Source organism: Mesorhizobium sp. M0040 (assembly GCF_040323505.1).
In the GTDB taxonomy this organism is placed as follows: Bacteria; Pseudomonadota; Alphaproteobacteria; order Rhizobiales; family Rhizobiaceae; genus Mesorhizobium.
This window is the reverse complement of the sequence record NZ_JAMYVA010000006.1, coordinates 1-57671: the sequence shown is the minus strand read 5'-3', so window position 1 is coordinate 57671 and position 57671 is coordinate 1. Positions and strand designations below refer to the sequence as shown.

Below are 57671 nucleotides of genomic sequence, written 5' to 3'. Positions count from 1 at the left end.
CTTCGTTCGCGTCGCCGAGCGCGGCAGCCTCTCGGCGGTGGCGCGCGAGCTCGGAGTTGGGCAGTCGACGGTCACACGGCATTTGCGAGAACTCGAGGAGGCCGTCGGAGTGCCCTTGCTCAGCAGGACCACCCGGCGCGTCACGATGACCGATGAAGGCAGCCGTTACTATGCCGACAGCGTCCAGATCCTGCGCCTCGTCGAGCAGGCCGGCGATGAGGCGCGGGGCACGCGCGGCGCGTCGGCCGGCACGATCCGGATATCCTGCACGGCGGCGCTCGGGGTCTTACATGTCAGCCGGCTGATCTTCGCCTTTCAGGACCGCTATCCCTACATCGGCATCGATCTCAGCCTTACCGACGAGCGCATCAACCTTGTGCGGGAGGGCGTCGACATCGCGCTTCGCCTCGGCCCGCTCACCGACAGCTCAATGAAACTGCGGGCGCTCGGGCAATCCCGGCGTCTGCTGGTGGCGGCGCCGGCCTATCTGGCGGCGCGGGGCAGACCGGCTGTCCCGCAGGATCTGCCTGGCCATGAAGGCATCCGGATGTCGAACATCGCGGGAAGCGACACGCTCACCTTGCAGGGGCCGGGCGGCGAGACCTTTGCGGTGCCCTTTGGCGGCAGATTTCTGGTCGACCATGGGCTTGCTGCGCGCGAAGCCCTTGTCGCCGGACGCGGCATCGCACCCGCCCACCACTGGCTTGTCGACGATCTTCTGGCGGCCGACCGGCTGGAAGTGGTCCTGCCGGGCTATTTTCCGCCTCCCGTCCCGCTGAGCATGCTGATCGTTCCGGAGCGTGCGGGCATTGCCCGGGTGCGGCTGCTGGTCGACTTTCTCGCCGAGCAGATCTCCGGCATTCCGGGGATCGAGAAGCGGTAGCCGGCCGGCAAACCTCGCCGGATCAGGCGGCCTTCTTCTTGGCCAACCGTGCCTTGATGCTGGCAACGTCGGCACGCGGCGTCGCCGCGAACAGCGTCCTGGTGTAGCTGTGCTTGGGGTCGGCGAAGACCTCGTCGCGCGAGCCGTATTCGACCGCTTCGCCGAAGTACATTACCATCACGTCGTCGGCGATGTAGCGCACCACCGACAGGTCGTGGCTGATGAAAACATAGGTTAGCTGAAACTCGTCCTGCAGGTCGGCGAGCAGGTTCAGCACCTGCGCCTGCACCGAAAGATCAAGTGCCGAGACCGGCTCGTCCAGCACCAGAAGGCTGGGGTTGAGCATCAGCGCGCGGGCGATGGCGATCCGCTGGCGCTGGCCGCCCGAAAACATATGCGGGTAGCGATTAAAGTGCTCGGGGCCGAGACCGACCTTCTTTAGCATCTTCATGGCAAGATCGCGCCGCTCGTCGGCCGTGCTGTCGGTATTGATGAGCAGCGGCTCGCCAAGCACGTCGCCGATCTTCTGGCGTGGATTGAGCGAACCATAAGGGTTCTGGAAGACGATCTGGACCTTGCGGCGCATTTCCTTCGACAGGCCGTTCCTGCCGATGTCTACCTTCTTGCCGTCGATGAAAAGCTCGCCGGAGGTCGCCGGGTCGATCAGGGTGATGATGCGGGCGAGTGTTGACTTGCCGCAGCCGCTCTCGCCGACGATGGCCAGCGTCTTGCCCTTGTCGACGCTGAACGAAACACCCTTGACCGCATGAACCGTACGGGAGGGGCGGAAAAGCCCGCCACCGACATGATAGTCGCGCACGATGTTCTTGCCTTCGACTACCGTCACGCTCATGAGGCGGTTCCTCCTGCGGACCGGGCTGCGACTACAGATGGGGCCGGCTCAAACAGCATGTCGGAAACAGTAGGCAACCGGTCGCCGACGGCGTTTTCGGGCAGTGCCGACAGGAGCGCGCGCGTGTAGTTGCTCTTGGGGGACTCGAACAGCGACAGCACGTCGGCCTCTTCCATCTTGCGGCCCTTGTACTGGACGATGACACGGTCGGCGGTCTCGGCAACCACCCCCATATTGTGGGTGATCATGATCAGGCCCATGCCATATTTGGCCTGCAGGCCGACCAGCAGATCGAGGATCTGCTTCTGGATGGTGACGTCGAGCGCCGTGGTTGGCTCGTCGGCGATCAAAAGCTTGGGATTGCAGGCGATGGCGATGGCGATCATGACGCGCTGACACTGACCACCCGACATCTGGTGCGGGAAGGAGCCCAGCCGTTCCTCGGGGTCGGCGATGCCGACCAACTTCATCAATTCGATGGCACGCGCCCGGCGCTGGGCGCGGTCCATGCCCATATGGAAGCGCAGCACCTCCTCGATCTGGAAGCCGACGGTGAAGCACGGGTTGAGGCTGGCGACCGGCTCCTGGAAGATCATCGAAATATCCTTGCCGACGATCTTGCGCCGCTCGGATGGGCCGAGCTTGAGCAGGTCGATGCCGTCGAAGGCCATGCGGTCGGCCCTCACCGTCGCGGTGTTGGGCAAAAGCCCCATCACCGCCAGCATCGCCACCGACTTGCCCGAACCGGATTCGCCGACGATCGCCAGCACCTCGCGCGGTTCGACCGACAGGTCGATGCCTTGTACCGCCATGAATGGTCCAGCGGCGGTGTCGAAGGAAACGGTCAGGTTCTTGATCTCGAGAAGAGGCATTGGATTATGACCTCTTCAGCTTGGGATCGAAAGCATCGCGCAAGCCATCGCCGATCAGATTGATGGCAAGCACAGTGATCAGAATAGCAAGGCCGGGGAAGGTCACCACCCAAGGCGCGCGCAGGATGAACTCGCGCGCCGAGGCGAGCATCGTGCCCCATTCCGGCGTCGGCGGCTGCGCACCGACACCGAGGAAGCCGAGCGCCGCAGCCTCGAGAATAGCGTTGGAGAAGGACAACGTCGCCTGCACGATCAGCGGTGCCAGGCAGTTCGGCAGGATCGTCCTCACCATCAAGCGAAGATGACCGGCACCAGCCACCTTGGCGGAGATGACATATTCGCGGTTCTTTTCGGCCATCACGGCGGCGCGGGTGAGGCGCGCAAAATGCGGCTGCAGCACCAGCGCGATCGCCAGCATGGCATTGAAAAGGCCGGGGCCAAGGATCGCCACCAGCACCAGCGCCAGAAGCAGCGACGGGAAGGCCAGGATGATATCCATGATGCGCATGATAAGCGTGTCGACCCAGCCGCGGAAATAGCCGGCGAGCACGCCAAGCACGATGCCGCTGGTGAGCGAGAAGACAACGACCACCAGACCGATGAACAGCGAGAAACGCGCGCCGAAGATCAACCGTGAAAGCATGTCGCGGCCGACCGCGTCGGTGCCGAGCAGGAACATCGATTTGCCGCCTTCCTGCCAGGCGGGGGGTGCCAGCAGCGCATCGCGAAACTGCTCGTCGGGCGAATGTGGGGCGACGAACGGCGCAAAGATCGCCACCAGCACCAGCGCCGAAAACACGACAAGGCCGATGACCGCGCCGGTGTTCATCGAGAAGTAGTGCCAGAACTCGGCGAAAGCCCGTTGCCTGCCGCCTGTCGGGATGGAGGCGGCGGTAGCTTCGGCGGCGGATTCGTCGGTCATCTCACTGCACCCGGATGCGCGGATTGATGACGGCGTAGAGCACGTCGACGATCAGGTTCACCGCCATGACGATCAGCGCGATGATCAGCAATCCGCTCTGGACGACGACATAGTCGCGCTTGCCGATGGCATCGATCATCCATTTGCCGATGCCCGGCCAGGAAAAAATGGTCTCGGTCAGAATGGCGCCCGCCATCAAGGTGCCGACCTGCAGTCCAATGGTGGTGACCACCGGGATCAGCGCGTTGCGAAAAGCGTGCAGACCGATGACGCGGCGCGGCGCCAGGCCCTTGGCGCGCGCGGTGCGGACATAGTCCTCGCCCAGCACCTCGAGCATCGCCGAGCGCGTCTGGCGCGCTATGACGGCAAGCGGGATCGTCGCCAGCACGATCGACGGCAGGATCAAATGGCTGACGGCAGATTTGAAAGCGCCGCTCCTGCCGGAGATCAGGCTGTCGATGAGCATGAACCCGGTCGTCGGCCTGAAGAAATACTGCAGGCCGATGCGGCCGGAAACCGGCGTCCAGCCGAGATAGCCGGAGAAGAAGATAATGAGCAGCAACCCCCACCAGAAGATCGGCATCGAATAGCCGGTCAGCGCGACACCCATCGTCGCCTGGTCGAACCACGAGCCGCGCTTGACCGCGGCGAAGATACCGGCAGGAATGCCGAGCAGGACGGCGATGATCAACGCCACTGTCGCCAGTTCCAGCGTGGCTGGAAACAGCGCCTGGAATTCGCCGAGCACTGGCCGCTTGGTGGCAATAGATATGCCGAAATCGCCGGTCAGGACCCTGCCGATATATTCCAGGTATTGGATGACATAGGGCCGGTTGTAGCCAAACTGCTCGATGAGCTGGGCGTAGCGCTCGGGGCTGACGCCGCGCTCGCCCGCCAGGGCCAGGATAGGATCGCCGGGCAGAAGCCGGACGAAAGCAAACGCCGCCAGCGATATGCCGAACACGGTCGGGATGATCAAAGCGAGCTTGTGGAGGAGATAACGGAGCATCTTGCTTCATAGAACGGCGGCGCGGGAAGTCCAGCGCCGCCGTTCAATTTCTCAGGACTTATTCGGTGACGTCGACGCCGTCAAACCGATGAATGCCGAGCGGGTCCATAACGAAGCCCGACACCTTCTTGTTCATCGGCATGAAGACCTTGGAGTGGGCGATGGTCAGCCACGGAGCCTCACGCTTGAACACCACCTGAGCTTCCTCGTAGATCTTGGTGCGCTCGGCGACGTCCGTCGTCGCCTTGCCTTTTTTCAGCAGGGCTTCGAATTCCTGGTTGCACCAGATCGCATAATTGGACTGGCCGATGGCATCGCAACCGAGCAGGAAAAAGAAGTTGTCCGGATCGCCATTGTCACCGGTCCAGCCCAGTTGGAAGGCGCCATCGCGATCCTTAGCCTTGCCGCGCTGGCGATACTCGGTCCATTCGTAACTGACGATCTCCGCCTTGACCCCGACGGCGGCATAGTCGGCCTGGATCAACTCGGCGACGCGCTGGGCGTTCGGGTTGTAGGGGCGGCTGACCGGCATAGCCCAGATCTTCATCGACAGATCCTTGACGCCTGCATCGGCCAACATCTTCTTGGCCGCCTCCGGATCATAGGGATCGTCCTTGATGTCCTTGTTATAGGACCACATGGTCGGCGGGATCGGGTTGATGGCCGGCGCACCGGCGCCCTGATAGACCGCGTCGATGATCGCCTTCTTGTTTACCGCCATGTTGAGGGCCTTGCGGACCTCGACCTTGTCGAAGGGCGGCTGCGTCGTGTTGTAAGCCATGTAGCCGATGTTCAGGCCTTCCTGCTCGTCGACCTTGAGGTTCGCGTCGGCCTGCAGTCCGGCAATGTCGGCCGGCGCCGGGTATGACATGATATCGCATTCGCCCGCCTTCAGCTTCTGCGCGCGCACGGCGGGGTCGGGCGTGATGGCGAAGATCAGATCATCGATCTTCTGGCGGCCGCCATAGTAGCCGTCCCATGCTGCATAGCGCACGACCGCATCGACCTGATAGTCGACGAACTGGAACGGACCAGTGCCGACCGGCTTCTGGGTGAACTGCTGCCTGGTGCCGGCCTTGTCGAGCTGGTCGGCATATTCCTTGGAAACGATCGAGGCGAAATCCATGCCGAGGTCCGGCAGGAACGCGACTTCAGGCTTGTTCAGCACGAATTTCACCGTCAGGTCGTCGACCTTGACGATTTCCTTCAGGAGATCGGGGAAGCCCATGCCGGTGAAATATTCCCAGCCGGTGCCTTCCAGATAGCTGTACCACGGGCTTTCTTTCTTCCACTGGCGTTCGAAGGAAAAGATCACGTCGTCGGCGTTGAGGTCGCGCGTCGGCGTGAAATAATCGGTCGTCTGGAATTTCACACCCGGGCGAAGCTTGAAGGTGTATTCGAGACCGTCGTCGGAAACCGTCCAGCTCTCGGCCAGGCCGGGCGAGATGGTGGTCTTGCCATGCTCGAACTCGACCAGGCGCGAATAGATGGTGCGCGACGAGGCATCGAAGTCGTTGCCGCCGCTCCATGGCGACGGGTCGAAGCCGGCCGGCGAAGCCTCCGAGCAATAGACCAGTTGTTTTGCATTGGCCACGCCGCCGAGGACGCTTGCAGCCAGCAACGCGGCTGCAAAAGTCAGTTTCTTTTTCATTGAGCACTCCCTGATGTTCTTCCAAGCCCCTCTGTCAGGCTCGCGAAGGCCGCATATAAGCACCGTTTTTCTAGCTTTGGAACTGCTTGTTTGCCTAACCCACGGGAAGCAGAAAAAATTTTCGGCACGCGGCAAATTGTGGAAAAAACGAGCCGAATCCGCAGATCACGACATTATTAGCGACTTCAATTTTTTGTTGATCGGTAATGCCGCCGATTGGGGGAATCGAGCCGTTCGGTTCAAGAGATGCGCGTCCGAAAACCGGTCGCGGCCAAGAGGTTTGACGGCAAGTCTTACCGCACTCCAGGTGGCGAGGCTTGCACGGCCGCCGCTTGTGGCAATACATAGATAGATGGGCAGCGTGCCGGATTTTCCCAGGTTCCGGATATTGCGGCAAGCGGTGGGATATCTTTGTTGATCAGGGCGGTGGTGGCGCGCAAGCATGCCGAAACAATAAGAACGATTGAGGGAGCGACAGGTGGCAAAACCGGCAAAGACAACCAACGCGGCGAAAGCAAAGGCCGAGGCAACATCGAAAGCGGTCAAGTCAAAAGCGGCCGCCGCCAAGCCGACGGCTACCGCGAAGGCAAGCGCGAAGCCGGCGGCGAAGACCACGGCTGGAACGGCTGCTAAAGCGGCAACCGGCAAGACTGCGCCTGCTGCAAAATCTGCCGCCAAGCGGGCGGCGAAGGCAGTGCCGACAGCGCCACGACCGCCGGCAGGTCCGGCCAAGAGATTACCGAGGGCGATCACCGCACTGGCCGCTGGCCTGCCTGAAAAACCGTGGCTCCAGAGTTACCCAAAGATCGTGCCGGCCGAGATTGGCGACCTGCCCTCCAGCTCGATCGGCGACTTTCTCGTCGCCGTGTGCAAGCAGTTTGCGAATCGGCCGGCCTTCGTCTGCATGGGCAAATCGATCACCTATGCCGACCTCGAGCGACAGTCGGCCGCCTTCGGCGCCTATCTGCAATCAACGGGGCTGCAGAAGGGCGCGCGCGTCGCCCTGATGATGCCGAATGTGCTGCAATATCCGGTGGCGATTATGGCAGTGCTTCGCGCCGGCTATGTCGTGGTCAACATCAATCCGCTCTACACGCCGCGCGAGCTGGAGCACCAGCTCAAGGATTCCGGCGCTCAAGCCATTGTCATCCTCGAAAATTTTGCCTGCACCCTGCAGGCGGTGATCGCCAGGACCGCGGTCAAGCATGTCGTGGTCGCCTCGATGGGCGACATGCTCGGCGGGCTCAAGGGAACGATCGTCAACTTCGTTGTACGCCGCGTCAAGAAGATGGTGCCGGCATGGTCGCTGCCCGGCCATGTCAAGTTCAACGCCGCGCTGAAGGCCGGCACCGGCATTGCCTTCAGGCCCGCAAAGGTCGCGGCCGACGACATCGCCTTCCTGCAATACACGGGCGGCACGACCGGCATCTCCAAGGGCGCGATGCTTTTGCACAGCAACATTTTGGCGAACGTCGCGCAGAACGCGCTGTGGGCCGAAGACGCTTTTACCGTCAAGCCGAAGCCGGCGCATCTGAACTTCCTCTGCGCGTTGCCGCTCTATCACATTTTTGCGCTGACGGCGAACGTGCTGGTAGGCATGCAGCAAGGCGCGCAGAATGTCCTCATCACCAATCCGCGCGACATTCCCGGCTTCGTCAAGGAGCTGCAGAAATACCCGATCCACATCTTTCCGGGCCTCAACACGCTGTTCAATGCGCTGCTTAATAATGAGGATTTTCGCAAGCTCGATTTCAAGCCGCTGATCCTGACGCTGGGTGGCGGCATGCCAGTGCAGAGGGCCATCGCCGAACGCTGGAAGGCGCTGACCGGCTGCCCGATCAGCGAGGCCTACGGGCTCACCGAGACCTCGCCGGGGACAACCATCAACAAATTCAGCGACGGCGTTTACACCGGCACGATCGGCCTGCCGCTGCCCTCGACCGAGATCGCCATCCGCGACGACGACGGCAACAATTTGCCGCTCGGCGAAGTCGGCGAAATCTGCATCCGCGGACCGCAGGTGATGGCCGGCTACTGGAACCGGCCGGACGAGACCGCCAAGGTGATGACCGAGGACGGCTTCTTCAAATCGGGCGACATGGGCTTCATGGACGAGCTTGGCTACACCAAGATCGTCGACCGCAAGAAGGACATGATCCTGGTTTCCGGCTTCAACGTCTATCCGAACGAACTCGAGGAAGTGGTGGCGCAGCATCCAGGCGTACTCGAAGTGGCGGCGATCGGCGTGCCGGACGAGCATTCGGGTGAAGTGCCGAAGCTGTTCGTCGTCAAGAAGGACCCGGCACTGACCGCCGACATGCTGACGGCTTATTGCCGCGAGAACCTGACCGGCTACAAGCGTCCCAGGTATATTGAGTTCCGCACCGAGCTGCCGAAGACACCGGTCGGCAAGATCCTGCGACGGGCGTTGCGGGGCTAGGCGCAGCTTGAGCGATTGCATCGCCGGCGCCAACGCCGTGAGTATAGGTTCGCGCCCGGACCCGGCAGAGTTCATCCGGGCGAACATGCGGATCGCCCCCGTGCCCGCGCTTCCCGAAATTCGGCTTTACACCGCCCATCCGGGAAGCGGGCTCAGGCGGCTTCTCGAATGGAACCAACATGCGACCGAAGAAGACGGACCTGAACCGGAGCCACCGTACTGGGCCTATGTCTGGGCCGGCGGCGCGGTGCTCGCCCGCTACATATTCGACCGGCCGGAGACCGTGGCCGGCCGTCGCGTGCTCGACCTCGGCGCCGGTTCGGGTCTCGTCGGCATTGCAGCGGCAAAAGCCGGGGCAAGCGCGGTCGTCGCGGCCGAGATCGATCGCAATGGTGTGGTTGCGCTCGGCCTCAACGCGACTGCGAACGGCGTCGCTATCATGATCATTGGCGAAGACATCACCAGCGGTCCGCCGCCGCCGGTGGATGTCGTGGTGGTCGGCGACCTGTTTTACGCCCATGATCTTGCCGGCCGGGCCCTTTCTTTCCTCGACCGCTGCCTTGCAGCCGGCATCGCCGTGCTGATCGGCGATCCGGGCCGCGCCTATCTGCCCCGCTCGCGGCTTCGCCTGCTGGCCGAATACGAGGTGCCGGATGTCGGCGAAGGCAGGAATGCGGCGATGAAACCGAGCGGCGTGTTCTCGTTCGGACCAGCTAGCTGCGAGTCTAGACTGTCTCGCTGACCCGCGCCGCAAGAAAATCGGGCAGATCGGCCACCGAATCCAGGATGACGTCGGCGATCTGGGACAGCGATTCACGTGTGCCGGTGCCGGACAGCACGCCAATCGCCAGGCCGCAGCCACCGGCGCGCGCCATCTCCAGATCGTGACGATTGTCGCCGACCATTGCGATCGTCGCCGGCCTGAGCCCTGTCAGATCCGAAAAGGCAAGGATCGTATCCGGCGCCGGTTTTGGATTGGCCACCGCGTCGTAACCATAGGCGGCTTCGAAAAGCTGCGCGACGCCCAGCGTGACCAAGGTTTTTTCCGCGCCGCTGGTCGAGTCGTTGGTGGCGACGCCAAGCCGGTAGGATTTTCTGTGAAGCAGCCCAAGCGTCTCGACCACACCCGGCAGCGCCACGGCCATCGCCGATCCTTGCGCCGAAGTGATGGCATTGAAACGGGCGACGGCAAGCATCTGGTCCTCGTCGGACAGCCGCGGAAACCACAGCTCGACGACGTCCATGTTGGTGCCGGAGGCAAAAATTGAATCCGGCTTGAAGCGCTTGTTGGCGAAGTCGAAGCCTGCCGCCGCAAGCAGCCTGTCTGCCCTCCAGCGATCGCCTTCGGCCGCATCCATCGCCATGAAGTCGGCGATGCCCAGCCATGTCGCGTTGAAATCCACGAGCGTGCCGTCCTTGTCGAACAATATTCCCTTGATGTCCGCCAAGCTTTTCACTCCAGGCCGCGCAAGCGGTGAATGTATTCCACCAGTCCGGCAGTCGAGGCATCCCGCTTTGCGGCGTTCTCCTTGCCTTCAACGACGGGCAGCAGCCCGGTCGCCAGTTCCTTGCCGAGTTCGACGCCCCACTGGTCGAAGGAGTTGATGTTGAACAGCGTGCCTTCGACGAAGACGCGGTGTTCGTAAAACGCAATCAGCCGTCCGAACGTGTGGGGGTCGAGTTTCCTGTAGAGGATCGTCACTGAGGGGCGGTCGCCGGAGAAGACACGGTGCGGAGCAATCCTGTCGACATCGGCCGGCTTCATGCCTTTCGCCAGCATCTGCGCTCGGGCTTCCTCAAGCGTGCGGCCCTTCATGAAGGCTTCCGACTGCGCCAGGCAATTGGCAAGCAGAAGGTCGTGGTGATGCTTCAGTTCCGGCTCGTGGCCGACGGCAGCGGCAAGGAATTCGACCGGAACGAAATCGGTGCCCTGATGCAGAAGTTGGAAGAAGGCATGCTGGCCATTGGTGCCGGGCTCGCCCCAGACCAGCGGGCCGGTCGGCGTCGTTACAGCGCCGCCATCCAGGGTGACGCTCTTGCCGTTCGATTCCATGTCGAGCTGCTGCAGATAGGCCGGCAGCCTGGACAGACGCTGATCGTAGGGGATGACGGCGCGAGCGGGGTATTTGCAGATCACGCGGTGCCACCAGCCAATCAGCCCCATCAGCGCCGGCAGGTTCTTCGCCAGCGGCGCGGTGCGGAAATGCTCGTCCATCTCATGGGCGCCGTCGAGAAAGGCGCGAAAATCCTTCGGGCCGATGGCGATCATCACCGGCAGACCGATCGCACCCCAGACGGAATAGCGGCCGCCGACCCAGTCCCAGAAGCCGAAGACGCGATCGGGCGCGATGCCGAATTTGGCGACCAGGTCGAGCGCCGTCGAGACGGCGGCGAAATGCTTGCCTACCGCTTCCTTGCCGAGCGCCTTCTCGACCCATCTGCGCGCGGTTTCGGCATTGGTCATCGTCTCGACCGTAGTGAAGGTCTTGGAGGCGATGATGAACAGGGTGGTTTCGGCGGAAAGACCCTTCAGCGTGTCGTGGATATGGGCACCGTCGATATTGGATACGTAATGCGCGCGCGGCCCGTCATGATAGGGCGCCAGCGCCAGCGTCGCCATGGCCGGGCCGAGATCGGAGCCGCCGATGCCGATGTTGACGATGTCGGTGATTTTCTTGCCGGTCGCGCCGGCCGCCTTGCCGGAACGCACCGCGTCGGCGAAGGCACCCATCGCGTCGAGTACGGCAAGGACTTCCGCCTTCACGTCCTGGCCGTCGAGCACGATGCCCTTGCCGGTCAGGTTGCGCAGCGCCGTGTGCAGCACGGCACGGCCTTCAGTGACGTTGATCTTCTTGCCGGCAAACATCGCGTCGCGCCGGCCTTCGAGGTCAGCGGCCTCAGCCAGCTTCTCCAGCAACTCCATCGTCCGCGCATCAACTGCGCATTTCGACCAGTCGAGCAGCAGGTCGCCGTCACTGGCGGAGAATTTCTCGAAGCGCTGCGGATCGGCAGCGAAAGCCTCGCGCATCGAGCCCGATTTGGCCGCACGATGATCGCGCAATGCGTCGAGCTGCTTTTGAAAGGACGATTGATCCACTGCTTCGCTCCGGTCTCTTGAGATGCATCTTATCAGGCCGGATGTTTCCGGCGCGTGTCGTCGCGGCAAACTATCGGGTCGAAATCCATCTGTTTCAATGCGCAGCGATGCCGCAGCGCAGCGTGGGCCGGCTCAAAGGATCACTGGCATAAATCCCAGCGATCAGAAAAATTGATTGGCGCAACACCTTGTGCCACCGGTACATTCGACTGGTCCAGCCAAGTGAAAAAAGCTGGCCATCGAGGAACATCTCCCATGCCACAGCGAAACGACACGGCCATATGGTCCGGCCTGTTCCGGATTTCGGCGGAATCCGGTCAGACCCTGCAGGCGCAGATCCGCCAGGCGATCGTCGCCGCCATCCTCGACCGGCAGATCGCGGCTTCCATGCCGCTTCCGTCCTGCCGGATTCTTGCCGAAAAACTCGGCGTGGCGCGCGGCACCGTGGTGCTGGCCTTCCAGCAGCTGGTCGACCAGGGCTTCCTGGTGGCGCGCGAGCGCCGCGGCCATTTCGTCAATCCCGAAGTGCTGGCGACGCCGGCCAAGCCGCATCAGAAGGCGCCCGACCAGGCCAACGAGATCGACTGGAAGGCGCGTCGGCAGATCGCGGCGAGCGACATGCCGCCGCCGGCCAAGCACGACAACTGGATCAAGTCGTCATACCCCTTCGTCTATGGCCAATTCGACCCGGCGCTGTTCCCGACCGCCGAATGGCGCGAGTGCAACCGCATGGCGTTGGCGGTGCTCGAAATCCGCAACTGGGCATCCGACATGGTCGACCGCGACGATCCGCTCCTGATCGAGCAGATCCAGGCACGGCTGCTGCCGCGACGCGGCATCTTCGCCAATCCGGACGAGATCATCGTGACGTTGGGCGCCCAGAACGCGCTTTACATGCTGGCGACGCTGTTGATGACCAAGGGCTCCAAGGTGGCGATGGAGGACCCGGGCTATCCCGATGCACGTTCGATCTTCCGGCTGGCCGGCGCCGAGATCCAGCCGGTTCCGGTCGACCACTCCGGCATCGTAACCTCGGCCATTCCCAATGAATCCGGTTTCGTCTTCGTCACGCCCAGCCACCATTGCCCGACCATGGTGCCGCTGTCGGCAGAGCGGCGGCAGGAGCTTTTGGCGCGCGCCAACCGGCACAACCAGATCATCATCGAGGACGGATATGACAGCCAGCTCCTGGACGAGGCGCCGCAGCAGGCGCTGAAGAGCCTCGATCGCTCCGGCCGCGTCGTCTATGTCGGCTCGATGTCGAAGACGCTGGCTCCCGGCCTCAGGCTCGGCTACATCGTCGCCTCGGCCGGGCTGATCTCCGAGCTTCGGGCGCTCCGCCGCTTCATGCTGCGCCATCCGCCGGCGAACAACCAGCGCGCCGTCGCATTGTTCCTGTCGCTCGGCCATCACGAGGCGCTGGTGCGGCGGCTGTCGAGCGCCTTCGACGAGAGGCGCAAGCGTCTGGTCCATGCGATTTCCGCCTTCCTGCCGGAGTGGCGCTCGACCGATTCGGCCGGCGGCACGTCGCTCTGGCTCGAGGGGCCGCGCGGCACCGATTCGCGCGGGCTGGCGGAGGCCGCGGCCTCGCGCAGCGTCATCATCGAGCCTGGCGACCGCTTCTTCGACCGCACCGAAAAGCCATCGCGTTTCATGCGCTTGGGCATTTCCTCGATCGCGTTGCAGCACATCGAACCCGGCATCCGCGAACTGGCGACGGCAGCCGGACGCAGGCCGGCAGCGGCCTGATCTCCCTTCCCCGACCGGAGCCTGGCGCATGTAGTGCGGCTCCGGTTCTTTAGCTCCTTGGCATATGCGACGGGACCGGCTGGCACATAGGCTGTGCCAATGCCGGCGGCATAGTCGCTGTATAGAGGGGACGAAGCAGGCCGATGGTGGACCAACCGCCGCGCCCGCTCCGCAGCTAAAGTTGGAGTGCCTTCATGCCAATGGCCCATGAGAAGCAGGACGTGTCCGCAGACCAGCGTTCGCGGCGGTCCGGCGGGCGCGAGGCGCGCCGCGCCATGCGGGCGGCACCGCTTGCCGACGACGTCAAGCCGGTGCGTGCCGGCCTCGAAGGCGGAAGCTACAGCCCGCTCAGCGGCAGCGATTGCGAACGTATCCACGAGGCCGTGCTTACCCTTCTGGAGACGGTCGGCTTCGCCAACGCCATCCCCTCCTGCATCGAGGCGCTGACCAAAGCCGGCGCGACCTTCAGTGAGGACGGCCGCCTGCGCTTTCCTCGCGGCCTTGTGCTCGACACCATCAAGAACGCGGCGCGGCATTTCACCCTCCACGGCCAGGATCCGAAGCACGACATGGTGATCCAGGGCAAGCGTGTGCACTACGGCACGGCCGGTGCTGCGGTGCATCTTGTCGATGTCGAAAAGCGTGAGTATCGCGAGTCGCTGCTGCAGGACATTTACGATGCCGCGCGCCTGGTCGAAGGGCTCGACAACATCCATTTCTTCCAGCGGCCGATGGTGCCGCGCGACATTCCCGACCCGCTCGATATGGATTTCAACACGCTCTACGCCTGCGTCATGGGCACGTCGAAGCATGTCGGCACCTCGTTTACCGTGCGTGAGAACGTCAAGCCGGCGCTCGACATGCTCTATGCGATCGCGGGCGGCGAAGAGAATTTTCGCGCGCGGCCTTTCGTCTCCAATTCGAACTGCTTCGTCGTGCCGCCGATGAAGTTTGCCGAGGACGCCTGTGGCGTTCTCGAAGCCTGCGTCGAGGGCGGCATTCCGATCCTGCTGCTGTCGGCAGGACAGGCGGGTGCGACGGCACCGGCGGCGATTGCCGGCGCCGTGGTGCAGGCGGTCGCCGAAGTGCTCGTCGGCCTCATCTACGTCAACGCCATCAAGCCAGGCCATCCGGCGATTTTCGGTACCTGGCCGTTTGTCTCGGATCTCCGGACCGGCGCCATGTCGGGCGGTTCGGCCGAGCAGGCGGTGCTGACCGCGGCCTGCGCGCAGATGGCGCAATTTTACGACCTGCCGGGCGGTTCGGCCGCCGGCATGACAGATTCGAAACTGCCTGATATTCAGTCCGGCTACGAAAAGGGCATAACCGACGTGATGGCCGGTCTTGCCGGCCTCAACCTGGTTTACGAATCGGCCGGCATGCACGCCTCGCTGCTCGGCTTTTGCCTTGAGAGCCTGATCATCGACAACGACATGCTCGGCCACTGCCTGCGCTGCGTGCGCGGCATCGAAGTGACGGACGAGTCGCTGTCGATCGACACGATTGCCGATGTCTGCCTGAAAGGCCCGGGCCATTATCTCGGCAACGAGCAGACGCTGCGGCTGATGCAGACCGAATATTTCTATCCGGCCGTCGGCGACCGCTTTTCGCCGAAGGAATGGAATGAGAAAGGCAGGCCCGATATCCTGCAGCGGGCGATCATCGAGAAGAAACGCGTGCTTGCCGAACGCTTCCCGCGCCATGTGCCAAAGCCGGTCGACGACAAATTGCGCGCCCGCTTCGGCGATATGATCAAGCTGCCGCGCGGCAGAATGGGCGGCTGAGCGTTACCCGCTCGCCGCCAGCAACAAGACACCGGCCAGCGCCGATCCGGCAAGCGTCGGCAGCATACCGATCTTCAGCTTCAGAATGGCGATCATCGAGGCACAGGAAAGCAGCGCCGCGCGCCAGTCTATCGATGAAAGCACCGGCACGTCCATTCCAAGCCCGACATTGCGCACTTCGCCGAAGATGACGTGCAAGCCGAACCATAGAGCGAGATTCATGATGACGCCGACGACGGCGGCGGTGATCGCACCGAGCGCCGCCGACAGCGCCTTGTTGCCGCGCAGCGCTTCGATGTAAGGCGCCCCAAGGAATATCCATAGGAAACATGGGGTAAACGTCGCCCACAGCGTGAACAGCCCGCCAAACAGTCCGGCAAGCAGCGGCGCCAGCAAGCCCGGCTGGCGGAACGCGGCAACGAAGCCGACGAACTGCAAGACCAGGATGAGCGGACCCGGCGTGGTTTCGGCAAGTCCGAGGCCGTCGACCATTTCACCGGGTGCCAGCCAGCCGAAGTACTCGACCGCTGCCTGCGCGACATAGGCAAGGGCTGCGTAGGCGCCGCCGAAGGTGACGACCGCCATGACACTGAAGAAGCCACCGATTTGAGTCCAAACGCTGGCAGGGCCGGTGAAAGCCCAGACCAGCAGAACAGGCCCCAGCCAGATCGGCAGCCAGATCGCCAAAGTGCGCGGCGCGTGCCATCGTGTCGGCCTGACGTGGGTCAGTTCACCGCGCTCGAACATCAGATCGACCACGCCCGTTATGTCGGGAACATCGCCCTTGCCATGCGAGGCGCCGGAAAAAACTGCCGGCGCACTACGGTTGCCGATCCAGCCTGCCAGCCCGGCAAGCAGCACGATCAGCGGAAACGGCACGTTCAACGCGTAGATGGCGATGAAGGCGGCGAGTGCGATCGACACCATGACCGGGTTTTTCAGCGCGCGTCTGCCAATCCGGATCACCGCCTCGATGACAATGGCGAGCACGGTCGCCTTGACCCCGAAAAACAGCGCCGCGACGAGCGGTACATCGCCATAGAGCGCATAGAGGCTGCTCAGGACGAGCATGACAAGCGCGCCCGGCACGACGAAGAGAATGCCGGCAACAAGGCCGCCGGCCGTTTTGTGCAGCAACCAGCCGATATAGATGGCGAGTTGCTGGGCCTCGGGGCCAGGCAGCAGCATGCAGTAGTTCAACGCATGCAGAAAGCGCTGTTCGCCGATCCAGCGCCGTTCCTCGACCAGTTCCTTGTGCATGAGCGCGATCTGCCCGGCCGGGCCGCCAAAGCTGAGCACGCCGATTTTTGCCCAGACCTTCACGGCCTGCCGGAAGCTCGGCACAGCGGGCTCCTGAATCTCCGCCGGCTTTTTCGAAAGGACGGCGCTCACGATGGTTTGCCTGTGCCGAGACTGACTGCGCCGGCGACCGGCCAGTTATGCGTCTCCTCGGTGGCATCGCGGCACCAGCGGAAGAACGCATCGTAAAGCAGCATGCCGGCCTCGAGCTGCTCCAGATCGTCGCGAAACATCCGTGACAGGCCAAGCGAGGCGGCCAGGAACCCGGCCGCCTGTGGAACAAGATCGAGGCTCGCAGTATCGGCAGCGCGTATGATCGTGGCCAGGCGATCGAGCGCTTCGGATTTGAGCCCGAACTCCTCGATCATGGTGTCGAAGGTGCAGCGTTCGCCGCGGTGGCTCCAGAACACGTTCTCGATGTCGAAGGGGATGGCCTGAAAGCGATCGGCGACGGCCGCCACTTCGGCCGGCTCGACGAAGAGAAAGACCGCGTGAGGATCGATGAAGCGCCGGATCAGCCAGGGGCAGGCGATGCGGTCGATCTTCGGGCGCGTACGCGTCACCCAAACGGTGCGGCCCTTGGCATCGGCGGGCGGTATCTTGTCGGCGTGAACGAGAAGGCCCTTGGCATCGCGCCACGCTTCAAACCCGCCATCGAGCGATTCGGCGGCAACGCCCTCCTGCCGTAGCCATGCGGCCACGCCTTGCGAGAGCTTTTTTCCCTGTTGGCAGACAACTGTCACTTGCCTGCCGGCGAAGTCGGCAGCCCAGTTCGAGACACTCCTGAAATCACGACGATCCGACCCCGGCAGCAGGCGCGGATCGGCGTTGTAGTCATCATCGATGCGGACGTCGATGATTGCGGGTGCACCCGGCAGCCCAATCAGACGGGACAGTTGCGATACAGTGATAGCGGTTGTTGACGGCATGGCGTCCACCTCCTTGAAAGAGAAGCTTGGACGCGAACGTTGGGCTGACGCCTCACGGGGTCGTCGCGATGCACCCCTTGCGATGATCGTGGATTTGTCACGCCCGCTTGTCAAGCATTGCCGTTCTCGCGGGAGCAATCGCTGTTGACAAATGACCGCGTCCAACCCTGTGCCGGGCATTTCTGCCCATTAACGGCAGGCTATCGCAGGTGGAAAGCCGAGGCTTTCGCTCTACGATGTACCCCCACCCCTACCCCTCCTGGCGCTGACCTCGGCAAATTGCCTGCACCGGCGGCTGGCTCGTGCGACGGACCCTGGTCAGTGATTGTCCCTCGGCACGCCGCTTGTATGAGCCACATCCTGGTATTTCACCGCCGGCTTCAGCACCATTCCTTCGGAAAACTGGTCGACCATGCCGCGCTGGATTTCCTGCCAGGGCGTCTGGTGCTTCGGATACTGATAGCCGCCATTGTTTTGCAGCTCGGCGCGGCGCCGCGTGATCTCGTCGTCGCTGACGAGGATGTCGGCGGTGCCCTTGCGCAGGTCGATGCGGACGCGGTCGCCGGTCTTCAGCAGCGCCAGGCCGCCGCCGATGGCGGCTTCCGGCGAGGCGTTGAGGATCGATGGCGAGCCCGACGTGCCCGACTGGCGACCGTCGCCGATACAGGCCAGCGCGTGGATGCCCTTTTTGATCAGATAGGCAGGCGGCTGCATGTTGACGACTTCGGCGCCGCCGGGATAGCCGATCGGGCCGGCGCCGCGCATGAACAGGATGGTGTGCTCGTCGATGCCCTGTGCCGGGTCGTCGATGCGGGCGTGATAGTCCTCGGGGCCGTCGAAGACCATGGCGTTGCCCTCGAAGGCTTCGGGGTCCTTCGGGTTCGACAGATAGCGCTCGCGGAATTCGGGCGAGATGCCGCTGGTCTTCATGATCGCCGAATCGAACAGATTGCCCTTGAGATTGATGAAGCCGGCATTGGCTTTCAGCGGCTCGGCAACCGTGCGGATGACGTCGAGGTTCTCGTTGACGGCGCCGCTGCAATTGTCGCCGATGGTCTTGCCGTTAGCTGTCATGGCTTCCGGATAGGGCAGCAGGCCGCCCTTCATCAGTTCGGCGACCACGGCCGGCACGCCGCCGGCATGGTGATAGTCCTCGCCGAGATATTCGCCCGTCGGCTGCAGATTGACGATGAGCGGTATGTTGAGGCCGACCTTCTGCCAATCGTCATTGTCGAGCGAAACGCCGAGATGGCGGGCGATGGCGTTGAGGTGGATCGGCGCATTGGTCGAGCCGCCGATCGCCGAGTTGACGACGATGGCGTTCTCGAAGGCCTTACGGGTCATGATGTCGGAGGGCTTCAGATCCTCATGCACCATGTCGACGATGCGCTTTCCGGTCTCGTAGGCGATCTGGCCGCGCTCGCGATAGGGGGCGGGGATAGCGGCCGAGCCCGGCAATTGCATGCCGAGCGCCTCGGCCAGCGAATTCATCGTGGTGGCGGTACCCATCGTGTTGCAATAGCCGGTCGACGGCGCCGAGGAGGCAACGATATCCATGAACTCGTCATAGCCAATCTCGCCGGCCGACAGGCGCTGGCGCGATTCCCAGACGATGGTGCCGGAGCCGGTGCGCTTGCCCTTGTGCCAGCCGTTGAGCATCGGGCCGACCGAAAGCGCGATAGCCGGAATGTTGACGGTGGCCGCGGCCATCAGCATGGCCGGCGTCGTCTTGTCGCAGCCGATGGTGAGCACCACGCCGTCGAGCGGATAGCCGTAAAGCACCTCTACCAGGCTGAGATAGCCAAGGTTGCGGTCAAGTGCAGCAGTCGGCCGCTTGCCGGTCTCCTGGATCGGGTGGCAAGGGAACTCGAAAGGGATGCCACCCATCGAGACGATGCCTTCGCGCACGCGCTTGGCCAGTTCGATGTGATGGCGGTTGCAGGGCGACAGGTCGGAGCCGGTCTGGGCGATGCCGATCAGCGGCTTGCCGGACATCAGTTCGGCCCGCGTCAGCCCGTAATTCAGGTAGCGCTCCAGATAGAGTGCCGTCATGCCCGGATTGTCGGGATTGTCGAACCACTCCTGCGAGCGAAATTTTTTCTTGTGGGTGGGGGCGCCTGCCATCGTGGTCTCCGTATTTGTATGACAAATCGATATGACAACGCGCGGGAGCAGGCAAGGGGCACGCGCCATCCGAATCCGCTCTTTGGTACGAAAGACATACATCTGCCTCCGCGCTAGACGGGATCGTGGTTTGTCAGCCCGCTATCCCGGAGAGTTGGAGCGCGTCGCCGCGGACCCTACCTGACCCTTCCGGCCACCTTCCCCCTCAAGAGGCCCACTTGGGGGAGGGACATCCGCATCACTCGAACACGATGCTCGGCACTGCAGCCTCGGCCGCGCCGCGCTCTTCATTGACGCGGTCCCAGACCCTGGCGGCGATGTCGCGATAGATTTTCGCCTCAGCGCCATCCGGCTTGGAGACCACCACCGGCGTGCCGGCATCGGAGCTTTCGCGGATGCCCATCTCGAGCGGCACTTCGCCAAGGAAGGTGACGCCGAGACGCTCGGCCTCGCGGCGCGCGCCGCCATGGCCGAAGATGTCGTAGCGTTTTCCCGTATCGGGGGCGAGAAAATAGCTCATGTTTTCGACGATACCCAATAGCGGCACGTCGACCTTTCTGAACATGTTGAGGCCTTTGCGCGCATCGATCAGGGCCAGGTCCTGTGGCGTCGAGACGATGACGGCGCCGGCCAGCGGCACCTGTTGGGCCATGGTCAGCTGGGCGTCGCCGGTGCCGGGCGGCATGTCGACGACGAGCACATCAAGCGGTCCCCACTCGACCTCGCGCAGCATCTGCGTCAATGCCGACATCACCATCGGCCCGCGCCAGATCATCGGCGTCTCCTCATCGACGAGGAAGCCCATCGACATGACCTTGAGGCCATAATTCTGCATCGGCTTCAGGATCTTGCCGTCGACGGTCTGCGGCCTGCCACGAATGTTGAGCAGACGCGGCATGGAAGGGCCATAAATGTCGGCATCGAGCACCCCGACCCGCAGCCCGTTGGCGGCAAGCCCAAGGGCGATATTGACGGCGGTGGTCGACTTGCCGACGCCGCCCTTGCCGGAAGCGACGGCGATGATCGCTTCGATGCCGGGTACGCCGCGCTTGCCCTGGCTGTGCGAGGCGGGCGCCTGCGGCGCGGGACGCGCAGGTGCGGCCGGCGGAGCGGGCCTCTGAGCCGGTCTTTGCGGAACCGGCGCCTCCATGCCGCCGCCCTTCTTTTCCGCCGTCAGCGCGACCACGGCGCCGGCAACACCGGGGATCGCCTTGACGACACGTTCGGCCGCCGCACGCAGCGGTTCCATCTCCTGGGCACGGGCAGCGGGAACGGTGATCGAAAAGAACACCTTGGCATCGGCAATGAAAATCTCGGAAACCAGGCCGAGGTCGACGATATTGCCGGTGAAATCCGGCCCATTGACCGTCTTCAGGCGCTCGATAACGATTTCCTTGGTCACGTTTTCATTGGCGGCGGGCATGAGTTTTTCCTCTACTTTTCCGCTCCAGATAATGCAGTTCCGGAACAGAACCAAGCGATGGACCACCAATTGCAGCGGCGTATCGGGGAGGCAGCGAGCATATGACGGCATTTCCAGTGGGAGCAGCCGTCGCCAAATCGGCAACGCAGCCTATTTCATGAGCATGGAATGACAGCCAGGGAAGGAGACGAATCATGCTCGCAAACAGCAACGCGACGGCCAATCTCGCCGTGAAGGACCTGGCCAAGGCCAGGGCATTCTACGAAGGGGTCCTTGGCCTGAAAGAGGTGCACAATGAAGGTGGCGAACTGATCGTCTATAAAAGCGGCGACACCAGCATCAACGTCTACCGTTCGAACTTCGCTGGGACCAACAAGGCGACGGCTGTGACATGGACGGTCGGCGACGAACTCGGCAAGATCGTTGAGGCATTGAAATCGAAGGGCGTGACCTTCGAGCATTACGACATGCCAGGCCTGACGCTGGAGGGCGATGTTCATGTCGGTCAGGGCATGAAGGTCGCATGGTTCAAGGATCCGGACGGCAACATCCTGAACCTTGTGGATAGGTAGATACGGCGCATCGCCTGCCGCGCAGTGCTACGGTGCTGTCACCATGCCAGGCCGACCGCGAGGTAGGTGAGAGCCGCGATCGCCGCGGTTGCCGGCAGGGTGACGATCCATGCCACCACGATGTTACCGGCAATGCCCCAGCGAACGGCGGAGACGCGGCGGGCGGCGCCGACGCCGATGATGGCGCCGGTGATCGTGTGCGTGGTCGATACAGGAATACCGAGCCAGGTGGCGGCGAACAGGGTGATCGCTCCGCCGGTCTCGGCGCAGAAACCCTGCATCGGGTTCAGCCGGGTGATCTTCGAGCCCATGGTGTGGACGATGCGCCAGCCGCCGAGCAACGTGCCCAGCGCCAGCGCCGACTGACAGGTGATGACGACCCACAGCGGCACGTAAAAATTCGCGCCGAGCATGCCTTGCGAATAGAGCAGCACGGCGATGATGCCCATAGTCTTCTGCGCGTCGTTGCCGCCATGGCCGAGCGAATAGAGCGAGGCGGAAAAGAACTGCATGACGCGGAAGGTGCTGTCGACGGCGAACGGCGTCCGCCGCACGAACAGCCAGGAGACCGCGAGGATCAGGACGAGCGCCAGCAGAAAACCTGCCGCCGGCGATAGCACGATGGCCGCCGTCGTTTTGCCCAACCCGGTCCAGACGATGGCACCGGTGCCTGCCTTGGCAACGCCGGCGCCGACCAAACCGCCGATCAGCGCGTGCGAGCTGCTGGACGGAATTCCGACGAGCCAGGTGACGATATTCCAGACGATGGCGCCGACAAGTGCTGCGAAGACCACTGCCGGCGTGACGATGCTGGCGTCGATGATGCCGGTTCCGAGCGTCTCCGCTACGTGGAGACCGAAGAACATGAAGGCGATGAAATTGAAGAAGGCCGCCCAGAACACCGCATAATGCGGCCGCAGCACCCGGGTGGAGACGATGGTGGCGATAGAGTTGGCGGCATCGTGCAGGCCGTTGAGGAAATCGAAGAACAGCGCGACGACGACAAGGCCGACCAGCACCGGAAAGGCTATCGCGGCTTCCACTATACGTTCTCGATGACGATGCCGCTGATTTCGTTGGCGACGTCCTCGAAGCGGTCGACCACCTTTTCCAGCTGGCCGTAGATCTCGCTGCCGATCAGATAGGCCATCGGATCGCTGCGGCCATGCCGCTTGAACAGGTCCTTCAGGCCCTGTTCGTGCAGGTCGTCGGCCCGGCCTTCGGCGCGCATGACTTCCTCGGCGATGGCGTTGAGGCGCACCGTATGCGCCCCGACCTTGCCGAGCAGCGGGATCGCCTCGGCCACCAACTTGGCGGCCTCGACGATGACGCCCCCCATTTCCTGCATCAGCGGGTCGAATTCCTTCTTTTCGAACAGCTTTACCGTCTTGACGGTCTTGTGCATCATGTCGATGGCATCATCCATCGACTGGATCAGGTCCTTGATGTCGCCACGGTCGAAGGGCGTGATGAAGGAGCGGCGCACGGCCAGCAGCACTTCCGCGGTGATCTGATCGGCTTCGTCCTCGAGATCGATGATCGTCTGACACCAGCGGTCGATGTCGTTGCCCTGCAAAAGCTGCTGCAGTGCCTCGGCGCCACCGACCACGGTGCGGGAATGCCGCTCGAACAGGTCGAAGAAGCGATCTTCGCGCGGCAAAAGCTTGCGGAACCAGCCCAGCATGTTCGATCTCCCGTCGTGTCCAGTCCACGACCCCCGTCTCATCCACATAGCGCCGCATTCCATCGCGGGAAACAGTAAGCCGGCTGAAAGATGTGGATGCGGGCGATTTACACAGGCGGCTTGCGGCCGAAGGCGATTTCCACGACGTTGCGCGCTACAATCGGACACAGCGTCCGTGACAGGCTCCCGACGGCATGATCGACAAGCTGGAATTCTTCATAGCACTTGCCAGGGAAGAACATTTCGGTCGGGCGGCGGAGGTGTGCGGCGTCACCCAACCGACGCTTTCGGCCGGCATCAAGCAGCTGGAAGGCCAGCTCGGCGTGATGCTGGTGCTGCGCGGCTCGCGCTTCCAGGGATTGACGCCGGAAGGCAAGCAGGTGTTGGTGTGGGCGCGCCGCATCGTCGGCGACAGCAGGACCATGCGCGAGGAGATGCGGGCGGCACGCCACGGCCTGTCAGGGCGCATCCGCATCGCCGCGATCCCGACGGCGCTGGCCATGGTGGCGCGACTGACGACGCCGTTTCGGGCAAAGCACCCCGGCGTCACCTTCTCGGTGCTGTCGCGGACCTCGATCGAGGTGCTGTCGCTGCTCGGCAATTTCGACATCGACGCCGGCGTCACCTATCTCGACAACGAGCCGCTCGGACGCGTCACCAGCGTGCCGCTCTACGACGAGCGCTACCAACTGATCACCGCCGTCGGGAACCCCTATTCCGACCGCGACAAAGTGACATGGGCGGAACTCAGCCAGCTGCCGCTCTGCCTGCTGACGCCGGACATGCAGAACCGCCGCATCATCGACCAGCATCTGGCCGAAGCCGGCGTGCAGGTGCGGCCGACATTGGAATCCAACTCGATGATCGTGCTGTTTTCGCATATCCGCACCGGCAAATGGTCGTCGATCATGCCGCTTAACCTCTCGGAAACCTTCGGTTTTTCCGAGCCAATCCGGGCGATCCCGATCGTCGAGCCCGACGCAAGCCACACGGTCGGGCTGGTGGCGGCGCGGCGCGAACCGCACACGCCGCTCGTCTCGGCGCTGTTGGACGAGGCAATGGCGCTGGCGGACGATTTCCGCGGCCGCCGCTAGGCTAGACAATGCTGGTGACTGCGAACGATAGAAAATTTCTATCGAGCAACGGATCGGCTTTATTGATTTAGCGGGTTTCCTCTGATTTCCTAAGCACTTAGCGGAAGACCGCCACGACCAGGGAGGGCGCTGCATGACGATGCAGCCTGCAAGTACCGAGATCGCATCGCGCACCGCGGCGATCATCCACGAGCTGAAAGGCCTCGAAGGCCCGCTGCTGCCGATCCTGCACGGCATCCAGGAAGAGTTCGGTTATGTGCCGCAGGACGCGCTTCCGGTCATCGCCGAGGCGCTGAACATCTCCAGGGCCGAGGTGCACGGCGTCGTGACCTTCTATCACGATTATCGCAGCCAGCCGGCTGGCCGCCATGTGCTGAAGCTCTGCCAGGCGGAAGCCTGCCAGTCGATGGGTTCGGATGCGATCGCCGCCAAGCTCAAATCATTGCTGGGCATCGGCTTCCACGAGACAACCCGTGACGGTTCGGTGACGCTGGAGCCGGTCTATTGCCTCGGCCTTTGCGCCTGCTCACCGTCGGCGATGCTGGACGGGGAGGTGATCGGTCGGCTCGACGACGAAAAGCTCAACGAGATCGTTGCCGAGGTGCGCTCATGATCCCGCGTATCTATATTCCCGGCGATTCCGGCGCGCTGGCGCTCGGCGCGGAAAAGGTCGCCAAGGCGATTCGGGCGGAACTGGCCGAGCGCGGCATCGAGGCCAAGATCGTGCGCAACGGCTCGCGCGGCGCCTATTTCCTCGAGCCGATGGTCGAAGTGGCAACAGCTAGTGGCCGCGTCGCCTATGGGCCGGTGAAGCCCTCCGACGTCAAAAGCCTGTTCGACTGCGGCTTTCTCACCGGCGGCCACCACAAGCGCTGGCTGGGCGCACCGGACAAGATCCCGTTCCTTGCCAGGCAGACGCGGCTGACCTTTGCGCGCTGCGGCGTCACCGATCCGCTGTCGCTCGATCACTACAAGGCGCATGGCGGGCTGAAGGGCCTGCAGAATGCAGTGGCGATGACGCCGGCCGAGGTCGTCAAGCAGGTGACCGAGTCCGGGCTGCGCGGTCGTGGCGGCGCCGGCTTCCCGACTGGCATCAAATGGAAAACTGTGCTCGATACGTCGGCCGACCGCAAATACATCGTCTGCAATGCCGATGAAGGCGATTCCGGCACGTTCGCCGACCGCATGATCATGGAAGGCGACCCCTTCGTGCTGATCGAAGGCATGGCGATCGCCGGCATCGCCACCGGCGCGACCAAGGGCTTTATCTATATCCGCTCCGAATATCCGCACGCGGTGGCGGTGATGCAGAAGGCCGTCGAGATCGCCCGCAAGGCCGGCGTGCTCGGCGTCAATGTGCTCGGCTCGGCCAATTCATTCGACATGGAAGTGCGCGTCGGCGCCGGCGCCTATGTTTGCGGCGAGGAAACCGCCCTGCTCGACAGCCTCGAAGGCAAGCGCGGACAGGTGCGGGCCAAGCCGCCGCTGCCGGCGCACAAGGGCCTGTTCGGCAAGCCGACAGTGATCAACAACGTCATCTCGCTGGCCTCGGTGCCGGTGATCATGGACAAGGGCGCCGCCTTCTACAAGGATTTCGGCATGGGCCGTTCACGCGGCACCATCCCGATCCAGATTGCCGGCAACGTCAAGTATCCCGGTCTCTACGAGGCGGCGTTCGGCATGACGCTGGGCGAGATCGTCGACGATATCGGCGGCGGCACGGCGACGGGACGCCCGGTCAAAGCGGTGCAGGTGGGTGGCCCGCTCGGCGCCTATTTCCCGCGCGCGCTGTTCGACACGCCGTTCGACTACGAAGCGTTTGCCGCCAAGGACGGGCTGATCGGCCATGCCGGCATCGTCGTTTTCGACGACAGCGCCGACATGCTGAAGCAGGCACGCTTTGCCATGGAATTCTGCGCCATCGAGAGCTGCGGCAAGTGCACGCCGTGCCGCATCGGCTCGACGCGCGGTGTCGAGGTGCTGGACCGGCTCGCCCAGAACGTCGAACCGGAAAAGCAGATCGCGCTGGTCACCGACCTTTGCAACACGATGAAGTTCGGCTCGCTTTGCGCTCTCGGCGGCTTCACCCCATATCCAGTGATGAGTGCACTCAACCATTTCCCGGACGACTTTCGGCCGACGCCGGTCGCCGAAGCAGCGGAATAGGAGCGGACAGGTATGAACGCGGCATTCGACATCAAATCGCTGGTCCAGGAAATCGACTACGGCACACCCGCCTCTGAAGCCGAGCAGCAAGTGACGCTGACCGTCGACGGCAAGTCGATAACGGTGCCGGCCGGTACCTCGATCATGCGCGCTTCGATGGAAGCGGGCGTCGAAATCCCGAAACTCTGCGCCACCGACATGCTGGACTCGTTCGGCTCCTGCCGGGTCTGCCTCGTCGAGATCGACGGGCGCGGCGGCACGCCGGCCTCATGCACGACGCCGGTCGGCGAAGGCATGGTCGTGCATACGCAGAGCGACCGGCTAGACGCCGTTCGCCGCGGCGTGATGGAACTCTACGTCTCCGACCATCCTGTCGCATGGGGCGAGAAGGCCGGCACTGGCGCCAGCGAGTTCGACAAGATCGTCAGGACGGTCGGCCTGACCGAGAACCGCTATGGCGTGGACGGCCGCAACCACGTCAAGCAGGAAAACGGCGTGGCGCCCGGCCATGGCTCGCTGACCATCGATTACATCGCCCGCGATGAATCGAACCCGTATTTCACCTACGATCCGACGCAGTGCATCGTCTGCTCGCGCTGCGTGCGCGCCTGTGAGGAGGTGCAGGGCACGTTCGCGCTGACCATCGAGGGCCGCGGCTTCGAATCCAGGGTCTCGGCCGGCATGCACGAGGCGTTCGTCGATTCCGAATGCGTGTCGTGCGGGGCCTGCGTGCAGGCCTGCCCGACCGATGCGCTGAGGGAAAAGACCGTGCTGGCGAAAGGCCTTCCCGAGCGCTCGACCGTCACCACCTGCGCCTATTGCGGCGTCGGCTGCTCGTTCAAGGCCGAGGTCAAGGGCGACGAGGTCATCCGCATGATGCCCTACAAGGCAGGCAAGGCCAATCACGGCCACTCCTGCGTCAAGGGCCGCTTCGCCTATGGCTACGCGACGCACAAGGACCGTATCCTGAAACCAATGATCCGCGAGAAGGTCGGCGATCCGTGGCGCGAAGTGTCGTGGGAAGAGGCGCTCACCCATACGGCGAATGAATTCCGCCGCATCCAGTACCAGTACGGCCGCACCTCGATCGGCGGCATCACCTCCTCGCGCTGCACCAACGAGGAGACCTACCTCGTCCAGAAGCTTGTCCGGCAGGGCTTCCGCAACAACAATGTCGATACCTGCGCCCGCGTCTGCCATTCGCCGACCGGCTATGGTCTCGGCCAGACCTTCGGAACCTCCGCCGGCACGCAGGACTTCGATTCGATCGAGCAGACGGACGTGATCCTGCTGATCGGCGCCAATCCGACCGATGCGCATCCGGTGTTCGCCTCGCGCATGAAGAAGCGCATGCGCGAGGGCGCCAAGCTGATCGTGCTCGATCCGCGCCGCACCGACATCGTGCGCTCGGCCCACGTCGAGGCGCAGTTCCATCTGCCGCTGAAGCCGGGCACCAACGTCGCCATGCTGACCGCACTTGCCCATGTCATCGTCACCGAGGGCCTGTTCGACGAGGCCTTCATCCGCGAGCGCTGCGACTGGGACGAGTTCCAGGACTGGGCATCGTTCGTGGCGCTGCCGGAAAACAGCCCGGAAGTGGTCGGCCAGCTTGCAAATGTCGATCCCGACGACATACGCGGCGCGGCGCGGCTCTACGCCCGCGGCGGTAACGGCGCGATCTATTACGGGCTCGGCGTGACCGAGCACAGCCAGGGCTCGACCACCGTCATCGCCATTGCCAACCTCGCCATGGCGACCGGCAATATCGGCCGGCCGGGCGTCGGCGTGAACCCGCTGCGCGGCCAGAACAATGTGCAGGGCTCCTGCGACATGGGCTCGTTCCCGCACGAGCTTCCCGGCTATCGCCACATTTCAGGCGACGCGGTGCGCGCCATCTATGAGAGCCTGTGGGGCGTCAAGCTCGACGACGAGCCCGGCCTGCGCATCCCCAATATGCTGGATGCGGCCGTCGACGGCTCGTTCAAGGGGCTCTATGTGCAGGGCGAGGACATCCTGCAGTCGGACCCCGACACCAAGCATGTCGCCGCCGGTCTCGCCGCGATGGAATGCGTCGTCGTGCACGACCTCTTTCTCAACGAGACGGCCAACTACGCGCATGTGTTCCTGCCCGGCTCGACGTTCCTCGAGAAGGACGGCACCTTCACCAATGCCGAGCGCCGCATCAACATGGTGCGCAAGGTAATGGAGCCGAAATGCGGCTATGCCGACTGGGAAGCGACGCAGGAGCTCGCCAAGGCGCTCGGCCTCGGCTGGAACTACACGCATCCGTCCCAGATCATGGACGAGATCGCCAAGACAACACCAAGTTTCGCCGGCGTTTCCTTCGACCTTCTCGACCGGGTGGGCTCGGTGCAGTGGCCCTGCAACGAGAAGTCGCCGGAAGGCACGCCGATCATGCATATCGGCGGCTTCGTGCGCGGCAAGGGCAAGTTCATCCGCACCGAATACGTCGCGACCGACGAAAGGACCGGACCGCGCTTCCCGCTGCTGCTGACCACCGGCCGCATCCTGTCGCAATACAATGTCGGCGCGCAGACCCGGCGCACCGACAATGTGGTCTGGCATAGCGAGGACCGGCTGGAGATCCATCCGCACGATGCCGAAAATCGCGGCCTGCGCGACGGCGACTGGGTGCGGCTGACCAGCCGCTCCGGCGAGACGACGCTGCGCGCGCTGATCACCGAGCGGGTGTCGCCGGGCGTCGTCTATACGACCTTCCACCATCCCGACACCCAGGCCAACGTCATCACCACCGACTTCTCCGACTGGGCGACCAACTGCCCGGAATACAAGGTGACCGCGGTGCAGGTGGGTGCATCCAACGGCCCGTCGGAATGGCAGCGCGACTATGACGAGCAGGCAAAGCAAAGCCGCCGCATCGCGAAGTTGGAAGCGGCGGAGTAGTCCTTGACCGCGCGCCGCAAAGCCATTGCGCAGATCTCGCGCCTCGCGCGCCGCGCCGGCGGCACTGCGGCCGCCAACCGCATGGTGCCGGAAGAGACGCCGGTGGCGTTCTCCTTTGCCGGCACCACGCATGCGGTGATGATGGCAAGCCCGGCTGATTTCGAGGATTTCGCGCTCGGCTTCTCGCTGACCGAAGGCATCATTGCCTCGCCGGACGAAATCGAAGCGATCGAGGTCGAGGATCACGGCGCCGGCATCGATATCCAGATCCGGCTGAAGGACAGCGCCAACACCCGCTTCGAAGCGCGTCGCAGACGGCTGGCCGGCCCGGTCGGCTGCGGGCTGTGCGGCATCGAATCCATCGAGGAGGCAATGCGCTCGGTAAACCCGGTCGGTGCGTCGCAACTTACACTTCAGGCCGATGACATCGTCCGCTCGGTCAAGCTTTTGTCGAAGCTGCAGCCGCTGCACGCCGAGACCGGTGCCGTCCACGCCGCCGGTTTTTACCTTCCCGGCAAGGGCATCGTCATGGCGCGCGAGGATGTCGGCCGCCATAACGCGCTGGACAAGCTGGCTGGCGCGCTGGCCAAAGCCGGTATCGACGGCAGGTCGGGGGCCGTCGTCGTCACGTCGCGCGTTTCGGTCGAGATGGTGCAGAAGACCGCGGCGATCGGCTCGGCCGTCATCATTGCCGTCTCGGCGCCGACCGCACTTGCCATCCGCACCGCGGACGATTCCGGCATGACGCTGGTGGCGCTGGTGCGCGGCGACGATTTCGATATTTTCACCCATCCTGACCGAGTGGTTTCCGGAGTTGCCAAGCATGTCGCATGACGAGGGCCACCTCATGAGCACCAGCGAAAAGCTGGTTCGCATGGCCAACCAGATCGCCGCCTTTTTCCACTCCAAGCCGCGCGAGCAAGGCATTGCCGGCGTCGCCGAGCACATCAACAAGTTCTGGGAGCCGAGGATGCGCCGGCAATTGTTCGAGATGCTTGACAGCGGCGGCGAAGGGTTCAACGAGCTTGTCGTCGCGGCCGCGCCACACATCAAGCGGCCGGGCGCGCCGGAGGACGCAGGTTTTAGCGTCGGCGGAGCGAACACCGAGACCGCCGCGTCACAGAAGTAGCCGCCGCCGGCCTATATTCACTCGCTCTAAGGTTTCATCTGCCGCAAGCTACGCGCCTCTGCTATGATCGGCGACAGGAAATCGTCGGGTCGGGCGGACAAACCTCGTGAGGCCGATCGAAACTCGATACGCGCTCAGTGGCGACGTGCGGATCGCCTATCAGGTGGTCGGCCAGGGATCGCTCGATCTCGTCTTCGTGCCGGGTTTCATTTCCAATCTCGACCTGCACTGGGAAGACGAGGGCTACACCCGGCTGTTGAAGCGGCTTTCCGCGTTCTCGCGGCTGATCCTGTTCGACAAGCGCGGCACCGGTCTGTCCGATCGCGTCGATGCCCACCATCTGCCCAGCCTCGAAACCCGCATGGACGATGTACGCGCGGTGATGGATGCGACCGGCAGCGGCCGCGCCGCCTTGCTCGGCGCTTCGGAAGGCGCGCCGATGGCAATGCTGTTCGCCGCCACCTACCCGGAGCGGACGCGGGCGCTGGCGCTTTATGGCGGCTATGCGCATTTCCACAAATGGGTGATGCCGCCGGAACGCCTTGAGGCGTTCATCGCGACGGCGGAGACCGCATGGGGCACCGGCGCCACCCTGCCGCATTTCGCGCCCGGCCGCGTCGACGATCCGCGTTTCGCCACATGGTGGGCGCGCTTCGAGCGGCTGTCGGCGAGCCCGACCGCGGCAATCGCCCTGGCCCGCATGAATGCAGCTATCGACGTGCGCGGCGTGCTGGCGGCGATCAGCGCACCGACGCTGCTGGTCCATCGCCGCAACGATGCGCGCGTCGACCCGGAGGCCAGCCGCTTCCTGGCCAGGAAGATCCCGAATTCGCGGCTGGTCGAGGTGGCCGGGCGCGACCACCCGATCTGGACCGGCGATGTCGACCGGGTGGCCGATGTGATCGAGGAATTCCTGACCGGAGCGCGCGCCGTTGCCGAGGCCGAGCGCGTGCTGGCTGCACTGCTGGTCACCCGGATCTACGACACGGCGCGGCTTGGCGACCGCATGTGGAGCGAGCGCAGCCAGCGTTTTCAGGAAACATGGCGGCTGCTGGTCGGGCGCCATGGCGGCCGCCCGGCCGGCACGCATGGCGAGCTGATGATGGCGCGCTTCGACGGCCCGGCGCGGGCCGTACGCTGCGCGGCGGCGCTGCGCGATGCGGCGCAGGAGATCGGCATCGCCAGCGCGCAGGGCGTGCATGTCGGCGAGGTCGAGTTGCGTGGGCCGCCGACGGGGTTGACGGCGCGCGTGACGATGCAGCTTGCCGCGCATGCCGGGCGCGGCGACATCCTCGCTTCGCGGCTGGTCGCCGACCTCGCCGCCGGTTCAGGCCTTCATTTCAATGACGCCGGGCGCATCGCGCTTGACGAGCTGGATGAGCCGCTGGCGCTGGTGCAGGCGACCTCGGAACAGCATCTGGAGCCGGCCTGCCGGCCGAAGGCCAAGGCTGCCGAGCCGGCCGCACTGACGGCGCGCGAAAGCGAGGTGGTGAACCTCATCGCCGATGGCAAGAGCAATGCCGCGATCGCCGCCGAACTCGGGCTGAGCGAACACACCGTCAAGCGCCACGTCGCCAATATTCTGCTCAAGCTGGACCTGCCGTCGCGGGCGGCGGCGGCGGCGTTCTCGGCCCGGCACGCTGGCCCGCACGGGCCATAGGAGCCATGGCGCTTTCGGACGAAGCGGCCAGGCATGCGTAAGCGCTATCACTTCGTCCCATGCAGGCCAGGCGGATGTCGCCGGGAAGGCGCTGCGAAGGGAGGAATAAAATGCTGAAGTCGACACTCAAATCACTGGTGCTGGCGGCAGGCGTTGGCGCGCTGTTGGCGATCGTTCCTGCCAAGGCCGAAGACGCCTCAGCGACCGCTGCCTACAAGGACATCCAGGCAACGCTCGGCTTGGTGCCGGACATGTTCAAGACGCTGCCGGATGTCGCCGTTGCCGGCGCCTGGGCCGAGATCAAGGGCGTGCAGCTCAACCCGAACACCGCGCTCGACGGCAAGACCAAGGAATTGATGGGCCTCGCCGTCGCCTCGCAGATCCCCTGCCAGTACTGCATCTATTTCCACACGCAGGCGGCCAAGCTCAATGGCGCCAGCGACGAGGAGATCAAGGAGGCGGTGGCGATGGCGGCGATCGTGCGCCACTGGTCGACGATGCTCAACGGCAGCCAGGTCGATCTCGCCACTTTCAAGAAGCAGTCCGACGAGGTGTTCGCGGCCGTCAAGGCGAAGTCGCAGTGAACCACCTGCCCGTCTATGAGCGCCGGGCGGTTCTGATCAATTGAACGCCCGGTGAAGACGGGCCTATGGAGGAAAAAATGCTGACCAAGACACAGACGATAGACGGCGCTGCGATCAAGAAGGCGATTGAGGGCCGTGATGGAAAATTGCTGGCGAGCTTCTATGCCGACGACGCATTGGTGCGGGTGATCGACCGCAACAACCCGCCGAGCAAGCCGCGCGAAATCCGCGGGCGCGCAGCGATCACCACGTTCTGGGACGACATCTGCAGCCGGGCGATGACCCACAAGGTCGACACCACCATCGCCGACGGCAACAATCTCGCCTTCACCCAGGCCTGCTCCTATCCGGACGGGACCAAGGTATTCTGCGCGGCGATGCTGGAGCTGAAGAACGGCCAGATCGCACGGCAGACGGTCGTGCAGGCCTGGGACGAATAAGGAGGCGGCGATGTTCAGTGCCAGATGGCAGATCGACGCCAAGTTCGGCCACAAGCAGACCGTGCTCGAACTGTTAAAGAATGAGAACGCGAGATCGGCACGCAGGTCGGTCTCGACGACCTCAAGTTCCAGACCATGACCGGATCGATCGGCGCGCGGGAAGCGACGGTCGAGTCCCACCAGCAGGTCGAAAGCCTCGCCAGTTGGAGGCGTTCTTCGCCAGGATCGGCAAGATCGCCGCGCACGCCAAATGGGGCAAGGAAATGGAGCCCTATGTCGTGTCGGGCACCAGCCTGTGGAACATCTACCGCATCGTGGAATAGCAGTCCGGCTTACTCCCTTCTCCCCGTCACTTACGGGGAGAAGGTGGCGGCAGCCGGATGAGGGGCAGCGCGACGTCTATAAGTACGGAGAGCGCAAACCTCTATTCGCTCTCGCCGTCCAGCGCGGGCACCGACACGCCGGCAAGCTCCGCCGCCAGCAGCCGCGACGCACCGGCGCGTGCGATCCTCAGCATCAGCGCCTTGCGCGTTGCCGCCGCCATGCGGTGCTCGGGCGCATCGCGCAAAATCTCGGCGCCGTAACCGTCGGAGAGAATGAAGCCGCATTCCTGCGGAAAAATTTCTGAAGGCACGCCGGGATGGGTGGCGAAGAAGAAACGGTCGGAATGCAGCCGGTAGTCCGGCCATTTGCGGTCGACCCTGAAATCCTCGATCGAGGACTTGATCTCGATGATCCAGATGTCGCCGTGGCGGGTCAGCGCCACGAGATCGGCGCGGCGCCCGGTGGCCAGCGACAGTTCGGGCAAAACATGCGCGCCCATCTGCTTGAGCAGCCGCTGCACGCCACGCCTGACCAGCATGGCGCGCTCCGACTGGCGGCCGTCGATGAGCGGATTGAGGGGAATCGGTGAGATGATCGGCATGGCGGCACCATGCCAGATTTTGTTCACGGTTTGAACCGGTTTTTGCGGGCGATTAAGCACTTTACAAACACGGCGATGTGCCTGATACCTTGAATCCACAGTAGGAATCCGGGTTATGAGTGTCCTTTTCGAGCCACACTTCCACAACGAAGAAGCTGCTTTCGAACGGCTGGAGACGGGCAAGAAGGCCCGTTAGGCAATGGCTGAGTCACAATGAGCGTCGTGAGCGGTGTGGTGCTTTGTACGTCTTCTGCTGAAGATCGATCGAGCCCGAACGGCCTGCCCATTCTCTTCGAGAGCATACAGGAATGGCTGGCAGAGCGCGCCCCCTTCCAACAACTTAACAGCGTTGAGGATAGCTTTGGCGGCAGCAAGCACCCGCAAATGTTTGTAGCCGGTGGTGGCTTCAACCATTTCCCTGAAGACGATTTTGCGGCCTACGTGATGTTGTTGCCTTGGCAAAACCCAGAAAACGTTGTGCTGGTGATCGACCCCGAAGAAGGACCTACCCGCGTCTTCAGGCCTTCCCGTTTTGTAAAGTACAGAATTGCCTTTTGAGAAACGATAAAGGCCCGCCCTTCCACAAGGCATGCCGCTCGCGTTAGCAATGCAATTCCTACGGGTGACGGAGCTATGTTTTCGCGAGGCGTCGCCGTTGATCTAATATTCACCGCTGCAGGCCCGAGTGGTCATAGCGTGACCACAAAGGTGGCGAAGCATGGCTACTGAGAATACGAGTTTGACGGCCGAGCAAACCAGGCTCAACAGGATGCTCGCGCGGGGCGTCGTATTTTCCGTCATTTGGCTCGCCGGTTTCGGGTCTTCTTATGCACTCTACCAGGGGCTTCTGGCGCGACGGATGATAAAAATGAATCCCGTGCTTCGGGGAAATGGCCGCGCCTGGTGGTGCATCATTGTGGGAGGGCTTGGGGCCGCAGCCTTATGTGCGATAGTTGGCGCCGGCATTTTCAACGCCATGACACAACCCTAGGTCACGCTGTAACACCGCCTGCCGATCTGGTGTTGGGTCATATTGATTTGTAGGTCCCGTTCAATGAGTGCTTCCGGCGCCATCCTCCCATCATTGACCGTCATTTCCCGCCCGCAAGTTCAAAGCTTGCTGATTCATATCAGAATGCTCCTGTCCCGTCGCCGGGCCGCACCAGATATGGCAACTTAGATTTGCCATTGTCATCGACCCGGCCCTCAGCTAACCGGCATCATCCCCTCCAGAGCAATAATTCTCGTCTTTGCGCAGCGTTCGCGGATGGCTTTGAGGCGGCCGTATTCTGGAGAGTCGTACCATGCCAGGAGGGACGCCATGTCCGGGAATTCGACAATGACGAGGCGATGAGGTTCCCAATCGCCCTCCAGAACTTTGGTGGCTCCGCCGCGAGCGATGTACCTCCCCCCATAGCGGGCTTCGGTTGCCGGCACGTCCCGGCGGTATTCCTCGAAAACGGCGGCGTCGGTTATGTCTACATCAGCAATGAGATACGCGGCCATTGACCTTACTCCCTGAAAAAAACATTGAAACAGGTCTATTAGCGGCCCCGCAACTAAGCCAGCGGTACTACGCCTCGGAAACGACTCGCCTTCTCCCGGATTGCGGCGCTTAACTGTCTTGGTGGGGGCAGCTCTGGGAGGAGACGAACCATGCCGATGTATCTCACGCGATTCAGCTACAGGCCCGAAACCTGGGCGCGCTTGATGGATAATCCCGAGGATAGACGCGAGGCTGCCCGTTCCTACATCGAGTCGGTCGGCGGAAAGCTGCACGGGTTCTGGTATGCCTTCGGGGAGTACGATGGCTGGAACCTATGGGAGGCGCCGGACAACGTGTCGATGGCATCCGTCATGCTCGCCATCGGTGCGGGAGGCGCGCTCAGCTCGTACGAGACCACCGTCCTGTTAAGTGTCGAAGAGACGATGGACGCGCTTGGCAAAGCGAAGTCGATCCGGTACCGCCCGCCGGGATCGTGACCGCCGCCCGCGCTTTGCGGAGTGTCGAAGGCTGGGGAACGCTTGCTCTCGGACGGCGCACGTTGCAGCTTGCGCTTTCAATGTCTGCCACGGATTCTAGGAGGAGCATTAGATGACGGAAGATGACGACCGGAAATCGGCGACGCCGGAGGAAATCCGCTCGGCCATCAGAGGCTGGGCGGTGCTTGGGGCAATTATCGTTGCCGTGTTTGGTGCGGCCTACGTCATGATCGATAGTTGAATGGCCAACGATCCTGGTCGCCCCGATGGATTGCCTGAAAAGATCGGCACGGTCCTTGGTGCATTGGTGGTGATCGGCACGTTCGGGCTTCTGGCTTGGACCGTGCTTCGCGGCGTCCTTTATTAAACCCGGCCTGTCTGGACTTTCCCTTGCGGCGGCCGCGTCTCAGGCCGATCTCCTCGTTGCAACGGATGATCTTGGCCGCAGGCCAGAGCGCCGGGCAGCGTCACCGACATCCATGAGTGATTTCCTCGGCTCGGGGTTCTTGTTCCTGGCCCATTGATTTTGCAACATAATCCTGCGGGGGCTGTTGCCGAAATGCCATAGTCGCAGGTTTACCAGCACGCAAGTCCAAGGATGTAGGCATCGCCCGCTTGGCAAGCAAAGCAAATGCCAGCATGAATGAAGATGAAAAAAGCGGCCGACTCGAGCCGCTGTTGTTTGGGCAGGCATCGGACCTTTTCATGCGCATGAAGTCACTTGCAATCGTCGCGGCCCTGGCGCTGTCGACGGCTGTCGCCGGTTGCAGCACCATCGGCTCGCAGATCTTCACCAACAACTACGGCGCGGTGACCGACGCCGGCTATCATTTGCCGCGCGTTCCGATCGAAAAGGTGCCGTTCAAATACCGCCGACAGATCGTCGACTACGACACCAGGGAAAAGCCGGGCACCATCATCGTCGATACGCAGAACAAGTTCCTCTACTTCGTCATGGGCGACGGCGAAGCGATGCGCTACGGCATCGGCGTCGGCCGTGAGGGTTTCGAATGGCACGGCACCGCCCATATCGCGCTGAAGCGCGAATGGCCGACCTGGACACCGCCTTCGCAGATGATCAAGCGGCAGCCGGAGCTGGCCAAGTTTGCCGGTGGCATGGAGCCGGGATTGAAGAACCCGCTCGGCGCGCGCGCCATGTACCTGTTCAACAAGGGCGGCGACATGGGTTATCGCCTGCATGGCAGCCCGGAATGGAATTCGATCGGCAAGGCGATGTCGTCGGGCTGCATCCGGCTGATGAACCAGGACATTATCGACCTCTACGACCGCACCTCGGTCGGCGCCAAGGTCATTGTGATATAAAACCCTTATACGCGGACCGTCTAGGCAACAACACAGACGTCGCAAACAGAAAACCGGGCACTTTGGCCCGGTTTTTTGTTGTCTATCGATGTTGACGATGGAACGTCGCGTCAGGAGACCTGTTCGACATGCTGCACTTCCGGCACAAAGTGCCGGAGCAGGTTCTGGATGCCGTGCTTCAGCGTCGCCGTCGACGACGGGCAGCCGGCGCAGGCGCCCTTCATGTGCAGGAACACGGTGCCGTTCTCGAAGCCGCGGAAGGTGATGTCGCCGCCATCCTGGGCCACCGCCGGGCGCACCCGCGTGTCGAGCAGCTCCTTGATGGTGACGACCAGCTCCTCGTCGGCCTTGTCGTAGAATTCGCCGGTCTGGCTGGTCTCGGCGGCGGGGCCGGCCTTGGCCATCACCGGGGCGCCGGACATGAAATGCTCCATGATGGCGCCGAGGATAGCCGGCTTCAGATGCTGCCAGTCGGGGCCGTCCTTGGTCACGGTGATGAAATCATAGCCGAAGAAGACGCCGGTGACGCCGGGGATTTCGAACAGCCGGCCGGCGAGCGGCGAAGCCGTCGCGGCACTGTCGGCATCGCGGAAATCGGCGGTGCCTTCTTGCAGCACTTCCTTGCCGGGCAGGAATTTCAGCGTCGCCGGGTTTGGCGTCGACTCGGTCTGGATGAACATGGCCGTCTCCGTGCCCGTTTCGGGCAGCTAGTTTGGAATAATTCTAATTAGGCTTTATCCGCCCGACATTCAAGCGAAAGGCATCGCCGGCGGTAGCGGCAGGCGGAATGTTTTACCCCTGCCTTGCGCGAGGCGCGCTCAGGCGAGGCTGTCGATCTCCTCGTCCGACAGGTTCTGCGGCACCACCGTGACGGGAATCGGAAAGGCGGCGCCCTTGCCGGCGACCGCGCCGACCAGCGGCCCTGGGCCTTCCTTGCCGGCGCCTGCCGCCAGCACCAGAATGGCGATGTCCTGGTCTTCCTCGATCAGCTTGTGGATCTCTTCGGTAGGCTTGCCCTCGCGGACCACCAGTTCCGGCTCGATGCCGAGCTTCTGGCGCACCTTGTTGGCGTAGCTGTCCAGTGCGGCACGCGCCGTGGCGGTCGCCTCCTCGCGCATGATCTTCTCGACGCCCAGCCAGTGCTGGAAATCATCCGGCTCGATGACATAGAGCAGCACCAGCACGCCGCCCGTGCTTTGCGCCCGCTTCGAGGCGTAGGCGACGGCGCGCTCGCATTCGGGCGTATCGTCGATGATCGCCAGGAACTTGCGGCGATGACCGACTTCGCGGCTGAGGCGTTTGGAGACCATATTCACCCTGTTCGATGGTTTCGGCCGCAATCTGCCACCGCCACAGCCCGCCCGCAAGCGACCGGCGGCTGTGGCAATGCTGGTGCAGCTTAAAGCGCGATGCGTTCGACCAGCGACGCGCTTCAGGTTCTTGTTTTATGCATGTCGTTATCGCAAAACCGCTGCACACTTTTGCGCGACATGCATTAGCCTTGCAACAGGCCGATAATGTCGCGCACGGTCTTCATGGTCGCTTCGGCCAATGTGCCGGCACGCTCGCCGCCATCGCGCAGCACCGCGTCGACATAGGCGCGGTCGCCGGAGATGCGGCGCATCTCGCCGGCGATCGGCGCCAGCTTTTCCACCGCAAGGTCGGCCAGCGCCGGCTTGAACACCGAAAACTGCTGGCCGCCATATTCCTTCAGCACCGCCTCTTTCGAGATTTCGGCGAGGCCGGCATAGATGCCGACGAGGTTTTCCGCTTCCGGCCGGCCGGCAAGCCCGTCCAGTTCGCCGGGCAAAGCCTCCGGGTCGGTCTTAGCCTTGCGGATTTTCTTCGAGATGGCGTCGGCATCGTCGGTCAGGTTGATGCGCGACAGGTCCGACGGATCGGATTTCGACATCTTCTTCGAACCGTCGCGCAGCGACATGATGCGCGCTGCCGGGCCGCCGATGACCGGCTCGGTCAGCGGGAAATAGCCGTTCACCGTCTCTTCGCCGACCTCCATTTCGACGCCGACGCCAAGCGCTGCGATGCGGTCCGAAAAGTCGTTGTTGAATTTCTGCGCGATGTCGCGGGTCAGCTCCAGATGCTGCTTCTGGTCGTCGCCGACCGGCACGTGGGTGGCGCGGTAGACAAGGATGTCGGCGGCCATCAGGGAGGGATAGGCAAGCAGGCCGAGCGAGGCGTTCTCGCGGTCCTTGCCGGCCTTGTCCTTGAACTGCGTCATGCGGTTCATCCAACCGATGCGCGCCACGCAGTTGAAGATCCAGGCAAGCTCGGCGTGCTGCATCACCCGCGACTGGTTGAAGACGATGTGTTTTTTCGGGTCGATGCCCGAGGCGAGAAACGCCGCGGTGATCGAACGCGTCTGGTCCTGAAGATCCTCATAGACGAGCTGTGCGGTCAGCGAATGCAGATCGACGACGCAATAGATACAGTCGGAGGTGTCCTGCAGGGCGACGAATTTCTTGATGGCGCCGAGATAATTGCCGAGATGCAGATTGCCGGTTGGCTGGACGCCGGAAAAAACGAGCGGTTTGAAGGCGGGCTGATCGGTCATGGTGTTTCCCTGGCTTGTGGAGGGCCGTTTCGCGCGCGGCGAAAGTCTTGCGACGGCGCGCTTATGGACGAGAGCGAGGAGACGATCAAGAGGGGCGTTGGCCAGGGCGCGCAGGCTTTGACGTCGGCCGAACAGAAGGCTGTTTGAGGGATGGCGCCGACCAGAAACAAAAACCCGCCTCGGTGGGCGGGTCGTTGGAGCCAATTAGCACCATAGCGACATTAATAGCATAGCTGCCGGCACAAAGCAAGAACAAAATAGCTCGCGTCGGCAATCGCTTCGATTTGGCTTAGGGTCACATTGACGGACTGATGTAGATAGCTACATAATATTTGCTACACAGCGGAAGCAAAACAATGACGATCAACATCAACAACAAGGAAGCGGACAGCCTGACGCGGGCTTTTGCCAGGCTTGAAGGTGTCGGCATCACCGAGGCGATCGTGATCGCCATGCGCGAAGCCTTGGAGCGCCGGCGCAATCGCGAGACGCCGCTGGAGACGGCGGCACGGCTCCGGGCCGAGTTCGGTATTGAGCTGAGCGAGCAGGCGCGCAAGCCGCTGCCGCGCTCGGTCTACGACGAATTGTCCGGCGAAGACTGATGTTCATCGATGCAGCCGCTATCGTCGCAATACTGAGCAACGAGACCGAAGCCCCGCGCTGCGCGCAGGCGGTCATGAAGGCGTCGGCTCCGTTCACGTCGGCTATCGCGGTTTGGGAAGCCGCGATGGCGCTTTCGCGATCGGAAAAGCTAGCCGTCCCGGTCGCCACAAGCTTCAAGATAGTCAGCCGTTTTCTCGAAGAGCGTGGAATCACCTTGCGGGAGCTTCCGCCTCCCTCTGACGCAGCATCTCTGTCAGTCGAGGCTGCGTCGCGGTTTCGCAACAACGCTGGCCGCCTGAACATGGCCGACTGTTTCCACTACGCTTGCGCGCGCTACTACGCCGTTCCGATGCTTTCGACGGCGGACGAATTCCGCTTCACGGATCTGGAGACTGTTGCTTGACCGGCTGGGAGCCCTTGCGCCCGATATTGCGGCGGATCATGCCGAAATCGGCACCGCCGATGGCGAAGGCGGTGACGAAGTAAAGCAGCGCCCCGCCGGCGACGAGCGCTAGCAGCGTTACCGCCTTGATCACCAGCGGCGAGCCGGAGCCGAGACTTGCGGCGAACCAGTGTTCGGCAAAATAGAGCGCCGCGGCCATCACCGCCGCCGACAGCATCAGCCGCGGGATGCGTTTCATGAGCGGCACGTCGCGGCCCCAATGGCCGCGCCGGATCAGCACGGCGAGCAGCATCGCCGCATTGACCCAGCCGGCGACAGCGGAGGCAACGGCAATGCCGGGCGCGCCCATGGTCGGAAACAGCGTCAGCGCCGTCGTAATGTTAACCGCCACCGAGATGGCGGCAAAAATCATCGGCGTGCGCGTGTCCTCGCGGGCGAAATAGCCTGGGGTGAACGCCTTGATCAGCACAAAGGCCGGCAGGCCGAGGCCGAAGATCGCCAGGATTGCCGCGACCGTCGGCGTCGAATTGTTGGCGGCAAAGGCGCCGCGCTCATAGACCAGCCGCACGATCGGCTCGGACATGACCAGCAGCGCGGCCGCCGCCGGCAAGGTCATGAAAAGGGTAAACTCGACCGAGCGGTTCTGCAGATTGGCGGCCTCGACCAGATTGCCTGATTTCAGCGCCCGCGACAGTTCCGGCAAAAGCACGATGGCGACGGCGACGCCGACGACGCCCAGCGGCAGCTGGTAGACGCGGTCGGCATAGGCCAGCGACGACACCGCGCTGTCCTGCGCCGACGCGATCGCCGTGCCGATCAGCTGGTTGATCTGGGTGATGCCGCCGGTGATCGCCGCCGGCAGCGCCAGGATCAGCAGCCGCTTGACGTTCGGCGTCATCTTCGGCCGCCGGAAGCCGATCGAAATGCCGGCATGGCGCACCGCCGCCCAGACGATCGCCAGCTGCACCAGGCCGGCCGCCAGCACGCCCCAGGCCAGCCCGAACCCGACGGTGCGGGCGTCCGAACCCTTGTACCAGGCAAAGGCAAGCACGGCGATAAGGATGACGTTGAGGAACACCGGCGCCACCGCAGCGGCGAAATAGCGGCGCAGCGAATTCAGCATGCCGGCCATCATGGCGCCGAGCGACATGCAGATCAGGTAGGGGAACATGACGGTCGCCAGCGCCACCGTCGTCTCGAATTTTCCCGGCGTGTCGGCAAAGCCCGGCGCCACCAGGTAGCGCACGATCAGCGGCATCGCCAGTTCCATGGCGATGGTCAGCGCCAGAAGCGCCGTGAACAAGACGCCGAACACCTCTTCGGAAAAGCGCTTGGCGCCGTCGGTGCCGTGCGTCTCGATCTCCTTGGCGAACAGCGGCACGAAGGCGGCGTTGAAAGCGCCTTCGGCAAACAGCCGGCGAAAGGTGTTGGGGAACTGGAAGGCGGCGTTGAAGGCGTCGGCGATCGGCCCGGTGCCGAGTGCGGCAGCCATCAGCATCTCGCGGCCGAAACCGAGGGCGCGGCTCATCAGCGTGCCGGAAGCGACCGTGGCGAATTTCTTGACAAGGCTCATGCGCTTGAAGACTGCCTGTGCGATTGGGGCAAATGGAAGGTAACAGTCACTCGGCGGCCGTTTTGGTCTTGCCGCGCTCGGACGCCGTGCCCTCGAGCACCGCGATCAGCCTGTTGCGGATAGTCGCGGTGCGCGACGGGCTGTCGATCTTCTGGCCGGTGAGATCGGTGACGTAGAATGTGTCGATGACCTTTTCGCCGAAGGTTGTGATGTGGGCCGAGGCGATGTCGAGCGACAGGTCCGACAACATGCCGGTGATCTCCGACAGAAGGCCCGGCCTGTCCAGCCCCTCGACCTCGATGACCGAGAAACGGTTCGACAGCGTGTTGCGGATCTCGGCGCGTGGCGGAATACGGAAAACCTTGGCGCCGCGCCGCGGCTTGGTCCGCTTCTCGATCATTTCGGGCAGCCAGCTCTTGCCCGACAGCACGTCCTCGATCAGCCGGCCGACGCGCTCGGCACGGCGGCGCTCGTCCTCGTCGAGGTCGAACTCCCTCGAGATCAGGATGGTGTCGAGCGCCCGACCATCCGAGGTGGTGAATATCTGCGCGTCGACGATGTTGCCGCCGGCCGCGGCACAGGCGCCGGCAATCACCGAAAGCAGGCGCGGATGGTCCTGCGCCAGCACCGTGATCTCGGTCACCGCCTCGAACTGGTGGGTTTTCACCATGGTGGCGAGCTTCTTGCCGGCGTGATCGGCCTCGCGGATGAATTCGGCATGGCGGAGCTGGTCGGGAAGATCGACCGCCAGCAGATAGTTCTCGTAGTGCTGGCCGACATAACGCTTGCGGGCCTTTTCCGGCCAGTCGGCAAGCGCCTCGGCCAGTTGTTCGCGCGCCGCCGCCGTCCGTTTGGCGCGCGACACCTCCGAAAACCCGCCGGTCAACAAAAGCTCGGTCTCGTAATAGAGCGTACGCAGCAACTGGCCCTTCCAGCCGTTCCAGACCCCAGGCCCGACGCCGCGGATATCGCAGACGGTAAGCACAAGCAGCATCTTCAGCCGTTCGACCGACTGCACGATGGCGGCAAAATCCTCGATCGTCTTGCGGTCGTTGAGATCGCGGGTCTGCGCCGTCATCGACATGACGAGGTGGTTCTCGACCAGCCAGGCGACCGTTTCGGTGTCGGCCGGCGAGAGCCCCATATGCGGGCAGATGCGCCGGGCGATCCTGGCGCCGGCTTGCGAATGGTCCTCCGGCCTGCCCTTGGCGATGTCGTGCAGCAGCACGGCGACATAGAGCGCCTCGCGGCTCTTCTTCAGCCCCGGCATCAGCGAGTGGGCGAGTGGATGGATCTTTTCCCCGTCGCCGCGCTCGATCTCGGCCAGCACCCCGATGCAGCGGATGAGGTGCTCGTCCACCGTGTAGTGGTGGTACATCGAGAACTGCATCATGGCGACGATCTTGCCGAAATCCGGGATCAGCTTTGCCAGCAGTCCGGCCTCGTTCATGCGCCGCAGATTGAGCTCGGCATTGCGGTCCGAGGTCAAGATGTCGAGGAACAGCCGGTTGGCCTCCTCGTCGCGCCTGAGCGCCTTGCCGACGAGGCCGAGCGAACGGGTCAACAGCTTCAGCGCATCGGGGTGGAATTCAAGGCCATGCTTGTCGGCAAACCAGAACAGCCTGAGCAGGTTAACCGGATCGCGCTCGAACACCTCGTCGTCGGCAATGTTGATGCGGTGGTTGTCGACGATGAAATCGGCCGTGCCGGCGAGCTTGCGCTTGCGGCGCGAAAAGGTGAGGAAGATGCGGTTGAAGCCCGGCACATGCTTGGCCTGCTCTTCTTCCAGCGCGGCGCAGAAAATGCGGGTCAGGTCGCCGACATCCTTGGCGACGAGGAAGTAGTGCTTCATGAAGCGTTCGACCGCCGACAGGCCGGGATGGGTGGTGTAGCCCAGCCGCTCGGCAATGTCGCGCTGGATGTCGAAATGCAGCCGCTCCTCGGCCTTGCCGGTGAGGAAATGCATGTGGCAGCGCACCGCCCATAGGAAATCCTCGGCCTTCTGGAATTCCCTGTATTCGGCGTCGGTAAAGACGCCCTTGTCGACCAGTTCCTCGCCGGTGCGCACGCGGTAGAAATATTTGGCGATCCAGAACAGCGTCTGCAGGTCGCGCAGGCCGCCCTTGCCGTCCTTGACGTTGGGCTCGACCAGATAGCGGCTCTCGCCGGCCTTGGCGTGGCGCTCGTCGCGTTCGGCGAGCTTGGCCTGGACATATTCGGGGCCGGTGGTGCGCACCACCTCGTGGTCGAAGCGCTGCAAAAGCTCGTCATAGAGCTTTTGCTCGCCCCATAGGAAGCGCGCCTCCAGGATCGAGGTGCGGATGGTGATATCGGTGCGCGACAGCCTGAGGCACTCGTCGATGTTGCGGGTGGCATGGCCGACCTTCAGCCCGAGGTCCCACAGCATGTAGAGCATGTATTCGACGATCTGCTCGCCCCATGGCGTCTGCTTGTAGGGCAGCAGGAACAGCAGGTCGATGTCGGACCCGGGCGCCAGCGTGCCACGGCCATAGCCGCCGACGGCCACGACCGCCATGCGCTCGGCCGATGACGGGTTTTTGACGCGATAGACATGGGTGGCGGCGAAGTCGTAGAGCGCGCGAATGATCTCATCCATCAGATGCGACAGCCGGGCGGCGCAGGCGGTACCGCTGCCATCGTCCATCAGCATGCGTTCGGCGACCGTGCGGCCGTCGGCGAGTCGGCTTTTGAGAAGCTTGAGAACGCCGCTGCGCGCGGCCTTGCCGGAGCCGTCCCCTGCCGTGGCCGCGGTCAGTTCGGTCATCTCGCGGCGCAAGGCTTCGCCGTCGATCAGTTCCTCGAGCTTCAGGGATATTCTTGCCATAAATGCCGTTCGGCCTCGCCGTTTCGGCGGCGTCTATAGCGCGTTTTCGCGGCGCTGGGTATGGGGCGGACGGACGCGTTCTCCGCAGCCGTGGAACGGGACGATCGTCTCATGCCCGCGGCCGGTGCAGTTTGGGCCTGGCCACGAAAAATCGAAATCAGCCCTTGACCTTCCAGTTACTGGAAGCACTACCTCCGCCGCAACATCGAAATACAGGGGCTTTCGGCATGACGCATTCGGATCACCATCATCACGCCCATGGCAGCTGCTGCTCGGCAAAAGGCGCCTCCTCTGCTGCGGACGCCGTCGTCCGCGATCCGGTCTGCGGCATGACCGTCGATCCGGCTGCCGGCAAGCCGACGGCCGAGCATGACGGCCATCGCTATCATTTCTGCAGCGAGAGCTGCCGCGCGAAATTCGTCGCCGAGCCGGAAAAATACCTGACCGCAACCGATCCCGTCTGCGGCATGAGCGTCGATCGCGCCACGGCCAAGCACTTTTTGCGGCACGAGGGCCGGGGCTTCTATTTCTGCTCGGCCGCTTGCCAGGCGAAGTTCGAAGCCGAGCCGGCAAAATATCTCGGCGACAGGCCGGCGCCGCAGCCGATGCCGAAAGGCACGCAATACACCTGCCCGATGCATCCGGAAATCATCCGCGACAAGCCCGGCTCCTGCCCGATCTGCGGCATGGCGCTGGAGCCGATGGGCGTGCCGACCGGCGACGAGGGGCCTAACCCGGAACTGGTCGACTTCACCAGGCGCTTTTGGGTGAGCGCGGTGCTGTCCGTGCCGTTGCTGGTCATCGCCATGGCGCCGATGCTCGGCCTGACGTTCCAGGCCTTCATCGACGACCGCGCGAAGGTCTGGCTGGAGCTGGCGCTGGCCAGCCCGGTGGTGCTGTGGGCGGCATTCCCGTTCTTCCATCGCGGCTGGAACTCGGTGCTCAACCGCAGCCCCAATATGTGGACGCTGATTTCGCTCGGCGTCGGTGCCGCCTATCTCTACAGCGTCGTCGCCACGCTGTTTCCAGGCCTCTTTCCGCACCAGTTCCGCGGCCATGACGGCACCGTGCCGGTCTATTTCGAGGCGGCGGCGGTGATCGTCGCGCTGGTGTTCCTTGGCCAGGTGCTGGAATTGCGCGCCCGCGAGAAAACCGGCTCGGCGATCCGCGCGCTGCTCGACCTGGCGCCGAAGACGGCGCGGCTGATCGGCGCGGACGGTTCCGAAAACGACGTGCCGCTCGATACGGTCAAGGCCGGCGACCGCTTGCGCATCCGCCCAGGCGACGCCGTGCCGGTCGACGGCATTGTGCTCGAAGGACGCTCTTCCATCGATGAATCGATGATCACAGGCGAGCCGCTGCCGGTCGAGAAGACCGAAGGCGACAACCTCACCGGCGGCACGCTCAACAAGAACGGTTCGCTGATCATGCGCGCCGAAAAGATCGGCGCCGAGACGACGCTGGCGCGCATCGTCGAGCTGGTCGCCAAGGCGCAGCGTTCACGCGCGCCGATTCAGGGGTTGGCCGACCGCGTCTCGTTCTACTTCGTCCCGGCCGTCGTGCTGGTCGCGATCATAGCGTTTGTCGCCTGGGCGATCGTCGGACCGGAACCCAGCCTGGTGTTTGCCATCGTCTCGGCGGTCTCGGTGCTGATCATCGCCTGTCCGTGCGCGCTCGGCCTTGCCACGCCAATGTCGATCATGACCGCCACCGGGCGCGGCGCGCATGCCGGCGTGCTGATCAAGGAAGCGGCGGCGCTCGAGCGCTTTGCCTCGGTTGATACGCTGATCGTCGACAAGACGGGAACGCTGACCGAAGGCCGGCCGCGGCTGACCGACGTCGTCGCTTTCGAAGGGATGGCGCAAGACGATCTGCTGGCGCTCGCCGCCGGGCTGGAAAAAGGCTCGGAGCATCCGCTGGCCGAGGCGATCGTCGACGGCGCCCGCGAACGCGGGGTGAATATCCCGGATGCCGGCGGTTTCGAGGCCGTCACCGGCAAGGGTGTTTCCGGCACGGTTTCGGGACAGAAGGTGGCGCTCGGCAATGCCGCAATGATGGCCGATCTCGGCATCGACACGGCTTCGGTCCTGGCCAGCGCCGAGGCGCTGCAGGCCGATGGCAAGACCGTGATGTTCGTCGCTGTCGCAGGCAAGCTCGCCGGTCTCGTCGCCGTTGCCGACCCGATCAAGGCGACCACCGCCGAGGCGATCAAGGCGCTGCATGACAGCGGGCTGAAGATCGTCATGGCGACCGGCGACAATGAGCGCACCGCCAAGGCCATCGCAGCCAAGCTCGGCATCGACGCGGTGCGTGCCGGGCTCTTGCCCGAACAGAAGAACGCGCTGGTCGAGGAATTGCGCGCCGGCGGTGCCGGCGTTGCCATGGCCGGCGACGGGGTCAACGATGCGCCCGCACTGGCCGCCGCCGATGTCGGCATCGCCATGGGCACAGGCGCCGATGTTGCGGTCGAAAGTGCGGGAATTACGCTGGTCAAGGGCGATCTCAACGGCATCGTCAGGGCGAGGACGCTGGCCCGCGCGACGATCCGCAACATCCGCCAGAACCTGTTTTTCGCTTTCCTCTACAATGTGCTTGGCGTGCCGGTTGCTGCCGGCGTGCTTTATCCGCTCACCGGCACGCTGCTGTCGCCGATGCTCGCGGCGGCGGCGATGAGCCTGTCTTCGGTTTCGGTGATCGCCAACGCATTGCGGCTCAGGACGTTGAAACTCTGAGTAAAACTTCCAGATAGACCCTGTTCAAAAAAGGAGACGATGAATGACCTTGGCCAAGAAGATCGTGCTGCTGATGATGGCGGCGGGAATGCTGCTTGCTGTTTTCCTCGAAAGCGTTCCGGCACAAGCCGAGGAGATGAAGCACGACATGGGCGCAATGGGCGCGCAGAGCCCCTCGACCGAGGGCTACAAGGCGGCGATGGACAAGATGCATACCGACATGATGGCAATCGAATATTCCGGCAATGCCGATGTCGATTTCGCCCGCGGCATGATCCCGCATCACCAGGCGGCCATCGACATGGCCAAGATCGAGCTCGCCAATGGCAAGGATCCGGAAATCCGCAAGCTGGCGGAAGCAGTGATCGCCGCGCAGCAAGCCGAGATCAAGCAGATGCAGGACTGGCTCGCCGCCCATCCGGTGAAGTAGCGGTTCACGCTGTCGGGGAATCCAGGCGAGAGGCTTCACCTGGATTTCTGCTTCACCTGGATTTCCCTTGGCGGCTATGGTGCTATCCGGGCCTCGGACTGGAGCATGCCATGCCATCGACGATAAGAACGACCACCCTGCCCTGCGGCGAAGCCGTGCCGGTGCTCGGCCAGGGCACCTGGAAGATGGGCGAAGACGGCCGCCGCCGTGGCGACGAGGCCAATGCCCTGAAGCTCGGGCTGGATCTCGGCATGACGCTGATCGACACCGCCGAAATGTATGCCAGCGGCGGCGCCGAGGAGGTGGTGGCGGAGGCCATCGCCGGGCGCCGCGACGAGGTCTTCCTGGTGTCCAAGGTGCTGCCGTCCAATGCCTCACGCGCCGGCGTGAAACGGGCCTGCGAGAACAGCCTGAGGCATCTCGCCACCGACCGAATCGATCTTTATCTGCTGCATTGGCCGGGCAGCGTGCCTTTGACGGAAACGGTAGAGGCGTTCGAAGCGTTGAAGGCAGCCGGCAAGATCCGCCACTGGGGCGTCAGCAATTTCGATACCGGCGAGATGGAGGAGCTGGTCCGGTTGCCGGCCGGCGGCAACGTCCAGACCAACCAGGTGCTCTACAATCTGTCGCAGCGCGGCGTCGAGTTCGACCTCGCCCCGTGGAGCCGGCAACGCGGCATGCCGCTGATGGCCTATTCGCCGGTCGATCAGGGGGTATTGGCGCGCAACGCCAGATTAGATGCCATCGCCGCCCGCCACGGTGCGACGCCGGCGCAGATCGCGCTTGCCTGGGTGATGGCGCAGGACGGCGTCATCGCCATTCCGAAGGCCAGCCGCCCGGAGCATATCCGGCAGAATGTCGCGGCGTTGGACATCGCGCTCACGAGCGAAGATTTCGCCGAAATTGACCGCGCTTTTCCGCCGCCGAGGCGGAAGTCGGGCCTGGCGATGATTTGAGGGGTGGGGCGGAAGGCAAGCCAAAGCAGCGTTCCGTCACAGAGGGGGGTGCCGTAGAGCGCTATCAGACGAGCACTACTTCCCAGCCATCCCCTTCAGCCTGTACAGCGCCTCCAGCGCCTCCCTTGGCGTCATCTCGTCGGGATTGATCTCCGCTAGCGCCAAACCCAGCCCATCACTCTTCGCCGGCTTGGGCGCCTCCCGCTGCGCCGCCACGGAAAACAGCGGCAGGTCGTCGACCAGGCGGTTGGCCTTGCCCGAAACCTCGCCGGCTTCAAGCTGGTGCAGCACTTCCTTGGCCCGGCCGACGACGGCCTCTGGCAGGCCGGCCAGCCGCGCTACCTGGACGCCGTAGGAACGGTCGGCGGCACCCTTGCCGACCTCGTGCAAGAAGACCACGTCGCCCTCCCATTCCTTGACCCGCATGGTGACGTTGGAGAGCCGCGGCAGTTTTCCGGCCAGCGCCGTCATCTCGTGGAAATGCGTGGCGAAAATCGCCCGGCAGCGGTTTTTCTCGTGCAGATATTCGACCGCCGCCCATGCGATCGACAGGCCGTCGAAAGTGGCGGTGCCGCGGCCGATCTCGTCGAGGATGACCAGTGCGCGTTCGCCTGCCTGGTTGAGGATCGCCGCCGTCTCGACCATCTCGACCATGAAGGTGGAGCGGCCGCGCGCCAGATCGTCGGAGGCGCCGACCCGCGAAAACAGCCGGTCGACGACGCCGATATGGGCTGATGCCGCCGGCACGAAGGAGCCGGTCTGGGCGAGGATGGCGATCAGCGCGTTTTGCCTGAGGAAGGTCGATTTGCCGCCCATATTGGGGCCGGTCAGCAGCCAGATCGCGCCGGCCTTGGCATCGCCTTGCGGCGACAGATCGCAATCATTGGCGACGAACGGGCCTTCGCCGGAACGCCGCAGCGCCTGTTCGACCACCGGATGACGTCCACCCGAAATCTCGAAGGCAAGGCTTGCATCGACCAGCGGCCGGCACCAGGCCTCGCTCTCGGAAAGCAAGGCAAGTGCGGTCGAAACGTCGAGCACGGCGAGCGCTTCGGCGCCGGCGCGGATCGTGTCGGCCTGGCCGACGACTTCCGCCGTCAGCGCCTCGAAAGCGGCAAGCTCGATCGCCAGCGCCCGGTCGGCGGCGTTGGCGATCTTGGTTTCCAGTTCGGCGAGTTCCGTGGTGGTGAAGCGCATGGCGTTGGCCATGGTCTGGCGATGGATGAAGCGCGCCTTGGCGCCGTCGCTGCCGGTCATCAGCGCATGATGATTGGCGGTGACTTCGATATAGTAGCCCAGCACATTGTTGTGCCTGATCTTCAGCGAGCGGATGCCGGTCTCGTCGATCAGCGAACGCTCCAGCCCGGCGATCACCTTTCGCGACTCGTCGCGCAGTGCCCGCATCTCGTCGAGTTCGGCGTGGTAGCCGCCGCGGACGAAGCCGCCGTCGCGCCTGAGCAACGGCAGCTCGTCGCTGAGCGCCTGTGCCAGATGCGTCGCCAGTTCACTGGGCAGTGCCTTGATAGCTCCCAACGCCGCGGTCAGTTCGGCCGGCAATGCGGTTTGGCCGAACAGTTCGGCGATGGCGCCGGCCGCTTCGAAACCGGCGCGCAGCGCGCCGAGGTCGCGCGGGCCGCCGCGGTTGAGCGCCAGCCTGGACAGCGCGCGCGGCATGTCGGCAACGCTCTTCAGGCTCGCCCGCACTGCCTGGCAAAGGCGCGTCTCGGAGCGGAAGAACGACACCGAGTCCAGCCTTGCAGCGATGGCCGCCGGGTCGGTCAGCGGCGCCATCAAGCGGTCGGCGAGCAGCCTTGCACCGCCGCCGGTCACCGTGCGGTCGATCGCCTTGAACAGCGACCCGTCGCGGCTGCCGGACAGCGTGCGCAGCAGTTCCAGATTGGCGCGCGTCGCCGGGTCGATGAACAGCGTCGAGCCCTGCTCCTCGCGCTGCGGCCGCGACAGCGGCGGCCGCTCGGCTTTCTGCGTCTTCTCGACATAGGCGATGACGCCTGAGATCGCCGACAGTTCGGCGCGCGAAAACGTGCCGAAACTATCCGGCGTCGCCACCTCGAAGAAGCGGGCGATGCGGCCGGCGGCCGAAGCCGAATCGAACAGCGACGGCGGCTGCGGGCTGGCGACGCGGCCGAGCACGTCGAACACCGGTTTCAGCTCCGGGTCGTAAAACACCGGTTCGGCGACGATCAGCTCGCGCGGATCGACGCGGAAGACATCGGCGAGCAGCCGGTCGGCGGTTGTCTCGGCGACGCGGAAGACACCGGTCGAGATCTCGATCCAGGCTAGGGCGAAAGCGTGATCGCTGCTGCCGCCCTTGACCCGTCCCAGCGCCATCAGAAAACTCGATTCCGACGGCGCCAGCAACTTGTCCTCGGTGATGGTGCCTGGGGTGACCAGCCGCACCACGTCGCGGCGCACCACCGATTTGCCGCCGCGCTTCTTCGCCTCGGCCGGATCCTCGATCTGCTCGCAGACGGCGACGCGGAACCCCTGGCCGATCAGCTTCTGCAGATAATCGTCGGCGGCATGCACCGGTACGCCGCACATCGGGATGTCGAGCCCCTGGTGCCTGCCGCGCTTGGTCAGCACGATGCCGAGCGCCCGGCTTGCCTTCTCGGCATCGTCGAAGAACAGCTCGTAGAAATCGCCCATGCGGTAGAACAGCAGCGAATCCGGGTTCGCCGCCTTGATCTCGATATACTGCTCCATCATCGGCGTCGCCGGCGCGAAGGCCGGCGTGGCGTTGTCGCTTCGAATGGGCGTCTCGTCGTTCAAGAAGCTGCTTCCAAAATTTTGCAAGCCATGCTTGGCGGTTTACAGCGGCGAAGTGTAGCCTTAATCCCGAACCTTCCACAAAAGAAAGCATGCGCACCCATCTCAAGCGGTGCCGTACGGGCGAGGAAACCGAAAGTACCATGGCCAAGAAAACCGAAAGCAACGGGCCCTCCGTCAGCGCCCAGGAGGCATTGGAATTCCATGCCATGGGCCGCCCCGGCAAGCTGGAGATCGTCGCCACAAAACCAATGGCGACGCAGCGCGATCTCAGCCTTGCCTATTCGCCGGGCGTCGCTGTGCCGGTTCTCGCCATCGCCGAGGACCCGAGCCGCGCCTTCGACTACACGGTTCGCGGCAACATGGTCGCCGTCATCTCCAACGGCACCGCCATCCTCGGCCTCGGCAATCTCGGCGCGCTGGCCTCGAAGCCGGTAATGGAAGGCAAGGCGGTGCTGTTCAAGCGCTTCGCCGATGTCGATTCCATCGACCTCGAGGTCGATACCGAGGATGCCGACGAATTCATCAACTGCGTGCGCTTTCTCGGCCCCTCCTTCGGCGGCATCAACCTCGAGGACATCAAGGCGCCGGAGTGCTTCATCATCGAGCAGCGGCTGCGCGAGCTGATGGACATCCCGGTCTTCCATGACGACCAGCACGGCACCGCCATCATCTCGGCCGCCGGCCTGATCAACGCGCTGGAAATCACCGGCCGCGACATGAAGACCACGAAAATGGTCTGCAACGGCGCCGGTGCTGCCGGCATCGCCTGCATCGAATTGATGAAGGCGATGGGCTTTGCGCCTGAGAATATCATCCTTTGCGACACCAAGGGCGTCGTCTTCCAGGGCCGCACCGAAGGCATGAACCAGTGGAAATCGGCGCACGCCGTGAAAACCGGCGCGCGCTCGCTGGCCGAGGCGCTGGACGGCGCCGACGTGTTCCTCGGCCTCTCGGCCAAAGGCACGCTGACCACCAAAATGGTGCAGTCGATGGCCAAGAACCCGATCATCTTCGCTATGGCCAATCCCGACCCCGAGATCACGCCGGAGGAAGTCGCCGAGATCCGCACCGACGCCATCATGGCGACGGGACGGTCCGACTATCCCAACCAGGTCAACAATGTGCTTGGCTTCCCCTACATCTTCCGCGGCGCGCTCGATGTGCGGGCGACCACCATCAACGACGATATGAAGATCGCCGCGGCCAAAGCGCTCGCCGAACTGGCGCGCCAGGACGTGCCCGACGACGTCGCCGCCGCCTATCAGGGCATGCGGCCGAAATTCGGCCCCAACTACATCATTCCGGTGCCGTTCGACCCGCGCCTGATCTCGGCCATCCCGATCGCCGTCGCCAAGGCGGCGATGGACTCCGGCGTCGCGCGCAAGCCGATCCTCGATCTCGACCGCTACGCGCAGGAGCTTTCCGCCCGCCGCGACCCGATCGCCTCGACGCTGCAGCGCATCTACGACCGCGTCCGCCGCCAGCCCAAGCGCATCGTCTTTGCCGAGGGCGAGGAGGAGCAGGTGATGCGCGCCGCCGTCTCCTATGTGAACCAGCGGCTCGGCACCGCCATCCTGCTCGGCCGCGACGACATTATCAAGGAAAACGCCAGGAATGCCGGCATCGATCTCGGCAAGCAAGGCATCGAGATCATCAATGCGCGGCTGTCGCGGCGCAACTCGGTCTACACCGACTATCTCTACGAGCGCATGCAGCGCAAGGGCTTCCTGTTCCGCGACTGCCAGCGGCTGATCAACAACGACCGCAACCATTTCGCCGCCTGCATGGTGGCGCTGGGCGATGCCGACGGCATCGTCACCGGCGTCACCCGCAACTATTCGACGGCGCTCGACGATATCCGCCGCGTCATCGACGCAAGGCCCGGCCACTGCGTCATCGGCGTGTCGATCGTGCTGGCGCGGGGTCGCACCGTCCTCGTTGCCGACACCGCGGTGCACGACATGCCGGATGCCGTCGAGATCGCCGACATCGCCGAGGAGGCCGCCGGTTTCGCCCGCCGCATGGGCTACGAGCCGAGGCTCGCCATGCTCGCCTATTCAACCTTCGGCCATCCGCAGGGCGAGCGTTCCGAGCGCGTCCAGGAAGCGGTGCGCATCCTCGACAAGCGCCGCGTCGATTTCGAGTATGACGGCGAGATGGCCGCCGACGTGGCGCTCAACGCCCGCGCCATGGCGCAGTATCCGTTCATCAGGCTGACCGGCCCCGCCAATGTGCTGATCATGCCGGCCTTCCACTCGGCCTCGATCTCGACCAAGATGCTGCAGGAGCTCGGCGGCTCGACCGTCATCGGCCCGCTGCTGGTCGGCCTGAACAAGCCGGTTCAGATCGTCTCGCTCAATGCCAAGGATTCAGACATCGTCAACATGGCGGCGATCGCGGCGTATAGCGCGGGAGCGTAAGATCTCATTCCTACAGTTGGATTGAAGGCGAGTAGAAGATATCGCTGTCTCGTCGCACATGCCCGGACTGCTTTGAAGTATTTTGAGGAATACAACTGTCGAAGTAGTAATTTGGACCAGATTGGGGTTACATAATATATGGAGCCGGGCGACAAACGACACTACTTCAACGACAGCCCAATCGAGACGGCTGATGACGACAGTTACGGCGTCGCGGGATTCGCGGATTCGATCACTAAGAGTATTGTTAGGATGCAGAGGCCGGTAGGAGCGACCATCGCGCTCAACGGCCCTTGGGGGTCGGGGAAAAGCAGCGCAGTCAACCTTATCCGATCAGCGTTGCGCAAGGCCGGCGACGACAAGCTGGTCGTGACCGATTTCAAATGCTGGTGGTATCGAGGTGAGGAAGCGCTTGCCTTAGCCTTTCTGCAAAGCCTGCATGGTACGTTGAAAACAACTCTCGGCGACAAGGTCAAAGACCTTATTCCGAACATCACCCAACGATTGTTGCAAGCTGGGCCGGTCATCGGCGCGGCGGTCTCGCTCGCAAGCGGGGCTCCGTTAACGGCGTTGTTTACTGGAGGTTCGAAGTTCGCCAGCACGTTCTTCCCGCAGGGAGAAACGCTTGAAAAAACTTTCCGCAAGCTTGCGAAGGTTTTGGAGGAAGAAGACCGTCGATTTCTTGTGATTATCGATGATATTGATCGTCTCAGCCCAGATGAGGCTATAGCGATATTCAGATTGGTTAAGTCCGTAGGTCGTCTGCCGAATGTGATGTATCTGTTAGTGTTCGACCGAGACCTCGCCGAAAGAGTAGTGGCGCAGAGGTTTCCGTCCGAGGGACCGCATTTTCTGGAGAAAATCGTGCAGGCGGCGTTTGAGATTCCGGCGCCACTGCAGGTAGATCTGAACGAGGCCGTCTTAGGCTCTATTCAAGAGATATGCGGCAATCCAGAGGAAAAGCAAATCGTTCGGATCATGAATCTATTCTATGACGTGGTTGCACCGTACATCACCACGCCTCGCCATGTGGCGCGATATCAAAACGCGATAAGTGTCACTTGGCCCGCCATCGAGGGCGAGGTGAGTATTGCCGATTTTATCGCGCTCGAAGCGCTTCGGCTGTACGAACCAAGACTATTTAAAGCAATCAGAACGCGTAAGGCCGAGGTATGCGGGACGAAGGAGGGGGGAGGAGGGAAACAAGATCTCGAAGGTCAACTTAAGTCGTTGGTGGAAGACATACCGAAAGACCGCCGAGACTTGGCCAACACGGCGCTGCAACGGCTGTTTCCAAGGCTTGAATCGATGGGATATGGCAGCGATTGGGTCGCTGAATGGGATTCGGAGCGACGCGTGTGCGTCGATGCACATTTCGACACATATTTTCGACTTACGCTTAGCGAGGAGTCTCTCTCGACGAAAGAAATCGGAAGATTGGTCGAAAGTGCCGACAATGCAGAACTCGTCAAAAATACGCTACGGCAAGCGGGGAAGACATCTCGACGAGGGGGCAAATCCATGGTGCCCGTCTATCTTGATGAATTGACCACGCATGCTGCACGTGTCGAGAAAACCAAAGTCGAACCATTCTTGAAGGCGCTGTTCGAGATTCATGATGAAATCGATCTAGAGCAGGACGCTAGCCGGGGATTCGGTGAGATCGGCAATACTCGCTTTCGATATCACTGGTTGATACGTCGCCTTACGCGACGGCGATTTTCGCTTGAAGAACGTAATGCTCTCTACCTTGCGGCACTGGAACCGGCGGCTCTCGGCTGGTTAGTCGACTTTGTCAGTCCGGCACGTGACGATTATAAGGAAAACCGCCAAGAGGGACCAACCCGCGAAGAGGACTGTTTAGTGCAAAAGGCAGCGCTTGCTCCCCTAACCACGCGGGCGCTTGACGCGATTCGCGTCGCAGCAACGGATGGCTCGCTGCTGCGACACAAGGATCTAATTTACATCCTCTATCGCTGGCGGGACTTCCTAAATGGCGATTCCGCTGAAGTGCTGGCGTGGACGAATGCCCGGATGTCAGAGGATACCAGCCTTGTAATTCTCGCGCGGGAGCTCACTGGCCGTTCCTGGTCAATGGGGATGGGCGGTTTTGGAAGCCTTGGAGACCGCGTCTCGAAATCGAACGTCACCGCGCAAATCAGCGATGATTCCGACATCATCGATGCCAAAGTCTTCCGTAGCGCACTTGAACATCTTGTGGCCGAGGCGAAGCCGAATAAGGAAGATCTGGAGATCGTTCAAACGCTACTTGACGCGTGGGATCGCAAGCGAGCAGGCAAAGACGATCTTTCTGATCGCTAGCTGTGCGGACGAGAAGGCGCAGAGCCTTAGCGGAGAGCAGCTTGACAAGTGATCCGCGCAGCAGGGGAGGATGGAAAGTCGGGGCAGCCGCATCACCTGCTTGTGCCAGCCGATCCCCAAGACAAGCCATTCCCGGAACCGCTTGATGCCGGCCCCGGTTGCCCAGTCTCTGCTGCAGGCAATAGCATCCGTCGCTCTTGCCTTCCTATCGGGGGGAGGTAAGAGCTATTCTAAATCAGCCCGGCCTGCTCGGCCTCGCGGCGCAGATTCTGCCGTGGCCTTGGGCCTATCTGCTGGATGACCAGCCCGGCCGCCAGCGAGCCGAGATCGCCGCACTGCTTCAGGCTGCGGCCTTGCGTGTAGCCGTAGAGGAAGCCGGCGGCGTAGAGGTCGCCGGCGCCTGTGGTGTCGACCAGCTCGCGGATCCTGGTCGCATTGATGGTCACGGTCTCGTCGCCGCGCACGATCACCGAGCCCTTTTCCGAGCGGGTGACGGCGGCGATCT

The 57671-nt window shown here is 63.3% G+C and carries 50 protein-coding genes (1 of these 50 running past the window's edge); 27 read left to right on the top strand and 23 right to left on the bottom strand.

The window, feature by feature from the left end:
• Positions 1-883, top strand: the 3' portion of a protein-coding gene (locus NKJ91_RS07720; protein WP_352455059.1) for a LysR family transcriptional regulator. 38 nt of this gene lie to the left of the window's left edge; 883 of the gene's 921 nt are visible here — the last part of the coding sequence; its start codon lies off the left edge, out of view; it ends in the stop codon at positions 881-883.
• A gap of 22 nt (positions 884-905) precedes the next feature.
• Here NKJ91_RS07720 and NKJ91_RS07715 read toward each other — a convergent pair whose 3' ends face one another.
• The 6 genes from NKJ91_RS07715 to NKJ91_RS07690 all read right to left on the bottom strand — a co-directional run bounded on the left by NKJ91_RS07715 (position 906) and on the right by NKJ91_RS07690 (position 6838).
• Positions 906-1736, bottom strand: coding sequence for a dipeptide ABC transporter ATP-binding protein (locus NKJ91_RS07715; protein WP_023676825.1), 831 nt, complete (start codon positions 1734-1736; stop codon positions 906-908).
• The gene (locus tag NKJ91_RS07710; RefSeq protein WP_023676824.1) at positions 1733-2608 is read right to left on the bottom strand and encodes an ABC transporter ATP-binding protein; all 876 of its coding nucleotides are present in this window, start codon (positions 2606-2608) and stop codon (positions 1733-1735) included. The genes NKJ91_RS07715 and NKJ91_RS07710 overlap by 4 nt, the downstream gene beginning before the upstream one ends.
• Before the next feature lie 4 nt (positions 2609-2612).
• Entirely contained in the window at positions 2613-3530 is a 918-nt protein-coding gene (locus tag NKJ91_RS07705) for an ABC transporter permease subunit (protein ID WP_023676823.1), read from the bottom strand.
• A gap of 1 nt (position 3531) precedes the next feature.
• The gene (locus tag NKJ91_RS07700) at positions 3532-4539 is read right to left on the bottom strand and encodes an ABC transporter permease subunit (RefSeq protein WP_023676822.1); all 1008 of its coding nucleotides are present in this window, start codon (positions 4537-4539) and stop codon (positions 3532-3534) included.
• A gap of 58 nt (positions 4540-4597) precedes the next feature.
• On the bottom strand, positions 4598-6190 hold the full coding sequence (locus tag NKJ91_RS07695; protein WP_023676821.1) for an ABC transporter substrate-binding protein: 1593 nt from the start codon (positions 6188-6190) through the stop codon (positions 4598-4600).
• 165 nt (positions 6191-6355) lie between these two features.
• Positions 6356-6838 (bottom strand): hypothetical protein, encoded by a 483-nt coding sequence (locus NKJ91_RS07690; RefSeq protein WP_352455058.1) that lies wholly within the window; start codon positions 6836-6838, stop codon positions 6356-6358.
• A gap of 46 nt (positions 6839-6884) precedes the next feature.
• Here NKJ91_RS07690 and NKJ91_RS07685 point away from each other — a divergent pair, with 46 nt between their 5' ends.
• Positions 6885-8630, top strand: a complete 1746-nt coding sequence (locus NKJ91_RS07685; RefSeq protein WP_352455057.1) for a long-chain-fatty-acid--CoA ligase — start codon at positions 6885-6887, stop codon at positions 8628-8630.
• An 85-nt stretch (positions 8631-8715) separates the two neighbouring features.
• Entirely contained in the window at positions 8716-9372 is a 657-nt protein-coding gene (locus NKJ91_RS07680; protein WP_352455153.1) for a class I SAM-dependent methyltransferase, read from the top strand.
• On the opposite strand, the gene NKJ91_RS07675 is transcribed toward NKJ91_RS07680, so the two are convergent.
• Positions 9356-10078 (bottom strand): HAD family hydrolase, encoded by a 723-nt coding sequence (locus NKJ91_RS07675; protein ID WP_352455056.1) that lies wholly within the window; start codon positions 10076-10078, stop codon positions 9356-9358. The two genes, NKJ91_RS07680 and NKJ91_RS07675, sit on opposite strands and share 17 nt — an antisense overlap.
• A 5-nt stretch (positions 10079-10083) precedes the next feature.
• Positions 10084-11727, bottom strand: a complete 1644-nt coding sequence (gene pgi / locus NKJ91_RS07670; protein WP_352455055.1) for a glucose-6-phosphate isomerase — start codon at positions 11725-11727, stop codon at positions 10084-10086.
• Between the two features lie 255 nt (positions 11728-11982).
• On the opposite strand from pgi, the gene pdxR reads away from it, so the two are divergent.
• A complete protein-coding gene (gene pdxR / locus NKJ91_RS07665) occupies positions 11983-13476 on the top strand; it encodes a MocR-like pyridoxine biosynthesis transcription factor PdxR (RefSeq protein WP_352455054.1) in 1494 nt (497 codons plus the stop codon).
• A gap of 194 nt (positions 13477-13670) precedes the next feature.
• A complete protein-coding gene (locus NKJ91_RS07660) occupies positions 13671-15260 on the top strand; it encodes a trimethylamine methyltransferase family protein (protein WP_352455053.1) in 1590 nt (529 codons plus the stop codon).
• Positions 15261-15263: 3 nt separating this feature from the next.
• Here NKJ91_RS07660 and chrA read toward each other — a convergent pair whose 3' ends face one another.
• The 4 genes from chrA to NKJ91_RS07640 form a co-directional block, all read right to left on the bottom strand.
• Positions 15264-16652, bottom strand: a complete 1389-nt coding sequence (gene chrA, locus NKJ91_RS07655; RefSeq protein WP_352455052.1) for a chromate efflux transporter — start codon at positions 16650-16652, stop codon at positions 15264-15266.
• On the bottom strand, positions 16649-17488 hold the full coding sequence (locus NKJ91_RS07650) for a chromate resistance protein ChrB domain-containing protein (RefSeq protein WP_352448529.1): 840 nt from the start codon (positions 17486-17488) through the stop codon (positions 16649-16651). The genes chrA and NKJ91_RS07650 overlap by 4 nt, the downstream gene beginning before the upstream one ends.
• 318 nt (positions 17489-17806) lie before the next feature.
• Positions 17807-19612, bottom strand: a complete 1806-nt coding sequence (locus NKJ91_RS07645; protein ID WP_352455051.1) for an IlvD/Edd family dehydratase — start codon at positions 19610-19612, stop codon at positions 17807-17809.
• A gap of 238 nt (positions 19613-19850) precedes the next feature.
• Positions 19851-21035 carry an Mrp/NBP35 family ATP-binding protein gene (locus tag NKJ91_RS07640; RefSeq protein ID WP_352448527.1) on the bottom strand — a complete coding sequence of 395 codons (1185 nt, stop codon included), beginning with the start codon at positions 21033-21035 and terminating at the stop codon, positions 19851-19853.
• Positions 21036-21229: 194 nt separating this feature from the next.
• Here NKJ91_RS07640 and NKJ91_RS07635 point away from each other — a divergent pair, with 194 nt between their 5' ends.
• Entirely contained in the window at positions 21230-21607 is a 378-nt protein-coding gene (locus tag NKJ91_RS07635; protein WP_352448526.1) for a VOC family protein, read from the top strand.
• A gap of 38 nt (positions 21608-21645) precedes the next feature.
• Here the strand turns inward: NKJ91_RS07635 and NKJ91_RS07630 are convergent, their stop codons facing one another.
• On the bottom strand, positions 21646-22650 hold the full coding sequence (locus NKJ91_RS07630; RefSeq protein WP_352448525.1) for an inorganic phosphate transporter: 1005 nt from the start codon (positions 22648-22650) through the stop codon (positions 21646-21648).
• Complete coding sequence (locus NKJ91_RS07625; RefSeq protein ID WP_023676807.1) at positions 22650-23291, bottom strand: DUF47 domain-containing protein; 642 nt, start codon at positions 23289-23291, stop codon at positions 22650-22652. The genes NKJ91_RS07630 and NKJ91_RS07625 overlap by 1 nt, the downstream gene beginning before the upstream one ends.
• A gap of 194 nt (positions 23292-23485) precedes the next feature.
• On the opposite strand from NKJ91_RS07625, the gene NKJ91_RS07620 reads away from it, so the two are divergent.
• The 9 genes from NKJ91_RS07620 (at position 23486) to NKJ91_RS07580 (ending at position 33289) form a co-directional block, all read left to right on the top strand.
• Complete coding sequence (locus tag NKJ91_RS07620; RefSeq protein WP_352448524.1) at positions 23486-24385, top strand: LysR family transcriptional regulator; 900 nt, start codon at positions 23486-23488, stop codon at positions 24383-24385.
• A gap of 133 nt (positions 24386-24518) precedes the next feature.
• Entirely contained in the window at positions 24519-24998 is a 480-nt protein-coding gene (locus NKJ91_RS07615) for a formate dehydrogenase subunit gamma (RefSeq protein WP_352448523.1), read from the top strand.
• The gene (locus NKJ91_RS07610) at positions 24995-26551 is read left to right on the top strand and encodes a formate dehydrogenase beta subunit (protein ID WP_352448522.1); all 1557 of its coding nucleotides are present in this window, start codon (positions 24995-24997) and stop codon (positions 26549-26551) included. Before NKJ91_RS07615 ends, NKJ91_RS07610 begins: the two co-directional genes overlap by 4 nt.
• A gap of 12 nt (positions 26552-26563) precedes the next feature.
• On the top strand, positions 26564-29476 hold the full coding sequence (fdhF, locus tag NKJ91_RS07605) for a formate dehydrogenase subunit alpha (RefSeq protein WP_352455050.1): 2913 nt from the start codon (positions 26564-26566) through the stop codon (positions 29474-29476).
• Positions 29477-29479: 3 nt separating this feature from the next.
• Complete coding sequence (fdhD, locus tag NKJ91_RS07600; RefSeq protein WP_352455049.1) at positions 29480-30310, top strand: formate dehydrogenase accessory sulfurtransferase FdhD; 831 nt, start codon at positions 29480-29482, stop codon at positions 30308-30310.
• Complete coding sequence (locus NKJ91_RS07595; RefSeq protein WP_352455048.1) at positions 30300-30605, top strand: formate dehydrogenase subunit delta; 306 nt, start codon at positions 30300-30302, stop codon at positions 30603-30605. Before fdhD ends, NKJ91_RS07595 begins: the two co-directional genes overlap by 11 nt.
• A gap of 106 nt (positions 30606-30711) precedes the next feature.
• Positions 30712-32265, top strand: coding sequence for an alpha/beta fold hydrolase (locus NKJ91_RS07590; protein WP_352455047.1), 1554 nt, complete (start codon positions 30712-30714; stop codon positions 32263-32265).
• A gap of 110 nt (positions 32266-32375) precedes the next feature.
• Complete coding sequence (locus NKJ91_RS07585) at positions 32376-32849, top strand: carboxymuconolactone decarboxylase family protein (RefSeq protein ID WP_352455046.1); 474 nt, start codon at positions 32376-32378, stop codon at positions 32847-32849.
• Positions 32850-32926: 77 nt separating this feature from the next.
• Positions 32927-33289, top strand: a complete 363-nt coding sequence (locus NKJ91_RS07580; RefSeq protein WP_352448516.1) for a nuclear transport factor 2 family protein — start codon at positions 32927-32929, stop codon at positions 33287-33289.
• Between the two features lie 424 nt (positions 33290-33713).
• Here NKJ91_RS07580 and NKJ91_RS07575 read toward each other — a convergent pair whose 3' ends face one another.
• The gene (locus NKJ91_RS07575; protein WP_352455152.1) at positions 33714-34214 is read right to left on the bottom strand and encodes an MmcB family DNA repair protein; all 501 of its coding nucleotides are present in this window, start codon (positions 34212-34214) and stop codon (positions 33714-33716) included.
• 213 nt (positions 34215-34427) lie between these two features.
• Between NKJ91_RS07575 and NKJ91_RS07570 the strand changes: the two genes are divergently transcribed.
• A complete protein-coding gene (locus tag NKJ91_RS07570) occupies positions 34428-34772 on the top strand; it encodes a hypothetical protein (protein WP_352455045.1) in 345 nt (114 codons plus the stop codon).
• 648 nt (positions 34773-35420) lie between these two features.
• On the opposite strand, the gene NKJ91_RS07565 is transcribed toward NKJ91_RS07570, so the two are convergent.
• Positions 35421-35720, bottom strand: coding sequence for a DUF1330 domain-containing protein (locus NKJ91_RS07565; RefSeq protein ID WP_023717905.1), 300 nt, complete (start codon positions 35718-35720; stop codon positions 35421-35423).
• A 150-nt stretch (positions 35721-35870) separates the two neighbouring features.
• Here NKJ91_RS07565 and NKJ91_RS07560 point away from each other — a divergent pair, with 150 nt between their 5' ends.
• From NKJ91_RS07560 to NKJ91_RS07545, 4 genes are all read left to right on the top strand, one after another.
• A complete protein-coding gene (locus NKJ91_RS07560; RefSeq protein WP_023717906.1) occupies positions 35871-36197 on the top strand; it encodes a GYD domain-containing protein in 327 nt (108 codons plus the stop codon).
• A gap of 112 nt (positions 36198-36309) precedes the next feature.
• A complete protein-coding gene (locus NKJ91_RS07555; RefSeq protein WP_302893588.1) occupies positions 36310-36438 on the top strand; it encodes a hypothetical protein in 129 nt (42 codons plus the stop codon).
• Positions 36439-36564 carry a hypothetical protein gene (locus NKJ91_RS07550; RefSeq protein ID WP_352448513.1) on the top strand — a complete coding sequence of 42 codons (126 nt, stop codon included), beginning with the start codon at positions 36439-36441 and terminating at the stop codon, positions 36562-36564.
• Positions 36565-36902: 338 nt separating this feature from the next.
• The gene (locus tag NKJ91_RS07545; RefSeq protein WP_352448678.1) at positions 36903-37520 is read left to right on the top strand and encodes a L,D-transpeptidase; all 618 of its coding nucleotides are present in this window, start codon (positions 36903-36905) and stop codon (positions 37518-37520) included.
• A 110-nt stretch (positions 37521-37630) separates the two neighbouring features.
• Here NKJ91_RS07545 and NKJ91_RS07540 read toward each other — a convergent pair whose 3' ends face one another.
• From NKJ91_RS07540 to trpS, 3 genes are all read right to left on the bottom strand, one after another.
• Positions 37631-38200: a NifU family protein gene (locus tag NKJ91_RS07540; protein WP_023676386.1), complete on the bottom strand. Its 570-nt coding sequence runs from the start codon at positions 38198-38200 to the stop codon at positions 37631-37633.
• 138 nt (positions 38201-38338) lie between these two features.
• Positions 38339-38830, bottom strand: a complete 492-nt coding sequence (locus NKJ91_RS07535) for a universal stress protein (protein ID WP_023676385.1) — start codon at positions 38828-38830, stop codon at positions 38339-38341.
• Between the two features lie 185 nt (positions 38831-39015).
• A complete protein-coding gene (trpS, locus tag NKJ91_RS07530) occupies positions 39016-40092 on the bottom strand; it encodes a tryptophan--tRNA ligase (RefSeq protein WP_352455044.1) in 1077 nt (358 codons plus the stop codon).
• A gap of 356 nt (positions 40093-40448) precedes the next feature.
• Between trpS and NKJ91_RS07525 the strand changes: the two genes are divergently transcribed.
• Complete coding sequence (locus NKJ91_RS07525) at positions 40449-40694, top strand: type II toxin-antitoxin system VapB family antitoxin (RefSeq protein ID WP_023676383.1); 246 nt, start codon at positions 40449-40451, stop codon at positions 40692-40694.
• The gene (locus NKJ91_RS07520; protein WP_352455043.1) at positions 40694-41098 is read left to right on the top strand and encodes a type II toxin-antitoxin system VapC family toxin; all 405 of its coding nucleotides are present in this window, start codon (positions 40694-40696) and stop codon (positions 41096-41098) included. The genes NKJ91_RS07525 and NKJ91_RS07520 overlap by 1 nt, the downstream gene beginning before the upstream one ends.
• Here the strand turns inward: NKJ91_RS07520 and murJ are convergent.
• Positions 41073-42671 carry a murein biosynthesis integral membrane protein MurJ gene (gene murJ, locus NKJ91_RS07515; protein WP_352455042.1) on the bottom strand — a complete coding sequence of 533 codons (1599 nt, stop codon included), beginning with the start codon at positions 42669-42671 and terminating at the stop codon, positions 41073-41075. The genes NKJ91_RS07520 and murJ overlap by 26 nt on opposite strands.
• Before the next feature lie 46 nt (positions 42672-42717).
• Positions 42718-45516 (bottom strand): [protein-PII] uridylyltransferase, encoded by a 2799-nt coding sequence (locus NKJ91_RS07510; protein WP_352448510.1) that lies wholly within the window; start codon positions 45514-45516, stop codon positions 42718-42720.
• A 227-nt stretch (positions 45517-45743) separates the two neighbouring features.
• On the opposite strand from NKJ91_RS07510, the gene NKJ91_RS07505 reads away from it, so the two are divergent.
• The 3 genes from NKJ91_RS07505 (at position 45744) to NKJ91_RS07495 (ending at position 49634) form a co-directional block, all read left to right on the top strand.
• On the top strand, positions 45744-48248 hold the full coding sequence (locus NKJ91_RS07505) for a heavy metal translocating P-type ATPase (RefSeq protein ID WP_352455041.1): 2505 nt from the start codon (positions 45744-45746) through the stop codon (positions 48246-48248).
• 43 nt (positions 48249-48291) lie between these two features.
• A complete protein-coding gene (copM, locus tag NKJ91_RS07500; protein ID WP_352455040.1) occupies positions 48292-48678 on the top strand; it encodes a CopM family metallochaperone in 387 nt (128 codons plus the stop codon).
• Between the two features lie 110 nt (positions 48679-48788).
• Positions 48789-49634, top strand: coding sequence for an aldo/keto reductase (locus NKJ91_RS07495; RefSeq protein WP_352455039.1), 846 nt, complete (start codon positions 48789-48791; stop codon positions 49632-49634).
• Positions 49635-49709: 75 nt separating this feature from the next.
• Here the strand turns inward: NKJ91_RS07495 and mutS are convergent, their stop codons facing one another.
• Positions 49710-52361 (bottom strand): DNA mismatch repair protein MutS, encoded by a 2652-nt coding sequence (mutS, locus tag NKJ91_RS07490; protein WP_352455151.1) that lies wholly within the window; start codon positions 52359-52361, stop codon positions 49710-49712.
• Between the two features lie 203 nt (positions 52362-52564).
• Between mutS and NKJ91_RS07485 the strand changes: the two genes are divergently transcribed.
• A complete protein-coding gene (locus NKJ91_RS07485; protein ID WP_352448507.1) occupies positions 52565-54844 on the top strand; it encodes an NADP-dependent malic enzyme in 2280 nt (759 codons plus the stop codon).
• A 138-nt stretch (positions 54845-54982) separates the two neighbouring features.
• The gene (locus tag NKJ91_RS07480) at positions 54983-57166 is read left to right on the top strand and encodes a KAP family P-loop NTPase fold protein (RefSeq protein WP_352455038.1); all 2184 of its coding nucleotides are present in this window, start codon (positions 54983-54985) and stop codon (positions 57164-57166) included.
• Positions 57167-57396: 230 nt separating this feature from the next.
• Here NKJ91_RS07480 and NKJ91_RS07475 read toward each other — a convergent pair.
• On the bottom strand, positions 57397-57671 hold a 275-nt coding region (locus tag NKJ91_RS07475), incomplete at its 5' end, for a PfkB family carbohydrate kinase (protein WP_352455037.1).

Excerpts from the sequence above, each read along its gene's own strand:
- NKJ91_RS07715 (WP_023676825.1), bottom strand. The coding sequence starts at position 1,736 with ATGAGCGTGACGGTAGTCGAAGGCAAGAACATCGTGCGCGACTATCAT.
- NKJ91_RS07710 (WP_023676824.1), bottom strand. The coding sequence starts at position 2,608 with ATGCCTCTTCTCGAGATCAAGAACCTGACCGTTTCCTTCGACACCGCC.
- NKJ91_RS07705 (WP_023676823.1), bottom strand. The coding sequence starts at position 3,530 with ATGACCGACGAATCCGCCGCCGAAGCTACCGCCGCCTCCATCCCGACA.
- NKJ91_RS07700 (WP_023676822.1), bottom strand. The coding sequence starts at position 4,539 with ATGCTCCGTTATCTCCTCCACAAGCTCGCTTTGATCATCCCGACCGTG.
- NKJ91_RS07695 (WP_023676821.1), bottom strand. The coding sequence starts at position 6,190 with ATGAAAAAGAAACTGACTTTTGCAGCCGCGTTGCTGGCTGCAAGCGTC.
- NKJ91_RS07680 (WP_352455153.1), top strand. The coding sequence starts at position 8,716 with ATGCGGATCGCCCCCGTGCCCGCGCTTCCCGAAATTCGGCTTTACACC.
- pdxR (WP_352455054.1), top strand. The coding sequence starts at position 11,983 with ATGCCACAGCGAAACGACACGGCCATATGGTCCGGCCTGTTCCGGATT.
- NKJ91_RS07660 (WP_352455053.1), top strand. The coding sequence starts at position 13,671 with ATGCCAATGGCCCATGAGAAGCAGGACGTGTCCGCAGACCAGCGTTCG.
- NKJ91_RS07650 (WP_352448529.1), bottom strand. The coding sequence starts at position 17,488 with ATGCCGTCAACAACCGCTATCACTGTATCGCAACTGTCCCGTCTGATT.
- NKJ91_RS07645 (WP_352455051.1), bottom strand. The coding sequence starts at position 19,612 with ATGGCAGGCGCCCCCACCCACAAGAAAAAATTTCGCTCGCAGGAGTGG.
- NKJ91_RS07640 (WP_352448527.1), bottom strand. The coding sequence starts at position 21,035 with ATGCCCGCCGCCAATGAAAACGTGACCAAGGAAATCGTTATCGAGCGC.
- NKJ91_RS07635 (WP_352448526.1), top strand. The coding sequence starts at position 21,230 with ATGCTCGCAAACAGCAACGCGACGGCCAATCTCGCCGTGAAGGACCTG.
- NKJ91_RS07625 (WP_023676807.1), bottom strand. The coding sequence starts at position 23,291 with ATGCTGGGCTGGTTCCGCAAGCTTTTGCCGCGCGAAGATCGCTTCTTC.
- NKJ91_RS07620 (WP_352448524.1), top strand. The coding sequence starts at position 23,486 with ATGATCGACAAGCTGGAATTCTTCATAGCACTTGCCAGGGAAGAACAT.
- NKJ91_RS07615 (WP_352448523.1), top strand. The coding sequence starts at position 24,519 with ATGACGATGCAGCCTGCAAGTACCGAGATCGCATCGCGCACCGCGGCG.
- NKJ91_RS07610 (WP_352448522.1), top strand. The coding sequence starts at position 24,995 with ATGATCCCGCGTATCTATATTCCCGGCGATTCCGGCGCGCTGGCGCTC.
- fdhF (WP_352455050.1), top strand. The coding sequence starts at position 26,564 with ATGAACGCGGCATTCGACATCAAATCGCTGGTCCAGGAAATCGACTAC.
- NKJ91_RS07595 (WP_352455048.1), top strand. The coding sequence starts at position 30,300 with ATGTCGCATGACGAGGGCCACCTCATGAGCACCAGCGAAAAGCTGGTT.
- NKJ91_RS07585 (WP_352455046.1), top strand. The coding sequence starts at position 32,376 with ATGCTGAAGTCGACACTCAAATCACTGGTGCTGGCGGCAGGCGTTGGC.
- NKJ91_RS07580 (WP_352448516.1), top strand. The coding sequence starts at position 32,927 with ATGCTGACCAAGACACAGACGATAGACGGCGCTGCGATCAAGAAGGCG.
- NKJ91_RS07575 (WP_352455152.1), bottom strand. The coding sequence starts at position 34,214 with ATGCCGATCATCTCACCGATTCCCCTCAATCCGCTCATCGACGGCCGC.
- NKJ91_RS07570 (WP_352455045.1), top strand. The coding sequence starts at position 34,428 with ATGAGCGTCGTGAGCGGTGTGGTGCTTTGTACGTCTTCTGCTGAAGAT.
- NKJ91_RS07565 (WP_023717905.1), bottom strand. The coding sequence starts at position 35,720 with ATGGCCGCGTATCTCATTGCTGATGTAGACATAACCGACGCCGCCGTT.
- NKJ91_RS07560 (WP_023717906.1), top strand. The coding sequence starts at position 35,871 with ATGCCGATGTATCTCACGCGATTCAGCTACAGGCCCGAAACCTGGGCG.
- NKJ91_RS07555 (WP_302893588.1), top strand. The coding sequence starts at position 36,310 with ATGACGGAAGATGACGACCGGAAATCGGCGACGCCGGAGGAAATCCGC.
- NKJ91_RS07550 (WP_352448513.1), top strand. The coding sequence starts at position 36,439 with ATGGCCAACGATCCTGGTCGCCCCGATGGATTGCCTGAAAAGATCGGC.
- NKJ91_RS07545 (WP_352448678.1), top strand. The coding sequence starts at position 36,903 with ATGCGCATGAAGTCACTTGCAATCGTCGCGGCCCTGGCGCTGTCGACG.
- NKJ91_RS07540 (WP_023676386.1), bottom strand. The coding sequence starts at position 38,200 with ATGTTCATCCAGACCGAGTCGACGCCAAACCCGGCGACGCTGAAATTC.
- NKJ91_RS07535 (WP_023676385.1), bottom strand. The coding sequence starts at position 38,830 with ATGGTCTCCAAACGCCTCAGCCGCGAAGTCGGTCATCGCCGCAAGTTC.
- trpS (WP_352455044.1), bottom strand. The coding sequence starts at position 40,092 with ATGACCGATCAGCCCGCCTTCAAACCGCTCGTTTTTTCCGGCGTCCAG.
- NKJ91_RS07525 (WP_023676383.1), top strand. The coding sequence starts at position 40,449 with ATGACGATCAACATCAACAACAAGGAAGCGGACAGCCTGACGCGGGCT.
- NKJ91_RS07520 (WP_352455043.1), top strand. The coding sequence starts at position 40,694 with ATGTTCATCGATGCAGCCGCTATCGTCGCAATACTGAGCAACGAGACC.
- murJ (WP_352455042.1), bottom strand. The coding sequence starts at position 42,671 with ATGAGCCTTGTCAAGAAATTCGCCACGGTCGCTTCCGGCACGCTGATG.
- NKJ91_RS07510 (WP_352448510.1), bottom strand. The coding sequence starts at position 45,516 with ATGGCAAGAATATCCCTGAAGCTCGAGGAACTGATCGACGGCGAAGCC.
- NKJ91_RS07505 (WP_352455041.1), top strand. The coding sequence starts at position 45,744 with ATGACGCATTCGGATCACCATCATCACGCCCATGGCAGCTGCTGCTCG.
- copM (WP_352455040.1), top strand. The coding sequence starts at position 48,292 with ATGACCTTGGCCAAGAAGATCGTGCTGCTGATGATGGCGGCGGGAATG.
- NKJ91_RS07495 (WP_352455039.1), top strand. The coding sequence starts at position 48,789 with ATGCCATCGACGATAAGAACGACCACCCTGCCCTGCGGCGAAGCCGTG.
- mutS (WP_352455151.1), bottom strand. The coding sequence starts at position 52,361 with ATGATGGAGCAGTATATCGAGATCAAGGCGGCGAACCCGGATTCGCTG.
- NKJ91_RS07485 (WP_352448507.1), top strand. The coding sequence starts at position 52,565 with ATGGCCAAGAAAACCGAAAGCAACGGGCCCTCCGTCAGCGCCCAGGAG.
- NKJ91_RS07480 (WP_352455038.1), top strand. The coding sequence starts at position 54,983 with ATGGAGCCGGGCGACAAACGACACTACTTCAACGACAGCCCAATCGAG.